The 57671-nt window shown below is 52.9% G+C and carries 40 protein-coding genes and 2 pseudogenes; 24 read left to right on the top strand and 18 right to left on the bottom strand.

Annotated features, from left to right (window positions below; translation table 11 throughout):
* Positions 1-42: 42 nt before the first annotated feature.
* The gene (locus CHB92_RS21675) at positions 43-1275 is read left to right on the top strand and encodes a S8 family peptidase (RefSeq protein WP_089321335.1); all 1233 of its coding nucleotides are present in this window, start codon (positions 43-45) and stop codon (positions 1273-1275) included.
* 462 nt (positions 1276-1737) lie between these two features.
* Here CHB92_RS21675 and CHB92_RS21670 read toward each other — a convergent pair whose 3' ends face one another.
* The 5 genes from CHB92_RS21670 to CHB92_RS21650 form a co-directional block, all read right to left on the bottom strand.
* Positions 1738-2526: a DUF4382 domain-containing protein gene (locus CHB92_RS21670; protein ID WP_245842793.1), complete on the bottom strand. Its 789-nt coding sequence runs from the start codon at positions 2524-2526 to the stop codon at positions 1738-1740.
* A 212-nt stretch (positions 2527-2738) separates the two neighbouring features.
* Positions 2739-5069 carry a glycoside hydrolase family 65 protein gene (locus tag CHB92_RS21665; RefSeq protein WP_089321333.1) on the bottom strand — a complete coding sequence of 777 codons (2331 nt, stop codon included), beginning with the start codon at positions 5067-5069 and terminating at the stop codon, positions 2739-2741.
* The gene (locus CHB92_RS21660; protein WP_144266363.1) at positions 5066-6019 is read right to left on the bottom strand and encodes a ribokinase; all 954 of its coding nucleotides are present in this window, start codon (positions 6017-6019) and stop codon (positions 5066-5068) included. The genes CHB92_RS21665 and CHB92_RS21660 overlap by 4 nt, the downstream gene beginning before the upstream one ends.
* A 270-nt stretch (positions 6020-6289) precedes the next feature.
* Positions 6290-7117: a 3-keto-disaccharide hydrolase gene (locus CHB92_RS21655; protein WP_245842792.1), complete on the bottom strand. Its 828-nt coding sequence runs from the start codon at positions 7115-7117 to the stop codon at positions 6290-6292.
* A 180-nt stretch (positions 7118-7297) separates the two neighbouring features.
* A complete protein-coding gene (locus tag CHB92_RS21650) occupies positions 7298-8716 on the bottom strand; it encodes a S41 family peptidase (RefSeq protein ID WP_089321331.1) in 1419 nt (472 codons plus the stop codon).
* 213 nt (positions 8717-8929) lie between these two features.
* Here CHB92_RS21650 and CHB92_RS21645 point away from each other — a divergent pair, with 213 nt between their 5' ends.
* The 3 genes from CHB92_RS21645 to CHB92_RS21635 are packed head-to-tail and all read left to right on the top strand — an operon-like array spanning position 8930 to position 12641.
* Positions 8930-10654 carry a carbamoyltransferase family protein gene (locus CHB92_RS21645; protein WP_089321330.1) on the top strand — a complete coding sequence of 575 codons (1725 nt, stop codon included), beginning with the start codon at positions 8930-8932 and terminating at the stop codon, positions 10652-10654.
* Positions 10651-11616, top strand: coding sequence for a glycosyltransferase (locus CHB92_RS21640; RefSeq protein WP_089321329.1), 966 nt, complete (start codon positions 10651-10653; stop codon positions 11614-11616). Before CHB92_RS21645 ends, CHB92_RS21640 begins: the two co-directional genes overlap by 4 nt.
* A gap of 32 nt (positions 11617-11648) precedes the next feature.
* On the top strand, positions 11649-12641 hold the full coding sequence (locus CHB92_RS21635) for a radical SAM protein (RefSeq protein ID WP_218824291.1): 993 nt from the start codon (positions 11649-11651) through the stop codon (positions 12639-12641).
* Between the two features lie 14 nt (positions 12642-12655).
* Here CHB92_RS21635 and CHB92_RS21630 read toward each other — a convergent pair whose 3' ends face one another.
* Together CHB92_RS21630 and CHB92_RS21625 are read right to left on the bottom strand one after the other, a co-directional pair.
* On the bottom strand, positions 12656-13432 hold the full coding sequence (locus tag CHB92_RS21630; protein ID WP_089321327.1) for a class I SAM-dependent methyltransferase: 777 nt from the start codon (positions 13430-13432) through the stop codon (positions 12656-12658).
* Positions 13433-13484: 52 nt separating this feature from the next.
* A complete protein-coding gene (locus CHB92_RS21625; protein ID WP_089321326.1) occupies positions 13485-14579 on the bottom strand; it encodes a glycosyltransferase family 9 protein in 1095 nt (364 codons plus the stop codon).
* Between the two features lie 471 nt (positions 14580-15050).
* Between CHB92_RS21625 and CHB92_RS21620 the strand changes: the two genes are divergently transcribed.
* On the top strand, positions 15051-16676 hold the full coding sequence (locus tag CHB92_RS21620) for an amidase (RefSeq protein WP_089321325.1): 1626 nt from the start codon (positions 15051-15053) through the stop codon (positions 16674-16676).
* Positions 16677-16890: 214 nt separating this feature from the next.
* On the opposite strand, the gene CHB92_RS21615 is transcribed toward CHB92_RS21620, so the two are convergent.
* The 4 genes from CHB92_RS21615 to CHB92_RS21595 all read right to left on the bottom strand — a co-directional run bounded on the left by CHB92_RS21615 (position 16891) and on the right by CHB92_RS21595 (position 21672).
* Positions 16891-17901 carry a ScyD/ScyE family protein gene (locus tag CHB92_RS21615; RefSeq protein WP_106219205.1) on the bottom strand — a complete coding sequence of 337 codons (1011 nt, stop codon included), beginning with the start codon at positions 17899-17901 and terminating at the stop codon, positions 16891-16893.
* Between the two features lie 790 nt (positions 17902-18691).
* The gene (locus tag CHB92_RS21605; protein ID WP_106219204.1) at positions 18692-19099 is read right to left on the bottom strand and encodes a hypothetical protein; all 408 of its coding nucleotides are present in this window, start codon (positions 19097-19099) and stop codon (positions 18692-18694) included.
* A gap of 113 nt (positions 19100-19212) precedes the next feature.
* Positions 19213-20535: a metal-dependent hydrolase family protein gene (locus CHB92_RS21600; RefSeq protein WP_089321321.1), complete on the bottom strand. Its 1323-nt coding sequence runs from the start codon at positions 20533-20535 to the stop codon at positions 19213-19215.
* 210 nt (positions 20536-20745) lie between these two features.
* Positions 20746-21672, bottom strand: a complete 927-nt coding sequence (locus tag CHB92_RS21595; protein WP_089321353.1) for a Nif3-like dinuclear metal center hexameric protein — start codon at positions 21670-21672, stop codon at positions 20746-20748.
* Positions 21673-22026: 354 nt separating this feature from the next.
* Between CHB92_RS21595 and CHB92_RS21590 the strand changes: the two genes are divergently transcribed.
* The 4 genes from CHB92_RS21590 to CHB92_RS21575 all read left to right on the top strand — a co-directional run bounded on the left by CHB92_RS21590 (position 22027) and on the right by CHB92_RS21575 (position 25043).
* Positions 22027-22236, top strand: coding sequence for a heavy-metal-associated domain-containing protein (locus CHB92_RS21590; protein WP_089321320.1), 210 nt, complete (start codon positions 22027-22029; stop codon positions 22234-22236).
* Positions 22237-22407: 171 nt separating this feature from the next.
* Entirely contained in the window at positions 22408-23646 is a 1239-nt protein-coding gene (locus CHB92_RS21585; RefSeq protein WP_089321319.1) for a hypothetical protein, read from the top strand.
* 29 nt (positions 23647-23675) lie between these two features.
* Positions 23676-24083, top strand: coding sequence for a DoxX family protein (locus CHB92_RS21580; RefSeq protein ID WP_089321318.1), 408 nt, complete (start codon positions 23676-23678; stop codon positions 24081-24083).
* 60 nt (positions 24084-24143) lie between these two features.
* Positions 24144-25043: a cation diffusion facilitator family transporter gene (locus CHB92_RS21575; RefSeq protein ID WP_089321317.1), complete on the top strand. Its 900-nt coding sequence runs from the start codon at positions 24144-24146 to the stop codon at positions 25041-25043.
* Positions 25044-25116: 73 nt separating this feature from the next.
* Here the strand turns inward: CHB92_RS21575 and CHB92_RS21570 are convergent, their stop codons facing one another.
* The 3 genes and pseudogenes from CHB92_RS21570 to CHB92_RS21560 form a co-directional block, all read right to left on the bottom strand.
* On the bottom strand, positions 25117-26403 hold the full coding sequence (locus CHB92_RS21570; RefSeq protein ID WP_089321316.1) for a multicopper oxidase family protein: 1287 nt from the start codon (positions 26401-26403) through the stop codon (positions 25117-25119).
* Positions 26404-26752: 349 nt separating this feature from the next.
* Positions 26753-27616 (bottom strand): SDR family oxidoreductase, encoded by an 864-nt coding sequence (locus CHB92_RS21565; RefSeq protein WP_089321315.1) that lies wholly within the window; start codon positions 27614-27616, stop codon positions 26753-26755.
* Positions 27617-27764: 148 nt separating this feature from the next.
* Positions 27765-28411, bottom strand: a pseudogene (locus CHB92_RS21560) (superoxide dismutase).
* A 395-nt stretch (positions 28412-28806) separates the two neighbouring features.
* Here CHB92_RS21560 and CHB92_RS21555 point away from each other — a divergent pair.
* From CHB92_RS21555 to CHB92_RS21525, 7 genes and pseudogenes are all read left to right on the top strand, one after another.
* Positions 28807-29328 carry an NADPH-dependent FMN reductase gene (locus CHB92_RS21555; RefSeq protein WP_089321314.1) on the top strand — a complete coding sequence of 174 codons (522 nt, stop codon included), beginning with the start codon at positions 28807-28809 and terminating at the stop codon, positions 29326-29328.
* 111 nt (positions 29329-29439) lie between these two features.
* The gene (locus tag CHB92_RS21550) at positions 29440-29730 is read left to right on the top strand and encodes an acyl carrier protein (RefSeq protein WP_089321313.1); all 291 of its coding nucleotides are present in this window, start codon (positions 29440-29442) and stop codon (positions 29728-29730) included.
* Positions 29731-29828: 98 nt separating this feature from the next.
* Positions 29829-30172: pseudogene (locus CHB92_RS26410) on the top strand (YceI family protein).
* A gap of 205 nt (positions 30173-30377) precedes the next feature.
* Positions 30378-31328 (top strand): helix-turn-helix domain-containing protein, encoded by a 951-nt coding sequence (locus CHB92_RS21540; RefSeq protein WP_089321312.1) that lies wholly within the window; start codon positions 30378-30380, stop codon positions 31326-31328.
* Positions 31329-31383: 55 nt separating this feature from the next.
* Positions 31384-31950, top strand: coding sequence for an NADPH-dependent FMN reductase (locus CHB92_RS21535; protein WP_089321311.1), 567 nt, complete (start codon positions 31384-31386; stop codon positions 31948-31950).
* Between the two features lie 389 nt (positions 31951-32339).
* Positions 32340-34307 (top strand): sialate O-acetylesterase, encoded by a 1968-nt coding sequence (locus CHB92_RS21530; RefSeq protein WP_089321310.1) that lies wholly within the window; start codon positions 32340-32342, stop codon positions 34305-34307.
* A gap of 27 nt (positions 34308-34334) precedes the next feature.
* Positions 34335-35876, top strand: coding sequence for a glucuronyl esterase domain-containing protein (locus tag CHB92_RS21525; protein WP_089321309.1), 1542 nt, complete (start codon positions 34335-34337; stop codon positions 35874-35876).
* 78 nt (positions 35877-35954) lie between these two features.
* Here the strand turns inward: CHB92_RS21525 and CHB92_RS21520 are convergent, their stop codons facing one another.
* Positions 35955-36833: an AraC family transcriptional regulator gene (locus CHB92_RS21520; protein ID WP_089321308.1), complete on the bottom strand. Its 879-nt coding sequence runs from the start codon at positions 36831-36833 to the stop codon at positions 35955-35957.
* A gap of 135 nt (positions 36834-36968) precedes the next feature.
* Here CHB92_RS21520 and CHB92_RS21515 point away from each other — a divergent pair, with 135 nt between their 5' ends.
* From CHB92_RS21515 to CHB92_RS21505, 3 genes are all read left to right on the top strand, one after another.
* The gene (locus CHB92_RS21515; protein ID WP_089321352.1) at positions 36969-40496 is read left to right on the top strand and encodes a PVC-type heme-binding CxxCH protein; all 3528 of its coding nucleotides are present in this window, start codon (positions 36969-36971) and stop codon (positions 40494-40496) included.
* Between the two features lie 189 nt (positions 40497-40685).
* Entirely contained in the window at positions 40686-41573 is an 888-nt protein-coding gene (locus CHB92_RS21510; protein WP_245842790.1) for a sugar phosphate isomerase/epimerase family protein, read from the top strand.
* Positions 41574-41705: 132 nt separating this feature from the next.
* On the top strand, positions 41706-42857 hold the full coding sequence (locus CHB92_RS21505) for a Gfo/Idh/MocA family oxidoreductase (protein WP_089321307.1): 1152 nt from the start codon (positions 41706-41708) through the stop codon (positions 42855-42857).
* A 195-nt stretch (positions 42858-43052) separates the two neighbouring features.
* Here the strand turns inward: CHB92_RS21505 and CHB92_RS21500 are convergent, their stop codons facing one another.
* Positions 43053-45527, bottom strand: a complete 2475-nt coding sequence (locus CHB92_RS21500; protein ID WP_245842789.1) for a penicillin-binding protein 1A — start codon at positions 45525-45527, stop codon at positions 43053-43055.
* A 451-nt stretch (positions 45528-45978) separates the two neighbouring features.
* On the opposite strand from CHB92_RS21500, the gene CHB92_RS21495 reads away from it, so the two are divergent.
* From CHB92_RS21495 to CHB92_RS21485, 3 genes are all read left to right on the top strand, one after another.
* Positions 45979-48381, top strand: a complete 2403-nt coding sequence (locus tag CHB92_RS21495; protein WP_089321306.1) for a TonB-dependent receptor — start codon at positions 45979-45981, stop codon at positions 48379-48381.
* A gap of 36 nt (positions 48382-48417) precedes the next feature.
* Positions 48418-49638 (top strand): DUF4374 domain-containing protein, encoded by a 1221-nt coding sequence (locus CHB92_RS21490; protein WP_089321305.1) that lies wholly within the window; start codon positions 48418-48420, stop codon positions 49636-49638.
* An 85-nt stretch (positions 49639-49723) separates the two neighbouring features.
* Complete coding sequence (locus tag CHB92_RS21485; protein WP_089321304.1) at positions 49724-50944, top strand: PepSY-associated TM helix domain-containing protein; 1221 nt, start codon at positions 49724-49726, stop codon at positions 50942-50944.
* A 301-nt stretch (positions 50945-51245) separates the two neighbouring features.
* On the opposite strand, the gene CHB92_RS21480 is transcribed toward CHB92_RS21485, so the two are convergent.
* Together CHB92_RS21480 and CHB92_RS26230 are read right to left on the bottom strand one after the other, a co-directional pair.
* On the bottom strand, positions 51246-52658 hold the full coding sequence (locus tag CHB92_RS21480; RefSeq protein ID WP_089321303.1) for an FAD-binding oxidoreductase: 1413 nt from the start codon (positions 52656-52658) through the stop codon (positions 51246-51248).
* Between the two features lie 467 nt (positions 52659-53125).
* The gene (locus tag CHB92_RS26230; protein ID WP_245842788.1) at positions 53126-55414 is read right to left on the bottom strand and encodes an ATP-binding protein; all 2289 of its coding nucleotides are present in this window, start codon (positions 55412-55414) and stop codon (positions 53126-53128) included.
* Positions 55415-56422: 1008 nt separating this feature from the next.
* On the opposite strand from CHB92_RS26230, the gene CHB92_RS21470 reads away from it, so the two are divergent.
* Both CHB92_RS21470 and CHB92_RS21460 read left to right on the top strand, forming a co-directional pair.
* Complete coding sequence (locus CHB92_RS21470) at positions 56423-56644, top strand: hypothetical protein (protein WP_089321302.1); 222 nt, start codon at positions 56423-56425, stop codon at positions 56642-56644.
* 366 nt (positions 56645-57010) lie between these two features.
* Entirely contained in the window at positions 57011-57517 is a 507-nt protein-coding gene (locus CHB92_RS21460; RefSeq protein WP_106219202.1) for a hypothetical protein, read from the top strand.
* The last annotated feature ends 154 nt before the right edge of the window (positions 57518-57671 follow it).

Here is a 57671-nt window from a genome sequence, read left to right as displayed (position 1 = left end):
GTGTTTGTTCTAGTTCAATTTTAACCGATAAACGTTTTACTTATGAAACATGCTCTACAAGTGCGCAGGTTCGTGCGCTCCATGCTATTCAGTGCTGCCGTGGTAGCGGCAGCGGGTACTTTCACAGCCTGCGAACGAGAGATAGAAGAAGTAGTGGCTCCAGAAGAGGCCCTGCAGGCAAGCACTGAGAACGGCGCCATTATACCCGGTCAGTACATCGTGGTGTTTAAAGAAACGGGAACGCTGCGCTTAGACGCTACAGTGCCCTATGCCGAACGGGTAGACGCAGTACGCAACTTCGGGAAAGACCTGCTGGCTGCAAACGGTGTACAGGAAGTAGCCATAGCGCAGGCCTATGGCAAAGCGATCATGGGGGTGGCTGCCAGGCTCTCCGAAAGCGAGGTAGAAGCGCTCCGCCGTGACTCCCGCGTGGCCTACATCGAACCTGACCGCATGATGGTGTTAGGCAAGCCCAGTTTCGCCGGCGGTGGGGGGAAAGACGCTACTGTTCAGGAAACACCTTGGGGCATAACCAGAGTAGGTTCAGGTGTCGGAACAGGAACAGGAAAAATTGCCTGGGTGATTGATACAGGCATTGACCAAGACCACCCAGATTTAAACGTAAACACAAATCTCAGTTATTCTGTGTTTACAACTGGCCGGGACGCAACCCCGGATGATGGAAACGGACACGGGACACATGTCGCGGGTACCATTGCAGCTATAGATAATGAGATTGGTGTGATAGGGGTTGCCCATGGGGCGACCGTTGTGGCTGTAAAAGTACTGGATTCGCGTGGTAGTGGTTCCTATTCTGGCGTGATCAAGGGGGTAGATTATGTTGCTGGAAAAGGGAAGTCTGGTGATGTGGCAAATATGAGCTTGGGAGGGCCAGTGTCGCAGGCACTCGATGATGCGATCACAAGAGCTTCTGCAAAAGTTAAGTTTGCCTTGGCAGCTGGGAATGATGGCGCTGATGCCAATAACTCTTCTCCGGCACGTGTGAATGGTACGAATATCTATACAATTTCAGCGATAGATGTAAATGATAAGTTCGCGAGCTGGTCCAACTGGGGAAACCCACCAGTAGATTATGCTGCGCCAGGTGTTGGGGTTAAGTCTACCTGGAAAGACGGTGGCTATAACACGATCAGCGGTACATCTATGGCAACGCCGCATGTGGCAGGCTTGTTACTTTTAGGCGCTGTTAGAGAGGATGGGTTTGCATCAGGAGATCCGGATAGAAACCCTGACCCGATTGCTCATACAAATTAGTTTTAATATAAACAGGAAGGGGCAGCTGTTTGGCTGCCCCTTCCTGTCATTTCGAGCTTAACGAGATACCTAACTAGAACTCCTGATAGATTTCTCCTTTTGTCGAAATGACAGGAAGAATGGTATTCGGGAGGACACGAAGGTAGTGTAGGAGTCTCATAGCTTACGTGAATGCCGTTGCCTCTATCAGGAAGTGAAGCTGTCGCTATAAGCCACAAGACCCTTTCAGGTGACGGAACAATATGACCGGATCTGGTAAAATTGAAATGAAACGACCCCATCTTCAAGGGGAACAGTTGTTCGGGCCAGGTGTTCCTGTTAGCAGGTGTTTTGTAGCTGCACCAGTGGAACTGCTATATAACCAAAAGCTCCAGCAGTAAGCTGGAGCTTTTGGTTCTTATAAGAACGATGTCCACTAAAAGTAAACGGCTGGTTTCTGTATATTTAGGGACTTGTTGTTTACTATTCCGGCAACTCTACCGTGCCCAGGTCTTTTATCTGGTTCTGTGAAACGCTTACGTTCTCCACGGTCTGGTTGTGCGCGTCGTCCTCGGTGTAAAACTTAACCGTGTAAGTACCTGCCGGCACACCTTTTATCAGGAAGTCGCCGCTCTCATTGGCAAAGCCGCCGATGGTGTCCTGTTCAGCAGAGATCACGTAAATGCCCGGCTCGTATTCGGCAGGCGTCACTTTTCCTTTTATGCCTCCGGCTACTGCCTGTGTAATGGTGCGGATCACGGGCTTCAGGTTGTACTGGCCGTTGCCTCTTGGCACCACAGACTTGGCCGCGTCGAAGTCCAGCAAGAGCACGTAGGTTACGTCGCTCACCAGTTCGGCGTTAATGTCCAGCTTTACGCCTGACTGCTGCCCGCTTGGTGTCTTGAGCGGCGTAACGGTTCCATCCTTTAGCTTAAGGGAGTTGTTCTCGCCCAGGATAAGGCGGATCTGCGAAATCTTACCTGCCGGTAAGGTAGAGCTGGCCAAAAGCGTGTCTTTTCCGTTGGCAAAGTCGAGCAGGTTATACACGCCCGGGTTTATTTCGTCCAGGGTAATCCAGCCTTCTTCGTCCCCATCAGCCTCTTTGTGCACCTGCACGGACTGCACGTCGATGTTAACTTCTTCGTAGTCACCAGGCGAGTCAGTCATGCGCACCTGCATCAGCGTTGTGCCGGTGTTTTCGCTGTCGCTGTCACAGGCGCTGAAGCCCATGAGGCAGCCGAGCATTAGCGGGAACAAAAGTTTTCTTTTCATAAGAATTGTACGTTTAGGTTATGGGGCAAATATCCTACACGAAGATGAAGAGAAGATGAAGAATTAACAAACAGCTATATTTTTATTCAGGAGCCGCCTGCACAGAATCTTTTTCGGGGCAGGCAGGGGCAGGATGACTTTGGAGTGCTAGGAAAGAAATTGCACAAAGAAATGTATTTGCCAACTGCTTAAAAGAGACAGGTACATTTCTCTTATACATGCTCCAGGGAGCGCAGCCGGGCAGAATGGTGTGTGGCTTCGCATAAGAGCTCTTCGCCTCGAAAATACAGGGCCATGCGTACCCAACCCAGAGCTGCCGGCAGGCTGGGTTCTGCTTCCAGAATCCCCGATCGTACCTTCAAGCCGAGGTAGTGGTGCTGTAGCATGGTCAGGGTACCGGCCATGGCTCCTAAATGGATGCCTTCTGCTGTCCCTTTGTCTTTCGGCGACAGGTCCACCTGTTGCGTCTGGTCAAAGATATGCCAGGAAGCTGTCGGGTCTAAAGCGGCCAGTGCACCTGCAAACACGATGCGGGAGAGGGTGGACTCGTGTGCCGCATGGGATAGGTGGCGCGTCAGGGTGCGTTTAAGGGTATCAGTACTGAGGGTGTAGCCAAGATGATCGAACAGGCGGATCAGCTCCTCTGGTGAAAACAAATACAGCAGGAGGGGAGTGTCCGCCTGCTTGGAGACCTGATAGCGCTCTACCGAGTCGCCCATGGCGTACAGCGTCCAGTCCAGGCGGTGCTGCCCGTGCTGTTTCCGGAAGGCCTCCAGGTCCAGCTTTTGCAACTGCTCGAATCCCTCGAACTGGCTTAAGGTACCGTCCTCCAGAAAGACTACCCGTAGCTTCCGGCTTATCCTGTCCCACTGGGCAAGCTCATCTGTGCCCAGGCTCAGTTTCTTCTGTAATTCCTGCTGGCGCTGAGAAGAAAGTTGTTCCAATACCTCAGGCACCTGTCGGAGCACCCAGGCCGCCATCACGTTGGTGTAGGTGTTGTTTCGGATGCCGGGAGCCGGGGCATTAGGGTACTGCGTGTGGTACTCATCGGGCCCCACGACCCCCTGTATTTCATAACGGTCCAGCGACGCGTTGTACTGGGCGACACTTGCCCAGAAGCGGGCAATTTCCAGGAAGAGTTCTGCTCCGTAGTCTTCCAGAAAAGACTGGTCGCCGGTAACCTGCGCGTAATACCAGATATTATAGGCAATGGCTGCCCCCACGTGGCGCTGCAGGCAGGTATTGTCCACCATCCAATGGCCGGAGAGCAGGTTTAGTTGAATCGGGGGTGTCTCTTCCTCGCCGTCACTGGCACTGCGCCAGGGAAACATGGCCCCGCGGTAGCCCTGTTGCGCTGCCAGTTGCCGGGCCGCCTCCAGGCGGCGGTAACGGTAGTGCAACAGGGCCCTGGCAGAAGCGGGAAAGTGGAAGGTCAGGAAGGGGAACACGAACAGCTCATCCCAGAAAACCTGCCCGTGGTACTCTTCTCCCTGCCAGCCGCTGGGAGGCACGCCTACGTCCATTTCTGTGGTGTGAGGGGAGAAGTTCTGCAGCAGGTGAAAAATGTGCAGGCGCGCATAACAGAGCTGTTCGGTATTATCCATCTCGATCTGGCAGCGCTGCCACAGTTGTGCCCAGGCACTCCGGTGCGCCTGAAAGAGGACATCAAAGTTATCAGCAGTTTGAACCGCTTCCCGGGCGGCCTGGCGGCATTCTGCTGCGGGTAAATCAAGCGAGGTGTAGAGGGCCGCCACTTTCTCGATGCCTGCCATATCGCCTTCTCTCAAAGGCACGTGCAGGTAACTGGAGACCCGCTGCGGCTCTGTCTTTGAGGTGCGCGTGCCAGTACCTGTGCGGCCATTTACCTGCAGCCTTGTGCGTGCGGCCAGGGCAATGGTGCTGTGGGACTGGTTTGTTTGGGCGAGCAACTCCAGATTATCCTCTCCCCAGGTACCTGCATGCTGCGTTTCCAGGTGGTGCCGGTTGTAAGGGGCATAGCGCTTTACGTTGTTGTTGATGATGTTGCCGTCCAGGCCGGTACAAACCTCCAGATCGCCCGACCAGTTTACGGCGGTAAGTTCCAGGGAAAGTGCCATCAGGTTAGGCTGTGCCATGCTCACGAAGCGCCGTTCCTGCAGCAGGGTCTCCCGCCCCTGTTGGTCCCGGAAGCGCACCATACGGGTGAGTAGCCCCTGTTGCAGGTGCAGTGTCTGCTCATAGGCCTGTAGCTGCACCTTATCCAGCGAAAACCAGTCGCCCTTATCTAGGCGGAAGGTGAGCGGCAGCCAGTTCGGCAAGTTCACCATGGACTCGTTTTTCACTTCCTGCCCTTGTATGTGGCTGGTCAGTTCGTTGTAGCAGCCCACGCGGTAAGTGCCAGGGTAGTGAATGCGATCATCCTGCGACTCGGGGGCAGCAGCACGGGAAACGAGGCATCCGTTGCCCAAGGCCATCAAAGCCTCCCGGCGTCCCTCATCGGCCGGATCATAATGATCGAAATGAATGCACCAGTTATGTATGACCTCTTTGTTCCTGTCCCTCATAGCTTCCGGACCTTGTCGATGGTTTGCGCATAAAAGTGCCGGATCTGGTCTCTGTCAGGGTAGGCGGGTTGGGACCCATAGCCGGTCGTGGTGGCCAGGGAGGCCGCCGAAGCAAAACAGGCGGCTTCCTGTAGCGGGCGCTTTTCCAGCACGGCAACGGCGAGGGCACCGGCAAAGGCATCGCCTGCCCCGGTGGTGTCTACTACATCTATGGGCAGCGGCGGTACGTGCAGGCAAGTGCCCTCGTTCGCAGCCAGACAACCGCCTTCCTCCAGTTTTACCAGCACGGTCTCCAGCCCTTGTTCCAGTAGCTGGCGGGCTGCCTGGGCTGCCTTGTCTACCGAGTCAGGGCGAATGCCGGTCAGGCCCTCCGTCTCGGAGGCATCGGGCACGAGGTAATGGAGCTTCGCGAATAAATCCCGGTTTACCCGGTCGGTAGGAGAGGGATCCAGGATTATGCGGAAGCCCTTTTCGTGGGCAGCCTGAATGGCGCTATCCACGATAAAAGGGGCTACTTCATAGTCGACGACGAGCACGGAACCAGCGGGTGCCTGTTGGATAGCCGCCGCTACCTCCTCGCTGTCCTCTTCCTGCCAGGCATCGTTGGCATTGGGGGCCAGGATGATCTGCTTTTTTCCATCCTTAGGAACGGCGATCATGGAGACACCCGTCGCTACCTGATCGATGGCCCGGACATGCGAGAGATCAACGCCCATGTCCCGCAGCGCCCCGAGCGCCTGCTCCTTCAGGTCGTCGTTGCCCACGTGGGCAATAAGCGAAGCCGCCACTTCCAGCCGGCGGGCCAGAAAAGCCACGTTGGCCCCCTTGCCACCGCTCAGCCGCAGAAAGTCGTGCCCCAGCATCGTGGTCGTACTGCCCGGCTTTTGATCCACGCGGACCTGATAATCCGCATTCACGCTGCCGAGTGAAAGAATAATCCCTTGCGCCATATCTTGCGTTTCGTTGTCAATGCCCCAGCAGGGAAGGCTGCTGAGGGAAGGACGGAGAGCAAGCTCTGCCCTCCTTTTCCCTGTCAGGAAAAGCACATTTGTTTACGCGACAACGGCGAAAAGTTTTTTTAACTGTTTTGGGGATGTTTCCGGAACAGGAGAAAAAAGACAAGGGGCTATCATTTCGAAAACGATAGCCCCTTCATAAAGCTTATAAAAAACGGAAGCGGTAAGGACCGCGAAAACAGACAGGAAAAGGAGAGAGGCTCTCTACTCCAGCTTTTTGATCTTTATATCCCGGAACTCAATCCCCTGCCCCTCGCTCTGCAGGGCGATGTACCCTTCTGTCAGGCGTTTCCCGTCCTGCTTGATGGCTGGATCGTATCCATTGGCCACGTCGCCCCCTATTTGTGGGCGGGTATATTGTAAAACGGTGTCGCCGTTGATCAGGTGCGTGACGAGGGAATCGCCGTGTACGATCAGCTCTGCTTTTACCCATTCATTCCACGCGTACGTGTCGGAAGAGGAGTTAATGCAGTGCCTCGGGTCCATTTTGCCTTCATAAAATACTTCTGTTCCCGGAGAGCACATGTTGCCTGTGGGGCGGGGATTGCCGTCGCCGGCATCTGCCAATAACTGGAATTCAACGGAGATGGGCCAGTCCTGCTCTTTGAGAATAGTGCCGGGGGCCTGTGCGTGGAACATCACGCCGCTGTTTCGATACGTGTAGTCCGGGGCGTCCTCCAGCCATTTGTCCGTGAACCGGTATTCCCAGGTTAAATGGAAAGAGGAAAAAGGCTCTTTGTAAAACAGGTGCCCGTAACGGTTCTCAAAGTCCTGGTACCCGTCATAGTTCACCTGCAGCACCCCGTCATTCACCCGGAACGTTTCGGCATAATTGTCCCCCACCTCATGGTGGTGGATTTTAGGCGTCCAGCCGTCGAGGTCCTTGCCGTTGAATAAAGTCTGCCATTCATTTTCCTGCGCATGTGCTGTTTCGGGAGAACTTGTAGAGCAGGCCGTGCCTGCCAGCAAAAAGGCGCTGCACAGGAGCATGTTCAGGTAAGAGGCAGGGGTTGCTAGGGGTGCCGCAATCATAGGTTTTTCAGGTTAAGGTGAGGGAGAGCTTCTGCATCAGCCGTTCTTTTCAAAGCGCTCAGCGTGGCTTTACTTCCTCAATATAGGAATTTTGAAACATTTATACGCTGCTGTTTTCGTCTCAGAAAGCAGCTTTTTTGTTCTTGAACTGACCAAGGGTATGCTTTGTGCTAGCCTGCTCTAGGGTAGCTTCGACAGGTGGTCTCTTGTGGTGATACCTTTCTTTAACAGTGCCAGGGCCTTTTCTAGCTGCGTGTCTTTTCCGTTTTGCACGTCCTTTATTTTTAAGGGAACCTGCACATCGGGCTGAATGCCATAGCCCACAAACTGCCTGTTATCCCAGAACAGGTCGCGCTTGGCGCACACGGCGCCAAAGCCGCCACCGGGTAGCATAAAGAAAACAGGCTGCCCGGTGCTGCCCCCGGTTGCCTCGCCTATGACCAGGCCACGGTCTGTGCTGAGAAAGGCCAGGGTGAAGTCTTCTGCCGCAGAATAGGTCAGGGGGCCTGTTAGCAGGAAAACGGGCTTGTTATAGCGCTTGTCTTTGTAGGGCTTCCAGTCATAACTGGAGACCTCCGTGGAGTAAGGGTTATTGCCCCACGGCCGCTGCACGCCCTGGTACTGCAGTATATGGGTTTTGCCCGTCTGAAAGGGCTTATCGGTTAAATAACCCAGTATCTCATGGCCATAGCCTCCGTTACCGCCGCCATTTGTGCGCACGTCTATGATCAGGGCATCCGTTTTCGCGATCTGTGAAAAGACACTATCAAACTGCGCCACCACCCGCGGATCGTTAAAGGTGTGAAGCTGCAGGTAACCTACATTGTTTGGCAACACGCTGTACTCGAGAGGGGTTTGGAACATCGGGCTCGGGAAAAGGTTGCCTTTATAATAGTCGGCGCGTGGGACGTCGAAGCTTTTCGCCTTCCCTTTTTTGTCCACCACCTCTAGCTTTGCCTTTTCGGCTACGTTACCGGCCGTCAACCAGTAATACATGACCCGGGCAGCACTGTCCTGCGGGGTGGAGTAGCTTGCCTTACGCGCCCGGTCGGCCATTCTGGCCGCCACCGGTATCCCATCTACGGATGTGATTTCCATGCCTTCCCGTATCCCGAGGTCCCTTAAGCGCTTGTCCAGCACTTTCCAGATAACCGGCTTGCCCTCGATGGGGTGTACCAGCATCGGAACCACTGCCTTTGTTTGTGCCGTCAGCTGGGTGGGGACAAGTACCAGGCTGTGCCCGTCCTTTAGGTGATGGTAAAAAGACTGGAGCTCCTCATAGTAAGCCAGCGTGCTTTTGGTGTGCTGCACCTTGGGGATAAAAGCCAGGTAGAGGCTGTCGAAGTCCAGGCGAGGCACCAGGTCAAAGTTCGCATAGTTCAGCTTAGCCTCCATCCACAGCTTCGAAAGGCCCGCTATTTTCTCCTGTTCGCTTATGTTGTCCTGGTAGGGTGTCTCCAGCGTGCGCGACTGCCAGCGGGTAGCATAATGCGCTAAATAGGCAGTAGAATCGAACACAGGCGTTTGCGCCGAAGCGGTTAGGGTGAAAAGGCAGCCGGCAGCAAACACTGCCTTGCGGACCAGGGATGTAACTTCCATAAAACTGAACTTAAGTTGTAAACCTATTCAAGGTATAAACTCTGCTGCACTGTTGCTACAGAAGGGGGGAAATTAAGTTAAAGGGAAAACAGGAAGGGGGGCCTGCCCCGCTGACCGGGCCTGTCTTTACCGAAGAGTGCTAGGTTTTCAAGAAAGTATAACGCAAAAGCATGGAAATCAGTAAAGTAATAACAAATCTTTGCTATTTTCTATATGCTGACACTCGGAATCAATGCCGCTTACCATGATTCGGCGGCTTGCCTGGTTGAAGACGGACGTGTAATTGCTGCTGCTGAAGAAGAACGCTTTACCCGCATCAAGCATGGCAAACGCCCTGTGCCTTTTTCAACCTGGGAGTTACCCTACCATGCCATTGATTATTGTCTGCGCGAAGCCGGGACAGGCTTAGAGGATGTGGATCACGTGGCCTATTCCTTCGATCCCTACGTCATGCTAGGCAAGCACGCTCCGGATGACTTCGTGCACTTGCCTATCACCAAAGCGGCCCGCCGGAAAAAAGGGGACTGGGATTCGATATACGACCCGCTGTTTCTGGCCTATATCGTAAACGCCCCCAACCAGTTGGTGGACGGCTACCCGCACCATCTACAGGAAAGCTTCCGTGCAGCAAAACAGAAGGGCAAGTTCAAGTGGCACTTTGTAAAGCACCACCTGGCGCATGCCGCAAGTGCCTTTTATGCGTCGCCTTTCGAACGTGCCGCCTGCATGACCCTGGATGGACGCGGGGAGGACGCCACGACCACTTACAGCTACGGAGAAGGCAAAAAGCTGGAACTGCTGGGGCAGGTGAACTTCCCGCACTCCCTGGGGCTTCTGTATGAAAGCGTTACAGCCGATCTGGGTTTCTTGCATTCCTCTGACGAGTACAAGGTGATGGCCCTGGCCTCTTACGGGGAGCCGTGCTTTTTGAGTGACTTCCGGGAAATCATTCAGCTGGGCGAAAACGGGAACTATGAGCTTGGTGAGCTGCGGTTTGAGGAGCGTTTTGGCAAGCGACGCAAAAAGGGGGAGCCCTTCGGAAAGCTGCATTTCGACATCGCGCGTTCCTTGCAGTTTGCCATAGAGGAAGCTGCCCTTGCCTTAGCCGATCAGCTGTACGAAAAAACAAAATCCGATAACCTGGTGATGGCCGGTGGCGTGGCGCTGAACTGCGTGATGAACGCCTATATCCGGGACAAAGGAAAGTTCAGGAACGTGTGGGTGCAGCCCGCTGCCGGAGATGCCGGCACTGCCCTTGGCGCCGCCCTTCGGGTAGATGCGCAGGAAAGGGGAGATACAGCGCGTTCGTGGGAAATGACCCACCCTTACCTGGGACCCGGTTTTTCGGATGAGCAGATCGAGGAGTTCTTAAAGTGGTCGAAACTACCGTACCGCAAGGCGGAAAACATTGCGGCGGAAACCGCTAAAATCCTCGCCGAAGACAAGATAGTGGGCTGGTTCCAGGGGCGCATGGAGTTCGGTCCCCGTGCCCTGGGTGCCCGTTCTATCCTCGCTTCACCGATCAATCCGGACATGCAGGCAAAGCTAAACGACATCAAAGACCGTGAAGATTTCCGGCCCGTGGCACCTGCCGTGCTGGAGGAAGAGGCGGCCGAATGGTTTGTGGGGGCCACGAAGCCCTCGCCCTTTATGCTGTTCGTGTTTGACGTGCGCGAAGACAAAGCCGAACGGCTCAGCGCGGTGCGCCACGTGGACGGCACAGCGCGCGTACAAACCGTGCGCCGGGAGCAGAACCCCGTTTATTACGATCTGATAAAGGAATTCCAGGGCAGAACAGGGGTTCCGGTACTGGTTAATACATCATTTAACACAAGAGGCGAACCGGTTGTCTGCACACCGCGCGATGCGATCGAGTGTTTCTGGACGTCACCGCTGGATGCGCTGGCTATCGGTTCTTTTTTGCTGGAAAAGAGATGAAAGTTTCCGTTGTCATTCCAACTTGCAAACGCCGCCACCTGCTCGAGCGCTGCGTGAAGGCGCTGATGCGGCAAAAGTTTGCCGCCACGGCGTATGAGGTGATCGTGGCAGACAATGCGGGCGAAGCCGGGTTGGAAGGGTTTATCAGCAGTTTAGCAACACAAACGGATGTGCAGCTGCGTTATGTGTGGGCCGCTTCCAAGCGAGGGCCGGCGCACGCCCGGAACATCGGCTGGCAAGCTGCCAAAGGGGAGATTATTGCCTTTACAGACGATGATTGCATCCCCGACGAGCATTGGCTGGCCGAGGCAGTGAAGCTGTTCGAGGACCGGGAGGGAATAGCGGTGGTGACGGGCAGGACGCAGGTCCCGCTTCCTCCCTTTCCGACCGATTATGAGCTGAATGCCTCTTATCTGGCAACGGCCGAGTTTATTACCGCCAATTGCTTTTGCCGCCGCCATTGCCTGGAGGTAACCGGCGGGTTCGACGAGCGGTTTGTGGCGGCCTGGCGCGAAGACGCAGACCTGCACTTCAAATTGCTGAAGCACCGCTTTACTATTGTGCGCGCGCAGGAGGCCGTTGTCGTGCACCCCGTACGTCCGGGACATTTTGGGATTAGTGTGCGGCAGCAGCGCAAAATCATGTTCGACGCGCTTTTGTTTAAAAACCACCCGGAGCTTTTCTGCCCGAAGCCCAGGGCGTGCGTGCGTCGTTACTACTACACGCTCGGCGCTTTCCTGCTTGCTACCCTCCTCACTTCGGTCGGGTACGGGGGGGCTGCCACCGCTTTCTTTTGCTTGAGCCTGTTCTGGACGGCCATGTTTTGCTATGAAAGGCTGAAGGCCACATCGCGCTCCCCTTTACACATATTTGAAATGGTGGTGACCTCCATCCTGATTCCTCCTACCGCCATTTTCTGGCGTATCTACGGCGGAATCAAGTTCGGCGTATTCTTTTATTAATTCTCATCTTAAAGACTTCAGAAATGAGTGAAATGCCAAATTTTTTGCAGATCGAGCCGGTAGGCCAGTGCAACCTAAAATGCCAGATGTGTCCTATTCAGTTTCGCACCGACGGAAAAGATGGAAAGCCGCTCGCGTTCATGAAGTTCGATGATTTTGTGAAACTGATCGGGGAGTTTCCGGAGATACAGGAGTTGCACCTACAGGGCCTGGGGGAGCCGATGATGCACCCGCAGCTCTTCGAGATGGTGGCCTTTGCCGCGAAGCGTGGTATAAAGGTCAGCACCAATTCCAACATGACGCTGTTTAGCCAGCGGCGGGCCGAGCACTGCGTTACGAGCGGGTTGGACAGCCTGCATGTGTCAGTGGACGGGGCAACGGCAGAAACCTTCGAAAACATCCGGGTAGGCGGGAAGTTTGAACGCGTGATCTCCAATGTCGAGATTTTAAAGAAAGCCAAGGAGAAGCTTAAAAGCGAAACACCGCACTTACGGCTGATTTATGTGCTCATGCGGCAAAACTTGCACGAACTGCCCGACTTTGTGCGGCTGGCCGAAAAGCTTAACGTGCACGAGATTTTTGCACAGCACCTCTGCCACGATTTTCAGGAGTCCACCCTTCCGGAGCACTATAGCCCCATGCGGGACTTTGTGAACGAACAGACCCTGCTGCATGAGGCGGTAGAGCGCGTGCAGCACTTCTTTGACGAGGCCCGTGCCCTTGCCCAAGAGCACAAGGTAAGCTTGCGCTTGCCAGCCGTGCGCCCTTCCGAGAGAACCACCACTGCCCGGGGGCGCAAGCGTTGCAGCTGGCCCTGGGATGGCATGTACTTCAGCTACGACGGCCAGTCCATGCCCTGCTGTATGATTTCTACCCCGGATCGCTTTAGCTTCGGCAGTGCCGTAAAGCAAGGGGCGCGCCAGCTGTGGGAGGGGGAGCGATACGAAAGCTTCCGCCAGAGCTTAGACTCTGAGGAACCACCGGAGATCTGCCGCTCCTGCGCCATCTACCAGGGGAGGTTCTAAGCTTGTTTTAAGCCTCACTTCGTTTTCCTTGCCACGATCAGGCGCCCCCCGCTGCTGGGTGGCGCGGAAAGGTCGACGGTAGAAGCGTAGTGGGCCAGGCGCTCTAAAACGCTGTCGGGCAGCCGGCGCCAGACCTTCCCAAACACACGGTGGCGACCGAGCTGCAGCATTTGCATCAGCTCCAGCATGTCCCAAAGGCGGACAAGCGGCAGACGCAGGTAGGGGCGCACTGTTTCTAGTTCGAGGCCGACCGGTGCTAAGCGCTGTGCCCACTCTTCCACCGACCACAAGTTCAAATGCTCGAAATGGCGGTTTCGCTTGTCTGCGTATCGTTTCAGGGGCAGTGCCAGGGCTTTGGAAAAGGCTTCGGTAGGAGAGGTGGTGATCAGGCGGCCACCGGGTTTCAGTGCTCGTGCGATGGCGCTTAGGGCATCGTTTATCCGGGCCACGTGTTCCAGTGCGGAGTTAGAAAAAATAGTGCTGATGCTTGCAGGGGGCAGCGCTGCTTCCTCTACTGGCGCGGCGATTCGGCGGGCGTAGAGCTGGCGGAGGACAGCCCGTTCCAGTGCCTCCTGGTCCGGGTCCAGGCCGACCTCTATCTTCGGCAGCACCATGGCCGATAAAAATCCATCCCCGCAGCCCAGATCAAGAACGGGTGCCTCATACTCCTGCTCGCGCAGGGCGGCTATTTCAGCGGCGCGCCAGAAGCCCAGAGACGGCCCGAGCTTTTCGAGCAGGTAACGAAAGTCGTGGGCGTTCATGTACAGAGGGCGGGTGTCGAATCGGGCCATATCAAGAGCAGCTTTACGTAGAACAAAAGAAATTGCAAAACCTGGTTTAGTCTTAAAGCAGTTCTGAGTGGCGCGAGCGTTTTATCACTTTTTCGGCTGCTGCCAGTACCTCTGAAACCGTGATGCTTTCCATGCAGGGATGCCCGATCGGGCAGGTGCTATGCGTGCAGGGCCGGCAGTCCACTTCGTGGGCAATGATGCGGAAAGGGCCGGGGGTTAAAGCGCCGTAGCGCAAGAGGTCGGCACCACCGAACAGGGTGACGGTAGGCGTTTGAAGCGCATAAGCGATGTGGGCAGGACCGGTATCATTTGTCAGCAGCACATGGAGGCGCATTAGGACGGCTCCCAATACGGGCAGCGAGGTGCGGCCCACCAGGTTGAGGGCCGGAACATCTAAAAGCTGCCACATGCTTTCTGCCGTTTGCTGCTCGGCCGGTTCGCCCAGCAGAACAACCGTTCCCCCATGCCGTTCCTGCAGGGCGGTTGCGACTTCGGCATACCGCTCCAGGTGCCAGCGGCGTGCCTGGTCACGGGCAGCAGGATGCAGCCCTATAAAGGGCGGATCTGCTTCGCTAAGGAGGGCTTTTGCCTCCTGGTGATCCCCGGGCCATAGGGTAAACTCGGTGTGCTTGCCCTGCTCGGGTGCGCCCAGAAATGTCGTCATCGCCAGGACCCGGTTGATCTCGTGCCCCTCCAGTGGGATGGGCAAGGCGGCATCCAGGCGACCGGCACCGTCGTTTTGCCGCACATAGCCGGCCGTGGCTCCAGCGCCCAGCATCAGTGTGAAGGGATTGGTATAAACGCCGGAGCCCTGCAGCTGTATCGCTAAGTCAAACTGTTCTTCCTGCATCTCCTGAAAGAAAACGAGGGCTTGGCGGGCATCGAAAAACTGTTCGGCGAGGCCCGGAAAACCGGGAAAGGCAGCGTAGCGGTCAACATAAGGGCACCGCACAGCAAGATCACGCAAAATAGGCAGCGTGATCATGGTGATTTCTGCCGCTGGCAGGGCTTCCCGTAAGGCACGCAGCGCAGGGGTGGCGCAAACAAAATCACCGATGCGGGATGCCCGTAAAACAGCCACTTTGCGGGGTGACTTGGGCAGGCGTTTTAACAGGCCGGGTGTGAAGGGGAGCTGTGCGTCAGTCATTGGTATCTAACAAGTTATAAGAGGAAAAACCGGGGTGCTGCATCTCCTGCTTGTACTGGTGTTCCCAGCAAAAAGATGTTTTTAGACGGCCTGTTCCCTTGTTAAACAGCCAGGATGCTTCTCTAAGGTAAACGGTCATCTGTTGCGCGTGCGCATTCGGTCGGCTATTCTAGCAGCTGGCTTGAGTGGGGGAACGGAAAGCAGCACAAGGCATCACAGCCGCTCTGCTGTGGTCCTGAGGTAATCATGGCGCAGCCATCTTTAGTTTTTCCTGACACGATGAACCCAAGAGCGGGCAGGCAGGGTGTCCTTCTGTTAAAAGGAGTGGGACATTTTTGGACTGGAATTTTAAGAGCTGGGCAAAATGGCTTAACTTACTGCTACGATCGCTTTCAAATCAGGCTGGATAACCGTTCATCCTGCGTTCTGATAACAAAGCATAGATACTTTAGCAATCCACCATCAACAGACATGCATAAACCTTTGAATGCCTTACCGGGCAAGCGGTTCTTACACAGAACGGCATTCCTATTCGCGACTACCTCCTGCCTGTTCTTCCAGGTTTCCTGCCAAAAACCTCTGTCTGCCGAAAATCAGGTGGTGCGTACGGCGGGTTCCAACATTGTGGAACTGGAAATAGACCAGCTGCAGCAGAAATACAAAGAGGGCACGCTGACTGCCAAAGAAGTGGTGCAGGCCTACCTGAGCCGCATCGAGGAGATTGATGATAACGGTCCGTCGCTTGGCTCTATCATAGAGGTAAACCCGGATGCGCTCCAGATAGCAGAAGCACTGGACAAAGAGAGAAAAGAGGGGAAGGTGCGGGGGCCGCTTCATGGGATACCGGTCGTGCTGAAAGACAACATCGACACGCACGATAGAATGGCCACCACTGCCGGTTCCAGGGCCTTGGCCAACTCCTACCCGCTGCAGGACAGTTTTGTAGCCAAGCAGTTAAGAGAGGCCGGTGCCATTATCATTGGCAAGGCTAACCTGAGCGAGTGGGCAAACTTCCGGGGCGAGCTCTCCACGAGTGGCTGGAGTGGCCTTGGCGGACAAACTAAAAACCCTTACGTCCTGAGCCGTAACCCCTGTGGGTCCAGCTCAGGCTCTGCCGTGGCCGTGGCGGCTAACCTGACCGTGCTTGCCATTGGCACAGAAACAAACGGTTCTATTGTCTGCCCGGCGCATGCGAGTGGGGTAGTGGGCATCAAGCCAACTGTGGGGCTCATCAGCCGGTCCGGTATTATCCCGATCTCTTATACGCAGGACACGCCAGGCCCGATGGCGCGCACGGTGCGCGATGCGGCCATTGGCTTAGGCGCCATGGTAGGAGTGGACGCTGCAGACGAAAAGACGCTGGCCAGTGAAGGGAAGGTTTACAAGGACTACACCCAGTTCCTGAAAGCAGACGGCCTGAAGGGCAAGCGAATCGGTTTTTACAAGGCACCACTCGGGGCCAACTATAAAGTGGATTCCCTCATGTACCAGGCAATCGACTTCCTGAAAAGCCAGGGTGCCGAGATTGTGGAGATCGATGCCATAGGAAGTCCTGGGGTCGGAAACCACTCGTTTGAAGTGATGCTGTATGAATACAAGCACGGGCTAAACGAGTACTTCAAGTCCCTGGGGCCAGATGCCCCGATTAAAAGCGTAGAAGAATTGATCGCTTTTAACAAAGCAGACACCCTGGAGTTGAAGCACTTTAACCAGCGCTTCCTGGAAATGGCCCAGGAAAAGGGAGACCTGAATTCGAACGAGTACCAGGAGGCCCTGGCCAAGTTGATGAAAGGCAGCCGTGAGGAGGGCATAGACAAAGTGATGGATACCCATAAGCTGGATGCCATCGTGGCCCCAACTGGCGGCCCTGCCTGGAAAACAGACCTGGTAAACGGGGATAGCTTTCAACTGGGAAGCTCTTCACCTGCCGCTCATGCCGGCTACCCGTCTATTACAGTTCCCATGGGCTTTGTAGAAGAGTTACCCGTGGGCATTTCCTTTTTCGGAAAAGCCTGGAGCGAGCCGGTTTTACTGGAAATTGCCTATGGCTATGAGACCGGGACGAAACACCGGAAAGCACCTAAGTTTCTGCCATAACAAGCTAAATTCCTACCCTGCACCGGACGAATCCTTACTGCAGTAAAGGGTTGGGCCGAACAGGAGGCAGGCAGTAGCACTGGCAAATTGTGATACAGAAAGCCGCTCTATGCATGTAGAGCGGCTTTTCTTATCTACAGGAGATCCGGGTGGTGGGTAACAGAAAGGGGAAGACCTGCTGCCTTCCCCTTTCTGACAATAGCTTGCGCATCTTTTAATACTTTACTTTTAGTACTTTTCCTTCTGCCAGGTTGGTAACATAGGCATTTCTGGCTCCGACCAGTTCCATGTCAGAGGCAAAGCTAAGCCCGGAACGTAACACGCTTGCCTCATCGCCTGTCGCCTGGATGATCTTGCCTGTGCCTGGCATCCATCCCGCTTCGCCGGAGGCAGCATATTGTAAAACAAGCGGTAAGCCGGGCATGCCCATTTCTATGTCCACCAGCGTCGTGAAGCCTTCCTGGTACAGGGACACGTCGCCCGCTGCGCTAACTTCATAGATCCTTGCCTGTCCTTCCGGAAATGGAAAGCCAGTGAGCGTGGTTACAAGAAAACGGCCCTCTTCATATACAATGCCTGTGGGCACCGGATCAATAAACTCAGGCCCTACAGGAGTAGGGTTCTTTATCTTATCAAAGGTCACAAAAACACTCAAATCACCGGTTTCGGCATCGCGGCGAATGATAGAGTTGGCTCCTGCGTCTACTATGAACAGGTCTCCTTCAGGTCCTCTTGTCAGCTTATACATGTTCGACTCCTCAAAGCCCTGCCCCGTAACAAAATCTCCTATTTCATAATAGGTCAGGTCGCTTGCCTGAATAGGTATATCGCCAGGTACAAAGTTAGCGACATTGGCCTTGTAAAGCCTGCCTGATATACCGTGTAAGATCCAGAGAGAGCCGTCTTCATACAAGAGATGGTTTAAGCCGGCTGGGTCTCCTTCAGGACCTATCACAGATGGAAAACCTTCGATAGCGGTATAAACTTTTCCGTTTTGCGTGATGACAGATACTTCGCCGTCATTCATGCCTGTTCCGGCTTCCGTTACCCACAGCCTGTGGTATTTGTCCATCTCCAGGCCAATGGGAGTGGAGAGCCCCGTTGCAAACTCTTTTACATCTGGCTTTGAGGGGTCACGGTCGTCCAGGTAATCGCTTAGGTGCTCACAGGAGCTCAGCACGAACGCTAGCAAAAACGCCAAAAGAGGGAAAGTTGATTTTTTCATAGCAGATATTTAATAAGTTAAACGATTGTAGTTGAACTAACGGAAGTCTAAAAAGGATGTTTAGCCATATGCTTATGTTTTTTATTTGAATTGGATAATATCATTGGTGTGAATGTATCAGGGCTTGCACTGTCCGGATGAGTTCCTGTACAGAACATCCTGAACATGGTGGAAAGAGACACCAGCTAAACAGTGTGTGGAGCCGGTTTGAGCGGCTGTGCCGGCCCTGTTACAGGCCTTGCTCAATTTTGTAATAGGCTATGGGACGCTGCTGGTGCCATCAATCCTCTGCACTGTGAAGCCGGAGGTGCTTTTGCGGGCTTTGTTCCATTGCGCTAACTCTTTTCACATGATCTGGCAGCTTTACCTACTACTGAGCAACCTGATCTCCCCCTGGGGCAAATAAGGCTCCTGAAGCTGACTGACGATGACTGAATGCTGCAAGGGGATCCAAAGAGCAGGCTCTGGGGCTGATAGTACCGGGCAGTTCTAACGATGCAGAGGGCGGGTGAGAAACAGCACCTGGTGTTGCCATAACGGGTGCGGAGAAGCATTTTTTGGGCAAAAGCCGGGTGGTAGGAGACAAAGGAACTGCGTGAAGCGATAATGTGCCCCCGCGCGATGCCCGGGCACACAGCCTGGTAGGAGCCAGCCTCTACAATACAGAGGGGCTACCGGCGTCGCCTTCGGAGCAGACGGTTGGGTGGCAGAAAGTGAAGCTTACTTAGCCTGTCCGTTTTAAACGCAGCGGCCTTGGCGGGTTTTGTTCGTGCATAGCCCAGCTGGCTAATTAAAAGGGCTCTTCTACCCATAGCTTTCGGGCTACCCCCAGGCCTACAAAATTTCCCTGTCCGCCGCCTCTTAATAAGATGGCGACGTTTTGGCCCTGCCGCAACTCGCTTAGGCTAATCGTACGACCCTCTGCATCCACGATCTGGGTGATGGGTTCCACCAGCACAAAGGCCCGGTTAAAGCGGGAGTCCGGCGAAGGTAATCCTTCCACCTCCAGTATAACCTGCCCCTGGTTGTACTGGCTTCTAATGATGCTCCCCCTCACGTCCACGCGCTGGGGCGCCATGCTTTTATAGGTTTCGGACGCTGTTTCGACGGTGCCTGCTTCGTTGCTGGTCCGGCAACTGCTCATCCCCAGGGCAATTAAGATGCAGAAGACCATAAGGCCCTGCTGTATATGTTTCATCCCCATCTGCTCATCTTTTAGGTTTGCCTTTTATAACGGGAGCAAGCCCTCACGGGATGTATTGTTGGGGCTAAGAGGCTGTAGGGAAGGGCTGGTACAGCAGGACAGGGAGACTATTTTTGGCTCCCCGTCGTAGTAGTGGTGCCTGTGTGGTTGATTAAGATTTCCCCGTTTTTTGCCACAAAAGCAGCCTTGTTGAAGATGTTGTTAAAGTCTTTCTCCAGATCCCCTTTATAAGCGACGATGTCCGCGATGGCATTTGGTTTTAGCACACCCAGCTTATCTTTAGCACCGATAAACTCAGCGGCGTTACTTGTGGCGTACTGTAGTATCTTATGCGCGGGAATGCCGGCGTCGAGGTAAGCCACGAAAACATTTTTAGCTGCATCACCACGGGACATTCCGAAATCTACATAAATGTCAGAACCGAACACAATCTTTACCTGCTGCTTCTCGGCAGACTGCAGGCGCTTATTTAAAACCTGCTTAAAGCTGTTTGCCTGTTCGTCTGTCCACCCGCCGTCTTTGTGGTACTTGATCCCGATAGGGGCGACGTGGTAATCTGTTGGCACTAAATAAACATCGTGCTTGGCCATCAGGGCCAGCGAGGCATCATCAATTCTGTAGCCATGCTCGATGCCGTCTACGCCTGCCAGCACGGCACTGGTGATGGAGGCTGGACTGTTGGCGTGCGCTGTGACCTTTTTCCCGAAGCCATGCGCCATTTCCACAATGGCCTGCATCTCATCCCGTGTTAAGGCAGTGTTGTTAGGAGAATTATCCGCACATATTTTAATGAGGTCGGTACCGTAGTTAATATGTTCTCTTACTGCAAAGCGGGCATCATCGGGGCTTTTGATGATACGGTATTCTGTTGCGGCCAAATGCCCGTAATCATGTGAAAGACCAAGGAACTGCCCACCGACAGAGCTCAGGATGGGGCCTGAAGCGAACATTCTGGGACCTCTGATAAAACCTTCGTCAATCGCGTTGCTCAAAGACACGTCCAGGAACATGCCGGAGTTGCCCAAGTCTTTCACAGTGGTAAAGCCAGCGGCTAAATAAGACTCCAGTAGCTTAACGCTCCGCAGTGCGCGATAGGCGCCATCCTGGGTGGTAATGTATTCTACGGTACCGCCAATGGTGTTCTTGTCTGGCGCTAAGTCTGTCAGTAAGTGGGTGTGCGAATCTATCAGGCCGGGAATAACCGTATGGTCTGTCAGGTCGATGACCGTAACGCCCTTTCCGGGTTTTAGGTTTCTGCCCATCTCCTTGATCACTTTGCCTTCTACGAGTATGTCCCGGGACTCCAGAAACACGCCTTTCTCTGCGTCAAATATTTTCCCGGCTTTTATTATGTAGGTTTGTGCCTCCTGTGCGTGCAGCAGGAAGGGAATGGCTAAGAAGGTGAGGAGTAAAGCAAAGAGTTTTTTCATGATGTAGGGTGTTGCTGACTGCAAGGCCTTCTGAGTTGGCGCTATAGTATCGAAAGTACGACAGCCCGGCTTTCATGCAGAAAAATAGCATCTACCTGAAGTAGATCCAAACGCCAAATACGAACGACAGTGCTGGCCTGAAAGGTAGGACAGAGATGTAATAAGGAAAGAGGTCGTACCTTGCCAGGGGCTAAAGGGTATCCTTCTTTTTTATACAAACTGAAAAGGGTTTCCGGTTGCAATATGACTTACCCTGGTGCCCGGTACTTTAGGCTGCAACCACTTGGCGGCATATTCCATACCGGCTTCTTCGCTCACGGCATGGCTGAGCACCAGTAAGTTCGTTTTCTGCCCCATTCGTAAACCATCCCGTACGCGCTCCACTGTTTCCCACTCCCGTGTCTCACCACTTAGGATTAAATCGGGTTTGTACTCCTGGATAGCAGCTATCTGCCTTTTACTGTCCATGTAGCCAAAGGCCAGGTAAACTGTACGGCAGTTCTGGTTTAGGTTACCTACCACGCGTACCGAAGGAATACCCAGCTTTTCTTTCGTAAGAGCCACGATGGCTTGTAAAGGCATTGGCTGGGCTAAGGTGATTATTCTTGGGTTGTCTGCATTATAATGATTTTCCCAGCCTAGTTTAATTAAGTTGCCCATGATGATGCCGTCTGGCTTGTGGGCATGCCAGTAATCGTGGAAGCGCCATATCGCTATTTTGTGTTTATCAAGCAGCGCTGCTTTGTAGCGGTAGGCATCGTCCTGCATGAGCCAGTCAATTTGGTCCTCGTTGTTATAAAAAGGTGTTTCATGTGCGATGATAAAGTTTGCCCCGGCTTTGGCTGTTTTCTCAATCACCTCCACAGTAGGGAACATGGTCGTTACAATTCCCGTCACTTCCTGCTCCAGGCTGCCAGACCGTAGCTGATCGACGGTTTTAGCGAAGGGAGCACCAGGGATTTCTTTCAGGATGGTGTCAATGACCTGCCCTACAGTGAACCTCCTTTTTACCGGTTGCAAGCTTTCGGCAAGACCGATACCCGGCACAGCCATGATCATGGAGGCCCCTGCTATTTTCGTGACATTGTTTAAAAACGCTCTTCTCCCGTTCAGGGGATGTCTGTTGTTCTTCTCCATAATAGACCAGGTTTTTAATTTTAGATAGACAGAACTGAAAGTAGCATATTTTATGCAGGGCAGCAAGCGCTGTATGTGGCTTTCCTGCGCGTTTGAGTTGCCTGTACCTGCTGCCAGCAGGTGTACCCGTGGCCCGCCGTAACCAGCTCCTGTCCTTTGTGATAAGTAGATCCTTAGCACCTGCTGCCTGCTCTGGTCCTTTTTTCTATTGACAGGCAAGTTTGGGTAGCCGGGTTTCGCCGGGCTTTTGGAACTAATAATCATGCAACACGCAGCCGAAATTGTGTAACAGCTCCGGCAACTCCGCTATTTACCTTTGTCATGTTCAAAATATGTAACAAAAGAAACAAGAACATGAAAGACCTACAATTCAAAACGAACATCAACTGCGGAGGCTGTGTATCTAAAGTAACTCCAGTGCTGAACGCCAGCGAAGGCGTCTGCGAGTGGAACGTGGACACGTCCAACCGCGACAAAGTACTTACCGTGAAAACAGATACGCTGTCTGCGCATGAGATCATTGCGGCAGTAGTGAAGGCTGGCTTTAAGGCAGAGGCGCTTTAGCGAAAAGCCCACAGTTCGCCAGCGGCAACCTTTTTTCCCTCCCACCTGCTGCGAAGACTCTTCTCTGAGCCTCTGATTTCATTAAGACTAGAATTATCACCATAAGGTAGCTGCCCCTGAAAAGGCGGACGGCCACCTTATTGCCCATACCATTAGCTACAAAATAAAACCATGAAAAAAACAGTACGAACCGCTATCGGTGTGGCAGCTTTAAATGTGCTGCTGCTCCACCAGGCTAACGCCCAGATCGACCTCCGCTTCCCGGCCACGCCGGCACCGGACACTACGCAGGCAGGCAAGCCATACTTCAAGTCAAGCATCAACGGGATTATCACGGCGTCAGGCTTTGTGCAGGATGGTACCTTTGGCCTGGGCGACGGTGCCATTACCATGTGGGCCAGCCCCCAGCAGCCTACCCAGGAGGAGTACCAGTTTGGCGGCGACCTGCGCAAGACCTGGCTCATTTTTAAAGGCACGGCCTATCACCTGCCCCACGGCATCACCGCCACCGGTCGTGCCGAGCTAGACTTCCTGGGAGGCACGGCAGGGGGAGGGGGCTTTGCCGACGAAAACCTGCTGCCGCGCGTGCGCCTGGCTTACGTGGAGGTGCAGAAAGGGCAGACGAGGCTGCGCCTGGGCCAGAACTGGACACCCTTGGTGGCGCACTTTCCGAACTCCGTTACGCACTTTGCCATGGGCTATGGCTCGGCAGGCGGCATCGGCTTCCGCAACCCCGGCCTATTCCTCTACCAAGGCCTGAGCAGCCCAACAGCCGCCACCAAAGTACGCCTCGACCTGGCTGTGTTCCGCGGCTCCTGGACCGGCCCTAAAGCCGAAGCAGACGGACGTGACGAAGGGGAGATAGGGACACCGCAAACAGAAATTGGCCTGAACATCAGTAACCAGACCCAGCCGCTGAAATGGGAGGTGAACCTGGCCGGCCACTACGACCGCAAGCGCCTGGTGCAGGGGGATACCCGCAGCAACCTGGAGGGCAAAGCTGTGCAGGCAGGCACAAAGCTGGAATACGGTAGGGCCATCCTGCAGGGGAACGCTTACTGGGGCCGCGCCATCGGCCAGAGCTGGGGCCAGTTGCTGCAGTTCGGTGACATAGCAGGCTACGGGGCCTGGGGGCAGGCCGGGTACAAATTCGGCAAGCATATAAGCGCCTGGGTCATGTATGGCCAGGATAACCCGAACGATGGTGATGTATTGGCAGAAGTATCCGGTAACGCCCGCCTCAAGAATGAGATCATCGTGCCCATGCTCCGCTACGACGCGGGTCCGCTGGGCATCGCCCTGGAGTGGTACCGCGCCAACACCACCTGGAGACTGCTGGAGAACGGGCAGGAAGTCTACGCAACCAGTTCGGCGAATCAACTTGCTTTAGGTGCCCAGTTCGCCTTCTAATTCCTATCAATCTTTAAACGCAACAAAAAATGGAAAAATCATCTGTTCGAAGCTTTATCCTGGTAGCCAGGATACTCATTGGAAGTACGTTTTTAGTGGCAGGCCTGCACAAGGTCCTGTTCTGGGACGGGCCGGCCATGTGGATGGCCTCGAAAGGCTTGCCCTTTGTGCCGTTCCTGTTGGGAATCGCCACGGTAACCGAACTGGCAGGGGCAGTACTCCTGTTCGCCGGAGTTAAAGTGAAGCAAACGGCAATCGCGCTGATCCTGCTGTTACTGCCCATGACCCTGATGATGCACACCTTCTGGAACATGGAAGGACCGATGCAACAAACCGCCGTCATGGACTTCATCCAGAACCTGTCCATTATGGGCGGACTGGTGGCGCTGGCCGCTGTGGTGCATCTTTCAGCGAAACTTTCCTTAAACGCAAGATAAGTTCTCCACCAAGCCGTGTTTCCTGGATACGAAGGAGCACGGCTTTTAAACTTTTAAGAAATGGGACATCACCACCACCACCACCACGGACCCCACCATTACAATCCTGCTACAGGCAACATACGTTTCGCCTTTTTTCTTAACCTGGGCTTTGCCCTGTTAGAGCTGATCGGAGGCTTCTTCGTCAACAGCATGGCCATCATGAGTGATGCCCTGCACGATTTTGGTGACGCCTTTGCCCTGGGCCTAACCTACTTCCTGCAGCGGAAGTCGGGACAGGAGGGCAACGAGAACTACACCTATGGCTACAAACGCTATTCAGTTGCCGGGGCTCTGCTCACCTCGCTCATACTGCTAGCCGGCGCCGGCTTTGTAATAACAGAGGCGGCCCAGAGGTTGCTGCAGCCGACCATGCCAGAGCCCCTGGGCATGCTGCTGTTTGCCGTGTTGGGGATACTTGTAAACGGGGAGGCTTTTTTCAGGCTAAAAGGCGGAGGCAATTTAAACCAACGCGCTGTGTCGCTGCACATGCTCGAAGACCTGTTGGGATGGCTGGCAGTGCTGGTGGCTAGTATTGTGCTGCTCTTTTTTGAGTTGCCGTGGCTCGACCCGCTTTTATCTCTGGCCATTTCGGTTTACATGCTGCTGCACGCTGTGAAAAGTGCCTGGGCTGCTTTAAAGGTCTTTCTGCAGGCAAACCCCTTAAGCAACCGTTTAGAAGAGGTAAAAGGTAAGCTGTTAGCACTGGACACTGTGCGGGATGTACACCAGCTCAGGGTGTGGTCGCTGGATGGGGAACACCACGTATTGTCTGCCCACGTGGTCGTTTCAGAAGCTCAAAAGCCTGCCGCCGTAGCAGCCCTCAAAAGTGGGATTAGAAATGCCCTGAAGCCTTTTGCCATTACCGATGTAACCCTGGAACTGGAGTTGGAAGCAGAAAGGTGTGCACACAGGGTGTGAGGGACTAAAATCATAAAAGGAAAGCCTGGCAGGATGTTGAACTGCCAGGCTTTCCTTTTTTATCAGCACCTGTTCAAAGTACCTCCAGGTTTCCCATCATGCCTACATCTTCGTGCTCCAGTATGTGGCAATGGTACATCACCTTGCCTGTGTACTTCCGGAAGGGTATTGCTATACGGACAGTACTATTGGCAGGCACGTTTACCACATCTTTCCAGGCGCGGAAGGGGGCCGGCTCTCCGTTTAGGGATATAAGCTGAAAGGGGAACGTGTGCAGGTGAAAAGGGTGGTCCATGCCCATGGGGTTCACAATGTCCCACACTTCCAGGGTGTCGGCACGGGCGCTGAGGTCCGTGCGGTGGTGATCGAAGACCTTGTTATTGATCGTAAACTGCAAAGGCTGCATGGTCGCGCCAAAGGTTAAGGTCTTATGGTCTGTTGCCGTGGCTAAGTTCAGTTCGGGTATTTCGAGCAGTTTCTCCGGGAGATGCACGGTATTGGTATCGCCCTGCACCTCAAAGGTGGCCAGCAGGGCACCCTCCACCGGGGTATCCTGGCTGGGGCCCATCGGCGTTCTTTTGTAAGGCAGGTTCAGGAGACTTAGCGTGGAAGCTTCTGTGGCTTCAAGTAAAATATCTGCCCTTTCGCCAGGGCTTAGCAGCAGGGTGTCCACCGAAACAGGCTGCTCCAGAAAGCTGCCGTCCAGCCCGATAACCTGTAGTTTTTTGCCCGGCACTCCCAGCTTATAGTAACGCGCCGCAGAGGCATTGACAATTCTGAGCCGCAGCAGTCCTGTTGGTATTGGCAGAGTAGGCCTGCTTTCTCCGTTTACCAGCACCAGGTTTCCTTCCTTGCCTCTGCCCCAATCCATCCCTTCGTGCGGGGCTACCTTCCCGTTTTCGATTTGAATGTCATGCAGCACCAGTACTTTTTCTGTAGCGGATGCCAGAGGTTCGATGCGATCAAGGGGGCCTCTGATGATCATGGGGCCGGACAAGCCTTCGAACAGCTGACGGGTGACGCTGCCATGGGCATGCGGGTGATACCAGTACATGCCGGCGCTCCCGGCCTGTGCTTCAAACGCGTAGGTAAGCGTAGTGCCTGGCGCTACGACCTCGTGCGGCTTGTCATCTTCCGGCGACATAAAAATACCATGCAGGTGCAGGTTAGAAGGCACTTGCAACTGGTTATGGAAGCGAACCATTACCTGGTCACCTTCCTGTGCTTCGAGCAAAGGGCCCGGGAAGCTGTTGTTGTAGGTCAGGACTTCAGCCTTTTGGCCGGCGATCGTTAAAATGCTTTTCCTGGCAGTCAGGTCAAACTGTAACGTTTTACTACCGGGGTTTGTAAGTGCGTTCATAGTTTTGCTTGTTTACGGTAAGCAAAACTATGAAAGAGCACAGGGGTAGGTGTTACAGTATTTCTGAAAACAGTTATAGATTTTACAAAAGCGATGATCGTTTATCGCGAGGAGTTGCGGTGCGTCTTTCGGGGCTTTCCATCTCTTTCATCGCTGCTGTGGTGTTAAAAGGGGAATGTGCCAGATCCTGCCAAAACGGATGGCCGCGACTTTACGGGAAGCCTGAAAAGCCCCCAGCCTGCAAAGACTTTGTTTGCAGGCTGGGGGTTAATGTATTCTTTTATTCCTTTTGTCCCTGTTTCCTATAGCCCTTCCCGGAAGAAAAAGAGGTGCGGGAACGCAGGGCGGTTTATTCCGTTTTAGAAGCGCCCTGGAGGGCATCAGCTACAGCGGCCGACAGTGGGGTAGTAGGCCTGTCTATAAGCTTGGAGAGCTGTTGGCTATCATCGTACAAAGCACCTTTTGATGCGGCAACGTCCCATCCGGCAATCGCCTGTGCCAGGCCTTCGGGTAAGCCAAAGCTGGTAAGCGCAGCGGCATACTCGTCGGCTGGCAGGTTCTTGTAGGGAATATCCCTGCCCGTCTGCCGGGAGATTTCCGCAGCCAGCTCACGAAGGGTATAAGCTTCGTCGCCTGCGAGTTCATACGTCTTGCCCTCATGACCCTCTCCGGTTAAAACAGCAGCAGCGGCCTCCGCATAATCGGCACGGGTAGCGGTCGACAGTTTACCGTCGCCTGCACTGCCGATAAAAGCACCGCCAGCCAGCGCCCCCGGGATGGAGTTGGTGTAGTTTTCGGTGTACCAGCTGTTGCGCAGGAGCGTGTACGGAATGCCGGCATCTTTTATGGCTGCTTCCGTGGCACGGTGCGATTCTGCCAGGTCTATCGGTGAGGTATCCGCATGCAGGATGCTGGTATAGGTAATCTGCTTTACACCGGCCTTTTTGGCCGCCTCTATTACATTTTTATGCTGCCCGGTGCGCTTCTCTACCTCACTTGCAGAAATCAGTAACAGGCGGTCTACGCCTTCCAGCGCACGTTCAAGCGTTTCAGGCTTGTCGTAATCAGCTTCGCGGGCCTCTACGCCCAGGTCAGCAGCCTTCTGTGGCGAACGGGCAAGGGCAACGATGTTATCAGCAGATTCTTTTTCTTTAAGTTTGCTTACCACGAGGCGGCCAAGTTGCCCCGTTGCTCCAGTAACTCCAATTTTCATAGGCATCACTTGTTTTCGTGTCATTCTTATTCTTTACGCAAGATCCGCTCGCTCTAGTTGGGCAGGGACGGAAATTACTGCCCAGTGGGGGCTATCCGCTCTGCACAAATAAGGGTAGAGCTGGGCGAGGCAACTGGCTGTGGAAGACTTATTTGGAGGCTAAAGCTTGCTGTGCTTCCACGTACAGCCTTTCGACTTCAGACCAGTTTACCACGCTCCAGAAAGAAGAAATGTAGTCGGGGCGACGGTTCTGGTAGTTGAGGTAATAAGCATGCTCCCACACGTCCAGGCCCAGCAGCGGCTGGCCTTGCTTTTCAGCTACGTCCATCAGGGGGTTATCCTGATTTGCGGTGGAGGTAACGGCTAGCTCTCCGTTATTGTCCAGAATCAACCAGGCCCAACCCGATCCGAATCTGGTGGCTGCAGCTTTCTCGAATTCTGCTTTAAAAGCATCTACACTGCCAAACGTGTTGTTAATGGCCTTTTGTAACTCACCGCTCAGGGTGTTTTTGCTTTTGTCGTTGGTGAGCAGTTGCCAGAAAAGGCTGTGGTTATAATGGCCACCTCCGTTGTTACGCACGGCGACAGGAAGCTGCGATGCGTTCTTGAACAGATCACCAGCGGGAAAGCGCCTAAGTTGTTTTCTTCTGTTGCCTTGTTCAGGTTGGTCACATAAGCGTTGTGGTGCTTGCCATGGTGTATTTCCATGGTCGGAGCATCAATAGCAGGCTCCAGCGCATTAGAGGCATAGGGTAAGTCTGGTAATGCATAAGGGAATTTCGTCTTGCTGTTCATATCAGTTATTTTTTGGTTCTGTGCAAAGGTCCGATTTAGTACCGCCGGCTTCAATACCAATACCCCTTAAAAAAGAACCAATTGTACGCATTGTGGCGGTTGTGAGTCATTTGTTTAGGCTTTAAAGCATGTAGTTGCTTGTAGAAATAACCTAAAGCACTTCTTGTTCTGTTGTTAGGAGCAAGTGTGATCTGCGCCGGCGGAAACATCCGAGAAGCTTTGTTCCCATGCCTATCTCCCGCAGCACCCGTAAAATTGGTTCTTCTTTCGGAAGAATGGGAATTGATGCCCCTGCAGGGCCACACTAATTTTGCACCCGAAAACGAGTACCAGGAGATAGCGCTTATCTGTTCCCTGTGTATTTGTCAGCGTAAAACCAAGATTTAACATAACGCATGATTACGATTATTGCAGGCACCAATCGCCCAGACAGCAACGCCCTTAGGGTAGCGAAATACTATAAAAGAAGACTACAGGAGAAAGGGCAGGAGACGAACCTGCTGTCGCTGGCGGAACTTCCGGCTTCTCTTATAGAGAGTGACCTCTATGGTAGCAGAAGTGAAGCCTTTGCCAAAGTACAGAACCTGGTCTCTGGTTCAGAGAAGTTCCTGTTTGTTATTCCTGAGTATAACGGCAGTTTTCCGGGTGTTCTTAAAACGTTTATAGATGCCTGCGAATTCCCGGCGAGCTTTTACGAGAAGAAGGCTGCCCTGGTAGGGGTTTCCTCGGGCCGACAAGGGAACCTGAGAGGAATAGACCATTTTACAGGCGTTGCCAACCATATGCACCTGCACATAATGCCGCTTAAGATCTATTTACCAAGCGTTGAGGCAGAACTGGACGACAACAGCAACCTGCATAAGGAAGGTACGGTGCGGTTCACAGACGAACAGATTGAAAAGTTCATGGCCTTCTAACAGGCCCTAACTGTATCAGCCATCGTCAGCTAATAGTACTTTCAGGCGCAGCCGCGAAGTAAGCCCTAATAAATGCCTTCCATGTAACACCACACCCTAAAATCTTTTCCTATGTATGATGTAAGCAGCCTTGTTCGCTTTGAGCTAGCCCGGCTTATAAGTAAACGCAGGCAGAAGGACCTTTCCCAGGTACTGTACAGCAGCTCTTTCAGTCAGTTAGAGCTTGGCCTGGTAGATGTGATTGACCTGCTGTTTGAGATAGAACAGCAGTACTTCATCCACGTCCCGGACAAGTACCTGGTCCATTCCCTGGAGGATGTTGTCAGCCTGATATGTGGCAATTCCGCTCCTGAACCATTTTCCTATCAAAGCAGTGCCGCAGGAAAAGCTTTGTGCTTTTAGGCAGTGCACTCTTCTTCGCCTCTATCAAAAAGAAACATGACCACAACCAAATGGGTAATAGACCCCGGGCACGCTGATGTACAGTTTAAAGTAAAACACTGGTTATCTCCACGGTCACCGGCTCTTTCAGAAATTTCAGTGGGGGTGCAACCTACCACAACGATGGCTTTGAAAATGCAGAGATCCATTTTACAGTAGACGTGAACAGCCTGAACACGCAGGTAGAGCTGCGTGACAATCACCTGCGGTCCGCTGACTTTTTTGACGCGGGTAAATCCCCCACAGCTTTCAGTCTACCTCCTTTCATAAAGTAAAGGGCAACCTGTATCGTCTCTCCGGGCGCCTGACGACCAAGGGGATTACCAAGCCTGTGGAGCTGCATGCGGAGTTTGGGGGCTTGCACAGGATGCGGAGGGAAACACAAAGGCTGGTTTTGAAGTGAGCGGCCTGGAAGTTTGGCCTAACCTTTAACCCCTTATCGAAGGCCGGCGGGATGGTCTTGAGTGAGGAAATAAAACTGGAGGCCAACATGCAGCTGGTGCAGCAAAAAGCGACAGTTGTTAGCCTACAATGACACCCCCTGCTGCTGTTTAGAGCGTAAGCCCTAACTTAGGAGCTGGAAAGCACAAAAATAAGGAATCAGGAACATGGCGGACATCTCTACTCTCCCCTCTGAAGTGGCGCCGATGTTAGACATTAAGTCTACCATCGGCTATTATTTGTCGCAGAAGAAGAAGGCGCAGCAGACTTTCGGGATGAATAAGTACGAAAGCCTGGACTATGGGGGGGATTTTGCCGTGCTGAGCAATGAGGGGGGAACAGCCAGCGGGCCGCCAATCAAAACAGACCATTATGCCCTGATCCTGTGCCTGAGAGGAAGCAGCACAAAAACAGTAGGCCAATTCACTTTTGCAGTACAGCCTCAAACGGTGCACCTGGTGTCACCTGGCGTTATGAACTCCTTTGAGAACTCCTCGCCCGACCTGCTGCTCTACATGCTGCTCTTCAAGCGGGAGTTTCTGGATGAGAGCTTTATCAGTGGTTCTGTAGTGGACAACCTGTTAGAACTGAATCCGGATTACCCACCGGTTTATAGCCTGGATGCGAACAGCTTTAACTCCATCAAGGGAGGCTTGGAGAGAATCAGCGAAGAGTTTGACAGGGGAGCTCCCTTTCACCTGAACATCATCCGCCTGCAAACGCTGCAGCTGCTCTATGAAATGAACAGAGCCTGCGAGGTCTGCCTGCTGGGCTTCTCGAAGCACATGAACCGGCAGTACCAGTTAACACACGACTTCAGAATGCTGGTAGAGGAAAACTTTCTGACGAAGCGAACGGTAAGCGAGTACGCCGACTTGCTGAACATCTCCGCGAAGCACCTGAGCGAATCAGTGAAAAGGGAAACAGGGGAGAGTGCGCTGGAGATCATCCACCGCAGATTGCTGCGGGAGGCGCAGTACCTACTTTCCTACTCCTCCCTCAGCATAAAGGAAATAGCCCTACACCTGAGGTTCGACACCGCCTCCCACTTTAGCCGCTTCTTTAAACTGAAGACAGGATTAAACCCCAGCCAGTATGGCAAAGCTATTGCCTTGTAGCAGGCTGGTACGGCAACCTATATTATATTATGATGAACCATACAAAGCTGAAAGCATGAAACATATAGCCGTGCTCTCCACGAGCGTACGAACCGAGCGCAACAGCCATCGGGTAGGCCTGTACTTTAAGCGTTTTATTGAGGAGCATCATTTGGCTACTTGCGATCTGGTGGACCTGCTGGATTATAGCTTCCCCATTTTTGAAGAACGTTTACGGTTTATGCCCGATCCGCCGAAGCAGGTGCTTGAATTTGCTGACAGAATAAAACGAGCAGATGGGATTGTGGTAATCACACCGGAGTATAACGGCGGGTATCCTGCCAGTTTAAAGAACGTGATCGACTTATTGTCAGAAGAGTGGAAAGGCAAACCTACCGCCCTGGTCACCGTGTCGACAGGCCCATTCGGAGGTGCCCTGTTGTTGCCTTCCCTTGTGTTCTCCTTATGGAAAAAGAAAGTGTGGACGGTGCCGGCCCGGTACCATGTGCCCAAAGTACACGAGGCCTTTAGTCTAGAAGGAGAGCCGGCAGAGCAGGAGGCTGCCGACAAGCGAACAATGGCTTTCCTGGAAGAACTGGAGTGGTGCATGGAGGCCAGGAAACGGATGCAGGAAGCCCAATAGCACTAAGCAGAGCCTTTCAGTCCCCACTGAAAGGCTTTTGTTTTAGATAAAAGGAGCAGGTTAGTACTTCTTCCGTATCTGTACGGCAGCGGGTAAAGTTTTGACCAGGAGCTAACATGGCAGGGCTTTTCAGCTGTAGTTTCATCACTTTTAGCAGGATAACAGGAAACTTTAGTTAGTTTTTGTTACTTTTAAGATAGTGTCCAATACTTTTTACCTTAAAAGCTTATTTCCAGAAGCAGTGATTTCAAGATGTTCCGGCTTTTCTTGCTGCTGCTCGCGCTTTTAAAAAAATAGTAGCATTTTGAAGTCAGACAAATGCTAACGCAACCTGCTACCGGTCTTTGTCCACTACCCGAATAAATGTATACACCCTATAGTTCTATATAATGCCTCATAAACGAATTGTACCCAGAAAATTAAGCTTCATTTTTCTTGTAGCATGCTGCCTTCTTGCCTATCAAGCAAGCAGCCAGGTAAAACTACCCAGCCTGGTGAGCGACGGTATGGTCTTGCAACGGGACGCGAAGACGAAGGTCTGGGGCTGGGCGGCACCCGGCGAAAAGGTGACTGTAAATTTTAAGGGCAAGTCTTACAAGACAAAGGCCGACGCAGATGGGAAGTGGGCAGTAAGCTTGGCTCCTATGAAAGCAGGCGGACCCTATACCATGGAGATCAAAGCCAGTAACCAGATCACGATCAAAGACATATTGCTGGGCGATGTCTACTTTGTATCCGGGCAGTCAAACATGGTGCATCAGATGTCGCTGCACAATGTAACCTATGCAAATGACATTGCCACGGCCAACTATCCTCAGATAAGGCACTTCTGGATTCCTACCACCACCAATCTGGAGGGGCCTGCGAAGGACTTGCCGCAAAGTGCGTGGAAGACCGCTAATCCACAGGATGTGAATAATTTTTCAGCCGTCGCTTATTTCTTTGCCCGCAAGCTTTACGAGCAGTACCAGGTTCCGATTGGCTTGATCAACGCCAGTGTAGGGGGAACGCCGATCGAAGCCTGGACAAGCAAAGAAGGGCTGAAAGAATTCCCTGCTGCTTTGGCTACGATAGAGAGGAACAGCGACACGAGTTATGTGAACAGTATCAAACGTCGCGCACAGGCAGCTGCTCGGGCCAACCAGAAAAAAGTGGAGCAGGACAAAGGGCTGACGGAGTCCGTGAGATGGTATGAAACTGCTTACAAACCGAAAGGCTGGCGAAACATCAACATCCCGGGTTATTGGGAGGACCAGGGCATCAAGGACCTGAACGGTGTGGTGTGGTACCGGCGCGAAATAGATATCCCTGCCTCCATGACAGGTGTGCCGGCTAAAGTACATTTGGGTAGAATAGTAGATGCTGACGCCTTGTATATAAACGGAGAGCAGGTAGGCAACACCACCTATCAGTATCCGCAGCGCAGATACAGCGTGCCTGCCGGCGTGCTGAAGCACGGGAAAAATACTTTTGTTGTACGGGTAACCAACCAGGGGGGCAAAGGTGGCTTTGTGCCGGACAAGCCTTACTTTATTGAAGCAAACGGACAAACGGTGGACCTGAAAGGCTACTGGCAATATAAGGTAGGGGAAGTCTTTCGTCCAGCTACTGGCGGAAATGGCGGTGATTTTTACTTTAACGCGCAAAATCAGCCCACAGCCCTTTATAACGCCATGGTGGCACCAGCCACTGATTATACCCTTAAAGGAATCCTGTGGTACCAGGGAGAAAGTAATGCGGGTAACCCGGCGGAATATAAAAAGCTCTTGCCCGCTTTAATCAACGACTGGCGAGATAAGTGGCAGCAAGGCAATATTCCGTTCCTGTATGTGCAGCTCCCGAACTTTTTGGAGGTGAATTACCTGCCTTCTGAAAGTAATTGGGCGCTGATGCGGGAGGCCGCCCTGGAGACCTTATCTGTGCCCAACACCGCCATGGCCGTTACCATTGAACTCGGCGAGTGGAATGACATTCACCCTGATAATAAGAAAGATGTAGGAGAGCGCCTGGCGCTGGCAGCACAGGAACTAGTTTACGGCGATAAGAAAGTCGTTTCATCTGGTCCGCTTTTCCAATCCTCCACCATCGATGGCAACAAGATTATCCTGAGCTTTACGCATGTGGGAAGCGGTTTAACCTCGCTTGATGGGGAAGAGCTGGAATGGTTCGCTATTGCCGGAGCCGACAAGAAGTTCGTTTGGGCCAAAGCCAGAATCGAGGGAGATAAAGTAGTGGTGTGGAGTGAGGAAGTACCCGAACCCAAATATGTACGCTATGCCTGGGCTGATAACCCGGCTGGTGTTAACTTCTACAACAAAGAAGGACTGCCGGCCTCCCCGTTCCGGACTGACAAGTAAACCCTAAGATGTGAAAACAATCATCGTATGAAAAAAGCCTTTTATCTACTATTCGCCCTGGCCCTGTCTTCCGCATCAGCGCAACAGGCAGTGAAGTTCTCAGCCTCGGGGCATCCTGCGGTGGTTCATTTTACGGCACAGCAAGACCATCAGCACATGATGGAACAGTTAGGCATACAAGCGCTGCGGCCAGGACCCAGTGGGGATGAAAAGGCGCCCAACCACGCCAATTACGACGAAGCCCTGGCCAACCCCTATCCCAACCTGCCGGAGGTGCTGACGCTCAGGAACGGCAAAAAGGTAACTACGCCCGAGGCTTGGTGGAAAAAGCGCCGGCCCGAGATTGTGGAAGACTTTGAGCGGGAGGTGTATGGCCGGGTACCCGAAAAGGTACCCAGTGTAACCTGGAAGACCCTGATCTCAGAACGGGAGTATGTGGGTTGGATGCCGGTAAACGCCAAGAAGTTGGTCGGCGTGGTGGATAACGCAGCATACCCTTTACTGGAGGTAAATATTGCGATGACGGTGGTGACGCCGGCCAATGCCAAGGGGCCGGTACCGGTCCTGATGATGTTTGGGCCCAGTGCGTTGCCAGCCCCTGCACAGCCTCCCAAGGAAAGCCTGGAGAAGATCAATGCGGCGTTAAAGGAGTTGCTGGTACAGCAGGACCCATCCCTGAAGGAAGTGTTTGAGAAGTACCCGGCTTATAATCCCATTGCCTCACAGGTGCCTCCTTTTGGACCGCCGCCTGCCGGCGATCCGCCCACCACCCATCAGTTGTTAGCGGCAGGCTGGGGCTATGCCCTCATCGAGCCGGGCAGCATTCAGGCCGATAACGGGGCCGGGCTTACCAAAGGGATCATCGGACTGGTAAACAAAGGGCAGCCACGCAAGCCCGACGACTGGGGTGCCTTAAGGGCATGGGCCTGGGGCGCTTCGCGGGGCCTGGACTACCTGGAAACAGACCCGGCGGTGGATGCAAAGCATGTGGGCATAGAAGGCGTGTCCCGCTACGGCAAAGCAGCCCTGGTTGCCATGGCCTTTGACCAGCGTTTTGCCCTGGCCTTGGTTGGGTCTTCGGGGCAGGGAGGGGCCAAACTGCACCGTCGTAATTTTGGCGAAGCAGTAGAGAACCTGACCAGCAGTTACGAATACCATTGGATGGCCGGAAACTACCTGAAGTATGGCGCTGAAAAAGCCTCTTTCGGTTCTAAAAACGCCAACGACCTTCCGGTAGATGCCCATCAGTTAATTGCCTTGTGCGCCCCCCGTCCTACCTTTATCAGCTATGGCATACCGGAGCAAGGGGATGCCAAATGGGTAGACCAACAGGGGAGCTACATGGCCACCGTTGCCGCTGGTCCGGTATTTAAACTGTTAGGCGCCAAAGACCTGGGGGTAGGCCATGAGTACAAAACAGCTAAAATGCCGGCTGTTAATGTGGGCCTGCTGGAGGGAGAGTTAGCCTGGCGCCAGCACGATGGCGGCCATACCGACGCCCCGAACGTGAAACACTTTATTCCGTGGGCAAACAAATTTATCAAAGGGAAGGCTGCAGTTACGCCTTAACCACCAGCGGACGGCCTTTCGGGAGGTGAGCCGGCAGGTAAGTTATGATATAAATGCGTTTGCGGAGCCAATGTTTGCTTAAATAAGCAATGGCTCCGCAAATTCTTTTTTATAGGCCTTGGGTGTCCGGCCGGTGAAGGCCTTGAACTGCCGGTTAAAGTTGGAGAGGGTTTGAAAGCCACATTCGTAGCAGGCCTGTGAGACCGTCAGGTTGGTTTCTACGAGCAGCTTACAGGCATGCCCAATGCGGATCTCGCAGACGAAGCCGGAGAAGGTCTTGTTCGCATGGGTTTTAAAGTAGCGGCTAAAGGAAGCCGGGGCCATGTTGGCGATGGTGGCGGCCTCTTCCAGGCTGATGCTGCTTTTGAAATTCTTCATCACATAGGCATGCACCTTGTTCATCCTTTCTGTGTCAGAAGCCTTTAGCGTATTGGTATAGCCCAGGCTGGCAATGGGCTGGCAGCAGTTAGCCTGGGCGAGCACGTGCAGGATCTGCAGAAACTGCAGCACCTTATCAAAGCCATCCAGCTTTAGCAGCTGCCGTAACAGGCTTTTCACCTTTTCGGCTGTGCTGCCCACTACGTCTACGCCCCGGCAGGCCATCTGGAAAAGATGCTTGACCCGGTGCATTTCTTCTTTCTGCAGAAAAGCATTGCCCAGAAAATCTTCCTGAAAGTACACGACGATGCCTTCGGTCCAGTAATCCGCCCTGCCTTCAAAGTACTCGGCATCACTGCGCCAGAGGTGGGGCAGGTTTGGGCCGATAAACACCATGTCGCCTTCACGGAAAGGCTTTACCTGGTCGCCGATAAAGCGGGTGCCACTGCCGCGAAGCACCACAAAGAGCTGGTACTCGGGGTGAAAATGCCAGTTCGCGTCGAAGTGCGCTTCTTTCAGGTACTTCACCACAAATGCTTGGCTGGCAGGGATAGGGGATTTTTGAAGTGCTAACTTCATGTTACACTTTTTTGTCTGGTTAGGCGCTTGTTTTTCCGCTAAATGTTAAAATTCAGTCATAATCTGCAAAAAAAGAGTGAGTTTTTCAAACGTAATATGTTGAAATTGAGCAGTCACTAACCATTTATGCTGCTTATGAAAAACATAGCGCCTAAAATCCTCCTGCTACTGCTTGGAGGCCTGCTGTTTTCTTGTAATGCCCTTCGCGAGCAAGATGATACCGGACCCAGGAGATTAGAGCTCCTGTTCCTGGGGCACAACAGCGAGCACCACAACTCGGCTGCTTACATGCCCCTGCTGGGAGGTTCCCTTGCAAAGGAGGGGATTAACCTGACCTACACGGATGACCTAAGTGACCTGAACGAGGAGAACCTGGCGCAGTATGACGGGCTGATCATTTATGCCAACCACGAGCAGATCAGTCCTTCGCAGGAGGAAGCCCTGGTAAACTTTGTGGAAGAAGGGAAGGGACTCGTACCGGTGCATTGTGCCAGCTTCTGCTTCCAGAATTCAGAAAAGTACATCGAAATGGTAGGGGCACAGTTTCAAAAACACGAGACAGGTGTTTTTCAGGCCCACATCACGAACAAAGAGCATCCCCTCATGAAAGGAGTAGAGGAATTCTCTACCTGGGATGAAACCTACGTGCACCAAAAGCACAACCCTAACCGCACCATTTTAATGGAGAGGGTAGAAGGCGAGCACAGCGAGCCCTGGACCTGGGTGCGCGAGCAGGGCAAGGGCAGGGTGTTTTACACGGCCTACGGGCACGACGAGCGCACCTGGAACCATCCTGGCTTCCACAAGCTGATGAGGGAAGGCATTCTCTGGGCGGTGGGCGACCAAGCCAAGGCCCAGTGGGAAGAGTTTCGCAAGTCTATGCCCAACCTGGTGTACCGGCCCGAAGCCAACATCCCGAATTACGAGAACCGCGACCCCGCCCCCTTATACCAGGAGCCCCTATCGCCGGAAGAGTCCCAGAAGCTGATACAGGTGCCGGCTGGCTTTAAGCTGGAGTTGTTTGCTTCGGAGCCAAATATCATCAACCCCATCGCCATGGAGTGGGACGAGCGTGGCAGGCTTTGGGTGATCGAAACAGTGGATTACCCTAACTCTGTGCGCGACGAAGATGGAGTAGGCGATGACCGTATCAAGATCTGCGAGGATACCGACGGAGATGGCAAGGCAGACAAGTTCACGGTGTTTGCCGATAAGCTGAACATCCCGACCAGCATGACCTTTGCCAGGGGAGGGCTTATTGTAGCACAGGCCCCGCACTTCCTCTTCTTAAAGGACACGGATGGCGATGACCGTGCCGATGTCAGAGAGGTTTTGATAGACGGGTGGGGTACGTTCGACACGCATGCCGGCCCTTCTAACCTTAAGTACGGCATCGACAACCAGATCTGGGGGGTAGTAGGCTATTCAGGCTTTGATGGCACCATTGCAGGCCAGCCCCGTAAGTTCAGCCAGGGCGTCTACCGCTTTGCACCCGATGCCTCCACTTTCGAGTTTGTAGGCAAGACCAGCAACAATACCTGGGGCCTGGGCTTTACCGAGGCAAACGACGTGTTTGCCTCAACGGCAAATAACGTGCACAGTGTGTTTGTGGGCATCCCCAGCAAACACTTCCAGGACGTGGAAGGCATACCGGCAGATGGCAGTGCCAAAATAGACGGCCATTATGCCATGCATCCCATTACAGACAAAGTGCGGCAGGTAGATGTATTCGGCGGCTTTACCGCTGCATCCGGACATAACTTTTATACGGCCCGGAACTACCCGGAAGCATACTGGAACAAGGTAGCGCTGGTGTGCGAACCAACCGGGCACCTGGTGCACATGGCAAAAATAGAAAAGGAGGGCGCCGGCTTTGTGGAAAAAGACGGATGGAACCTGCTGGCCAGCGCCGATGAGTGGGTGTCGCCGGTAGAAGCCAAAGTCGGTCCTGATGGGGCCGTGTGGGTGCTGGACTGGTACAACTTTATTATTCAGCATAACCCTACTCCTTCACCGGAGCGCGGCGGCTACCAGGCAGAGAACGGGGCGGGCAACGCTTACGAAAACCCACTGCGCGACAAGTCGCACGGACGCATCTGGCGCGTGGTACACAAGCAGGCAAAGGATCACGAACCTATCGAACTGGACAAAGAAGACACCGGGCAACTGCTTGAGGCACTGGGGAACGACAACATGTTCTGGCGCCTGACCGCCCAGCGCCTGTTGGTGGAGCGGGGCAAAACAGACGTGCTGCCGGCCCTCTATGATCTTGTGAAAAACAGCCAGGCAGATGCACAGGGCTTTAACCCGGCTGCCCTGCATGCCCTCTGGACCATCCAGGGCCTGGGTGCCCTGGAAAAGGGTGATAAGGAAGCCGTGGCGGTGGTAAAGGCGGCTCTCAAAAATGAGGCCACTGCTGTACGGAAAGCAGCCTTGCAAACACTCCCGAATGCTACATGGGCGAACGAGGCCTTTCTGCAGTCGAACCTCATCAAGGACTCAGACCCCAACACCCAACTGGCCGCTCTGCTGAAACTGGCAGAGCAGGAACCCTCCGATGCCCTGGGCAAAACGCTGTATGCCCTTTCTAAAACAGATGAAGTGAAGCAGGACGTTTGGCTTTCGAAAGCTGTTTATGTGGCGGCGAACCGCCATGCGAAAGGCTTTATGGCTGCTTTCCTGCAGGAACATCCAGACTACGGAAAGCAGCGGCAACAACAGGCCAAGGCAGAGTCCATAGCAAGAGAGCAACCGGCAATGGACGATGCCCATTGGAAACTGATGAAGCTGCCGACCTATATTGAGAATGCCGGCCTCGACATGGATGGAGAAGTGTGGTTCAGGCGGGTAGTGGATGTGCCGGCAGGCATCGCAGGCCGCAAAGCCATGCTGTCGCTGGGCCCGATAGACGATACTGATGAGACCTGGGTCAACGGCGTGAAGGTGGGCGGCATGCAGAGCAGCTGGGACAAAAAGCGCCTCTACCAGGTGCCGGCCGGGGTACTGAAAGCTGGCAAAAACGTGGTGGCTGTGCGCTTGGAAGACACCGGTTCGGCAGGGGGCTTTGGCGGTAAAGCCGAAGAGCTGTTCCTGGAAGCCGGCGGGAAGAAGCTTCCGCTTTCCGGTGACTGGAAATACGAGGTAACCAACGTGCTGAACGGAGGAGACAAAAACATCCTGCTGGAGGAAGGCGTTGCCGAGGTCTTTGCCAAAGCTAACTGGAACAGGGCAGCGCAGAGAGCGGCAGGAGCGACTGCTTCGGCTGAGGCACCCCAGCAGATCCGGATTAGCGTGATCAAAAATGAAATGAAGTATAACCTGAAGGACTTTACGGTGGAAGCCGGCAGACCGGTGGAGATCATTTTTGAGAACCCGGACTTTATGCAGCATAACCTGGTGATCACCAAGCCGGGAGCACTGGAAACGGTAGGTGCCGCTGCCGATAAACTGGCAAGCGCCAAAAATGGGGCTGACCTGCAGTATGTGCCCCAGATGCCGGAGGTTCTCTTCAACACCAAGCTGGTTAATCCAGAGGAAACCGTAAAGCTGACGTTTACCGCTCCGGACAAGACGGGCGACTACCCTTACGTTTGCACCTTCCCTGGCCATTGGCGCATCATGAACGGTACCATGAAAGTGGTGCCGGCGAAGAAGCCTTTGTAAAGAGAGCAGGGAGTGTGGCAGGTGCACCAGTACAAAGCAGCACCCGCCACACCTCCTGTGCCTAAAAGAAAATCAGATGATAACCGACCATCTGCCGCGACTAGTCCAGCGAGGCAGGCTGCTTTTATCCTGTAGCGGAAGTCGCCGGAAAAGAAGCCTTGCAGGTGAGTCTCAAGACAAATACACAACATGATGAACGTACGCTTTGGAGTAAGCACCTGGCTGTGGACCTCTCCCTTCTCTACCGACAGCATCCGTCTTTTCCCTAAGATCAAAGCCATGGGCTACGATGCCGTGGAGATTCCGGTGGAGGACCCTGCGCTGATAGATGTAGGAAAAGTAAAGGAAGCCCTGATCGAAAACGGCTTGGAGGCGCTTGTATGCGGTGCCTTTGGAACCAGCCGCGACCTTACGCATGACGACCCGGCCTATCATAAAAACAGCTTCGACTACATCAGTGCCTGCCTGGCTATATGCGAGGGGCTGGGGGCAACGTTTTTCGGAGGCCCCATGTACTCGGCCGTCGGCAAAGCACGCCTGGTGTCGCCCGAGCAGAAGCAGCGGGAGTGGGAGCGGGCTGTGGTGAACCTCCGTAAAGTAAGTCAGCTGGCTGCGGATAGGGGGCTGGAGATAGCCCTGGAGCCACTCAACCGCTTCGAGTCTGACCTGGTGAATACCGCAGCCGACGTGATGCGGTTGATCCAGGATATCAATCATCCGGCTGCCAAGGTGTTGCTCGACGGTTTTCACATGAACATCGAAGAGCCTGACATTGAAAAAGCCATCGTGCGGGCAGGCGACAAGCTGTTACACGTGCAGGTCTCCGAAAACTACCGGGGCACGCCGGGCACGGGGCAAACCCGCTGGGATGCTTACAAGCGTGGCCTGGAGGCCATCCATTACGAGGGCACCATCTCCATCGAAAGCTTTACTCCAGAGGTGAAGGAGTTGGCGGGGGCTGTATGCATCTGGCGCCCGCTCGTACCCAGCCAGGATGGTTTTGCCCGGGAAGGCCTGGCTTTCCTGAAAAAATGGGCCGGTGTGCCTAGTGCTCCCCTGAAAGTAGAAGAGGTGTAGCGCTTTTATTCCCCAGCCCGGGGCCAAGAAATCAGCAAAGCCCTAACCTGGGAGGCATGAAGCTCGCCAAGCTGATTCCTATCCCTCAGACGATTTAATTCTTGTTATAAGCAATTTTAAAAGACAAAACCCATGAGCCAGAAGAAAATAAACATAGCCATTGTCGGCTTAGGCTTTGGTGCCGAGTTTATTCCAATTTACCAGCGCCACCCCCATGCCAACCTGTATGCCATTTGCCAGCGCACCCGCTCAAAGCTGGATGAAATTGGCGATGCCTTTGGCATAGAAAAGCGCTATACTTCTTATGACGAACTGCTGGAAGACCCGGAAGTGGACGCGGTGCACATCAACACGCCTATCCCGGACCATGGGATTCAGTCGATCAAAGCCTTGAAGGCCGGCAAGCACGTGGCCTGCACAGTGCCCATGGCCACGACTGTGGAAGAGTGCCAGCAAATTGTGGAACTTACCCAGCAGACAGGCCTTACCTACATGATGATGGAAACAGTGGTGTATGCGCGGGAATTCCTCTTTATGAAGGAGCTGTATGAAAAGGGGGAACTGGGTAAGGTACAGTTCTTAAAAGCCAGTCACCAGCAGGACATGGACGGCTGGCCCAACTACTGGCCGGGGCTGCCCCCTATGCATTATGCCACCCACTGCGTTGGGCCCGTACTGGGTTTGACCCGTGATGAGGCCGAGTACGTTTCCTGCTTTGGCTCGGGCACCATTCGCGAAGAACTGCAGGGGCACTATAACTCTCCTTATGCTGTGGAAACTACTCACATCAAATTCCGCAATTCTGACCTGAGCGCGCAGGTTTACCGTTCGCTGTTCGACGTGGCCCGCCAATACCGGGAGAGCTTTGAGGTGTACGGCTCTAAAAAGTCTGTGGAGTGGCCTTTGATCGAAGGGCGGCCACTGGTTCTACACACTGCCAAGCGGCCTGAGCCGGAGATACCGGAGGAGGTAGAAAGCCCGGATTATGCCCACCTGCTACCCGAGCCTATCCAGGGCTTTACGCGTGGGGGAGTTTACGACTCTGACGAGCACCAGCACCTTTCCTTTACGCAGGGAGCGGGGCACGGCGGATCGCACCCGCACCTGGTGCATGCTTTTGTGAGTGCCCTGGTTACAGGAGAAGACCCTTACCCGAATGCCCGGCAGTCAGCCAACATTACCTGCGTGGGCATACTGGCCCATGAGTCGGCCAAAAGAGGAGGGGAGATCATTCGCCTGCCAGAGTTTACCCTTACCCCACAGATGGAAAGCGCGGTGCTATAAGGCGTGGACTATCCTCCGGTACAGAAAACGGAATGATTATAAAGAAAAGCGTTGGAAAGACTCCAACGCTTTTTATTTCCCTTCGGAGTACCTCCTAGCTTCTCATTCTAACCTTGGTTGGCGGTAAGAGACAAAGACAGAGGTTGTCGTAGGGCTACTCAGCCATGGTTGGCCTCTTTGCTTTCGAATGTCCCTTTACCATCTCCAGCGGCCTCTGTTCTTCTTTTTCTCTGTCTTTTTTTCCTTTCCAAAGACCCGGTCAAAAAGCCGGTCCAGGAAAGAGCCCTCTTTTTCCTCAGGGGCCGGAGCGGGGGGGCGATAGGAGTCACAGGCCAGGCGGGCTTCCACACCGGGAGGCAAGGGGTCAAACCGGCTGTAAAAGTAACCCGGAAAAGCAGGGTCGATGGCGATGCGCCGCATAAAGTCGCCCCACACGGGCAGGGCCGTGCGGGAACCCTGGCCCAACTCCAGCGACCGGAAGCCCACCTTCGGGCTCTCCGCACCTACCCATACACCTGTTACCAGCTTAGGCGTGATCCCGATAAACCAGCCGTCGGCGTGCTCCTGGGTGGTGCCTGTTTTGCCGGCGATGTCCATCTTCAGCCCGTACTCAGCGCGAAGTCGGGCAGCGCTGCCTTCTTCCACCACACCCTGCAGGAGTTGCAGCATGATGGCCGCATTCGTCCTGGAGAGTACTTTCTCCCGCTGCTGGTGTATCCCGTGCTGACGCAGAACCTTGCCCTTCCGGTCTGTGATTTTAACCACATAAACCGGGGGCACCCGGTAGCCCCCATTGGCGAAGGAGGCGTAGGCGCTCACCATTTCCAGCAGTGAGAGGTTGGCGGTGCCTAGCGCAAGCGAGGGCACCTCGGGCAGCTCGCTCTGAATGCCGAGCCGGTGTGCCATGTCCACCGTTCGGTCTACCCCCGTTTCCATGATCAGCTGGGCAGAGATGGTGTTGACGGAGTGCGCCAGGGCTCCCCGCATGCTATACTCCCCGCCATACTGCCCGGTGGCGTTTTGCGGCGACCAATCCTGGTAGTCTGTATAGGTTCTGCGTTCATTCGGGAAATACGTGCAGGGGGGGATGCCTTTCTCGAGGGCGGCGGCGTACACGAAGGGCTTAAAGGTGGAGCCTACCTGCCTGCGCGACAGCACGTGGTCGTATTTAAAGGCCTCGTGGTTGATGCCACCCACCCAGGCCCGGACGTAGCCAGTCTGCGGCTCCATGGCGAGCAGCCCGGTATTGAGCAGGCGAGCGTAGTGGCGCAGCGAGTCGAGGGGGCTCATCTCTTTTTTGGTGCTGCCGCCCCAGCTAAAGACACTCATCGAGACAGGCTTCTTAAACGCCTCTAGGATGGCCTCTTCCGGCAGGCCGGCCTGCTGCATTTTTCTGTACCGGTCAGAGCGCTGCATGGCATGCTGTACCACGGCCTCGTCTTTTCCCCAGGGAGCCCGGCCCTTCCAGTGTTTGTCGAACCTTTCCTGCAGTTGGGCCATTTTGCGGCACACCGCACGCTCGGCATGCACCTGCATCCCGGCGTCGATCGTGGTATAGATCTTTAAGCCATCGGTATAGAGGTTGTATGGCTCTCCGTTCTCTTTCTCCTGCTTGCTGCACCAGGCTGCCAGCTCCTGGCGCAACTGTTCCCGAAAGTAGGGGGCCAACCCATCGTGATGCGTCGTGTAGTTGTAGTCCAGGGCAAGCGGTAACCCCTTCAGGGAGTCAGCCTCGGCAGGGGAGAGGTAATTATACTTGGCCATCTGGCTCAGCACCACGTTGCGCCGCCGCAGCGCCGCCTCCGGGTGCAGCCTGGGGTTATACGTGGTGGTAGCCTTCAGCATACCGATGAGCACGGCGGCCTCTTCTGCTTTCAGGGAATCTGCCGAAGTGTTGAAGAACCGCCGGGCAGAGCGCTCGATGCCGTAAATGTTCCCACCCATGGGCACCGTGTTCAGGTACAGTTCCAGGAGCTCTTTTTTCGAGTAGATGCCCTCCAGCTTATGGGCAGTAACAATCTCGCGCAGTTTGTTCATGGGCGTGCTGAAGAGCCCGTAGTCCCGGCGGGGATACAGGTTCTTGGCCAGTTGCTGGCTTAGGGTACTCCCGCCGCCGCTTTCCTCCTGCAACAGCAGCGATTTGATCAGCACCCGGGAGGAGCTGCGCACGTCCACGCCGCTGTGCTGGTAGAAACGGGCATCCTCGGTGGCGATCAAAGCGTCGACGGCTACCGGGGAGATGTCCTCGTACCGGACGTTGGTGCGGTCTTGTATATAATAGCGGCCCAGCAACTCACCCCCCGCCGCGTACACCTCCGAGGCCGTATTGTTCTGTATCGCTTTTAAGGCATGACGGGAAGGGACACCCCCCAACAAGCCCATATAAACAGCCAGGTAAATGACAAAGAAGCACAGGGCCAGGAACAGTAGCACCCGGCGAGCACCGGGCCAGAGGAACATAAAGTCCTGCAGGCGTGCCCTGCGCCAGTCGAACTCCCGGAGCCGGTCTTTTTGCCTTCTCCAGTAGTGGGCTGTCAGTTTGTCCTGGTGGCGTTCGTAAATCCTGTGGCCTCCTTTCCATAAGAACAGGACAACAGGCCGCAGCACGTACAGCATCAGGACTTTTAGGATAAAGCGCAGGATGCGCAGGAAAAAGTGGAATATTTTCAAGGTATACAGCTTGTGTTCCTTCGCTCGCTATACTCCGAAGCAAAGGGGCTGGTTACGGATAGCAAACTTCATTCCACTAGGCAAGCAGTAAAAATCGAAGAGGGGAAGAAGCCTGCACCCACCGCTTAGCAAGTTTCTGTTTTTTGTAGCTATCGTGGGAGCCTCCTGACGAAAGGGCGCTGGCCGCTCAGCGCTGCTCTTGAATTCTGCTAAAGGCAGGTCGCATGGTAAGGGGTGAAGCTCTTTGGTTTGCTGGGAGAGGACCAATTGAGTATGGTCCTGTTCTTTTTGTCTTTCAGCTATATACACCTGCGGGCTTCTGCTATTCCTCCTTATAGGCTATATATCTACTTTTTGCTATAGTTTATAATTAGTCTAAATAGGTTTAGTTTTCTCTCTCTTTCTTCTATCTTTGCCATAGTTTAAAATCATTCTAAATAACCTTCGTGCTTTGCAACAGCATCTCAAAGATATTAAAACACGTGTAGGCCTGCTGGTATTGCTTTGTTTCGTTCAGACTGCTTTTGGACAGGTGCCGAACAAGGCAAGCATTTGGGGGAAAGTAAGCTCCCCGGCTGGCGAAGGCTTAGCTGGCGTGACCGTGGTGTTAAAAGATACCAGGACCGGCACCACGACCGATACCCAGGGCCAGTTCCGCTTGACGGGGCTCTTGCCGGGGACTTATGTGCTGCAGGTAAGCTTCCTGGGTTTCGAAACACAGGAAAAGGCGCTTCTGCTAGAGGCCGCGCAAGAAGCAGAGCTAAACATCAGGCTTCAGGAAAAGGCTTTTGAAGTGCAGGGGGTGGAAGTGATCGGCAAGTCTGCTACCACACAGGTGAATGAGCAGGCCTATGCCGTTACCGCTATATCCACCAAAGAACTACAGAACAGTACCTCCGATGCCAAAGAGGTGCTGAACCGGGTGTCCGGCGTAAGGGTGTCAGAAGAGGGAGGCCTGGGGTCTGACTTTAGCTTTTCCCTCAACGGCTTTTCAGGGGACCAGGTAAAGTTCTTTCTGGACGGGATTCCGATGGGAAGCTTTGGTTCTTCGCTTAGCCTGAGCGATATTCCGGTAAATACCATCGAGCGGATAGAGGTGTACAAAGGTGTGGTGCCGGTGTGGTTAGGTACGGATGCACTGGGTGGGGCGGTTAACATCGTCACGAACAAAAAGAACAACTTTCTGGATGCTTCTTATGCGGTTGGCTCCTTTAATACCCACCGCCTGTCGCTAAACGGAGCCCACACGAACCCGACTACCGGCTTTACTTTCAGAGGAAACGTCAATTACAACTATTCCGACAACAACTACAAGGTGTGGGTGCCGATTAAGGAAGGGGGGAATGTGATTGACTCGGCCGAGGTAGAACGGTTCCACGACCGCTACCGCTCTGCTAACATCAAGCTGGAAACAGGGTTTATCAACCGGAAGTACGCTGATAACCTCCTGCTTGGCCTTATGGCATCCGGAAACGACCAGCAGGTGCAAACAGGTACCACCATGGGCAGTGTGTATGGGGGCATTACCCGAAATAGCCGCTCTATGGTGCCTACCCTGAAGTACAGCAAGGAAAACCTTCTGGTGGATGGGCTGAACGTAAGCCTGTTCAGCTCTTACAGTAAGACCGAAAGTGAAATCGTGGATACCCTGCGTGGGGTCACCTATAACTGGTTTGGGGAAGCCACTTATACACCTGGCTCTAAAAATGCCGAAGGACCTTCCAAAATCCCTACTTTCACCACCCTGTACGATGACGAACTGAGCAGCCAGTTTAATGCGGGCTATACGATAAGTCCAAAGCACGCGCTTTCCTTTAACTATGCCCTAACGTATTTCCACAGGAGAGCGTTTGATGCAGAGAACCCGGAAAAAATACAGAACAGGTTCCCGAACTCCCTGAACAAGCAGGTGCTGGGCCTTGCCTATAAGTTTGACCCTTCTGAAAAATGGAGTGCCACGCTCTTCAGCAAACTCTACTTCCTGCAGGCCAAGACCAGCAAGGAGTATGATTTCGGGACAGACACACGCCGTGTTGATGCGTTTGAGTCGAACAAGGAAAGCTTTGGCTATGGGGTGGCCACCTCCTACTTCCTGCTCCCACAGCTGCAGCTGAAAGCCTCTTATGAGCATACGTACCGCATGCCCTGGGCATCGGAGATCTTCGGGGATGGCCTGTTTGTGCTGCCTAACCCGGAACTGGGGCCGGAGCAAAGCGACAACCTGAATGCCGGGGCCGCTTATAGCTTCAGCCTTCAGCAGGACCATCAGTTTATGCTGGAAAGCAGCTTTATCTACCGGGAGGCAAAAGACCTGATTTATCAGGTTGTGAGCGGGAGCCCGGAGACATTCTACAATAACCTGAGCAAAACACGCACCCTGGGCGTAGAGGGAAGCCTGAAGTACAGGTGGAAAGAAAGGCTGCACATGGGCGGCGGGTTAACTTTTCAGGACATCACAGACCAGGCTGATTCCGTTTACAGCCTTTACTCCGGCTACCAGCGAAACTTCCAGAAAGGCTACCGCCTGCCAAACACGCCCTACTTGTTTGCGAATGCCAACGCCGGTCTTACTTTCAAAAATTTTCTGGCTAAAGGGGCTGTCTGGAACATGAACTACTATTACTTCTTTTCGGAGCAGTATTTCCTGAGCTGGGCAAAGCTTGGTTCTCAGGATTCTAAGAAGATCATCCCAACGCAGTCGTCGCACAACCTCGAAATCTCCTGTAGCCTAAACGAGGGGAAGTATAACCTCTCCGCTGAAGTCCGCAACCTGACGGATGCGCGGCTTTACGACAAATATTACTTACAGAAACCCGGCCGTGCTTTTTACCTGAAGCTACGGTACGTCCTTTAAACCAACTCTATCCTTTTCATAAACAAGTAATAGCATATGTTATCGATTAAAAAAGCAAGACAGCTGGCATTACCTATCCTGAGCCTTGGTGCTTCTGTTGCATTTACCTCCTGCGACAGCGAGTCGGAAAGTCCGAGCCCTGTTGAAGAAAACCCCTATGTTGTGTCGCTTGCCATGGCAGGCAGCGATGGTACCTTTACCTATTATACCGTTCCGTTTGAAGATGTAATGACTGGAACCCTTTCTGCGGTAGGGCAGGGCATAGAGCAGCCGGGTTATTATGACTTTACACAGATCGACAACACCATTTACAGCATTGGCGGCCTGGATGATGTGGATGTGGTAGGCATTTCGCAGGGTGAAGACGGGCAGCTCAAGCGTATCGGGAACGTTTCTTTTGATAACAGCCTGGCAGACCTTATAAAAGTAGATGACAACACCCTGTTAGGCCTGGAGCTTTCCGCAGCCTCAGACGTGGTGAAGTTTCACACCATCGATGCCAACACGGTAAAGGTCACCAGCACCAAACAGCATCCTGTTTCCGACATTACCGAATTGGAGGGGCCCTCTTACGCTGGCATGCGCATCAGCGGCAACCACCTTTTTCTGAGCTATTATATCAGCGATCCGGTTACTTTTGCAACCCCTTACACGGATGCCGCACAGGTTGCCGTTTATACCTACCCCGGACTGGAGTTTGTGAAGGTGATAGAAGATGACCGGACAGGTCCGATCGGCGGTTTCAACACGAAGTCTGGCCTAATCAAAGACGAGAAAGGCGACATCTATGCCCTTTCTCACTCTAACCCGGCAAACGGCTATAGCCAGACAACACAGGATGGGGGCATCCTGCGCATTAACAGTGGGCAGACGGCGTTCGATCCCAACTATTTCTTCGATGTAGAAGCGGTGACGGGGGGCAAGAACATCGCTCACTTAAAGTACCTGGGCAACGGAAAGGCGCTGGCAGAGATAAACGCTGTAGAAAACGCGGCCCAGAAAATGTGGTCTGATGGCCCCTTGCGGACAGCGATTGTCGACCTGTACAACAAGACGGTTACCTACATCGACGGCATTCCGGAGCATGGGGGGCAGGGAAGAAGGTTGTCCGCCCTGCACGAAGGAAACTTTGTTTACATGGTCATTCCGGAAGAAAATAAGCGCAACTATGTTTACAGGATCGACCTGGGAAGCAACACCGCTACCAAGGGCGCTGAAGTGGAGGCCAATTTTGTGGCAGGATTCTTCAAACTTTAGTATAGACATCAGGAAGACCGGCTTCATCCAAAGGGTGAAGCCGGTCTTATTTCTCTTTCTCTCTCAACTCGCACCTCAGGTTAAGATGAACAGCAAAAAGATAAACGGCAAGAGTGCCTTCAGACGACTGAATGATTGGCTACACCTCTGGCTGGGCCTTGTGTCCGGGGTGGTGGTGTTTATTGTCAGCATCACAGGGTGTATTTATGCTTTTCAGCAGGAAATAAAAGATGCCCTGGAGCCCTGGCGCTTTGTGGAGGTGCAGGACAGAGCCTTTGTGCCACCCAGCCAGCTGCTGGACACAGCTCAGGTATACATGGCCGGCCACACGCCCACCGGACTCACCTACAGCAACAAGGAAGGTGCGGCGGCAGTAGGATACGAGGGTATGGAAAATGGGAAGCGCAGCTTTACGGCGGTGTTTATGAATCCTTATACCGGGGAGTTTTTACAGAAGCAGCAGGCCATAGGGGAGGGTGAGTTTGATTTTTTCCGTTTTGTGATCGACGGGCACCGCGCCCTTTGGTTGCCCTATGAGATCGGACGGCCAATTGTGGGGGCATGTACGCTCATATTTGTGGTGCTGCTGTTCACAGGGCTCATCATGTGGTGGCCGAAGAAGTGGAATAAGTCTAATGTCGACAAGAGTTTCAAGGTCAAATGGAACGGTAACTTTAAGCGGGTGAACTACGACCTGCATAACATCCTGGGGTTTTATAGTCTGACTTTAGCTTTTGTGCTGGCCGTTACGGGGCTGGTTTGGAGCTTTGAGTGGTTTGCCGATGGCCTGTATTACGTCACATCGGGAGGAGAAGCCATGCCGGAACACAGCCACCCACATTCCGATGTTTCCCAGGCAGGCGTACTTGCACAGGATACAATCCCGGTGCTTGACCAAGCCTGGTACAAAACGCTGGCACAGGAGCCGCATGCGCAAGGATTTTACATGGCACCCACGCTGGAGCATGAAGACGATGCCATCGAGGTGATCGCCTACCAGGACCATGGCTCCTGGTATAACCGGAACGAGTATTATTACGACCAGTACACGCTGGAGCGTTACCGGGTAAAAGGAGACAAGTACGAGGAGGCGAGCTTTGCCGACCAGCTCTACATGCTCAATTATGATGTGCATATAGGAGCGGTCTGGGGCCTGCCCGGTAAGGTCCTCGCTTTCTTTATCAGTTTGATCTGTGCCAGCCTGCCCGTTACGGGTTTTCTGGTGTGGTGGAACAAAAAGAAGAAGCCCCGGAGAAAAGCCGCTTCGGCAGGTGCCGAAAAGAAGAGACCGGTGGTTACCCAATAAGGGTGGCCGACAGTCTGCCGGGTAAGCGCCCAAGGGCTGCATTGAGTTGACGCAAAAAACACAAACGCTCTCCAATGGATTCGCTGTAACAGTAGCTATCGGTACTTCTTACGTTAGCTCTCCCTGTTTCTCGCGGTAAATAACAGACCTGGGATGAGGTAGCTTATGAAACCAGGTTGTTGCATAAAAAGCCCCTCTCAGTTGCAACTGAGAGGGGCTTTTTATGTTGGCTGAAGGGGCAGTCCCGAAGCCTGCTCTACAAAAGATTGCTATTCGAAGTAGACTCCCTCGTCCTAACCGTTTACCTTTCTTCTAAAACGGCTGGTTGTACGTTCTGGTTGAGGCGGAAAAAGTTCGTCGGGTCGTAGGTTCTCTTCACCTCCACCAGCCGGTCGTAGTTCGCTCCAAAAGCTGCCTTGATGGTGTCATGGCTTTCCTCACCCAAGGCATTGAGCAGGTACGCCTCACTTGAGAATGAAGTTGTTGCCTGTACCAGGTCACGCGCCCACGCTATATGGCTTTGAGACTCTGCCGGGTCTTCCCACTGCGCCATAACAATTAAGTTGAATTGCTCCTGGCGTTGCGCAAAAGCTGTCTCCGTCGGTTTCACACGGCTGGCTGCCCCACCATAAAACTCCAGGAGTACGGCACTGAGGGGAGATGCAGCCCGATTGGCGTGTTCTATGATCACTGCAATGGCGTCATCGCTGAGTTCGCGCAGGAAAGAGGACTTCCAGTAATTCTGGTTCCCGTCGGGGCAGGCAGGATCCAGCAAGGTTTGCATCTGCGGGAAAGGAATGGGTTGGATGGCATCTACGATGGGAGAGCCGAACTCCCTCAAAGGCCTCAAGACTTCCTCGCCCTCTGCCAGGTTCCCGCAGTAACAGGCAATAATGGCAACAGCAGGCGTGCCGTCAGGCATGTGCAGAAGAGCGGCATAAGCGGTTAATTCATCTGGCGCCGACGTAGTGAAGTCACGGAAGAACCGCAATACCTCTGTGGCGTGATCCCTGGGGTACAGTATCAAGCCTCCCAACACAGTGCTTACCGGGTGGAGGCGGTACTCAAAAGAGGTGACTACACCAAAGTTGCCACCACCCCCACGAAGCGCCCAGAACAGGTCCGGATGCTCTTCAGCACTGGCCACTCTTGGTTTCCCGTCGGCTGTTACTATATCAAAGGAGAGTACATTGTCGCAGGTCATGCCGTATTTCCTTACCAACCAGCCTACACCCCCTCCCAGGGTGAGTCCGGCAATGCCTGTCTTGGAAACAACGCCTGCGGGCACTGCCAAACCAAAGAGATGGGTTTCCCTGTCAACCTCTCCCAGTAAGGCGCCTCCTTGTACGCGGGCCGTGCGCTTCTTGCTGTCTACATGAATGCCCTTCATGAGTGACAGGTCAATGACCAGGCCGCCGTCACAGAGCGCCCTGCCGCCCACGTTGTGACCGCCTCCTCTAATGGCGACCAGCAGTTGCTGCTCCCGTGCAAAAGTTACGGCGGCCACCACGTCTGCCACACCCTTGCAACGGGCAATAAGGCCAGGGTGCTTATCGATACTGGCGTTCCAGATCTGACGGGCTTTTTCATAACCGGCATCTCCCGGACTGAGCACTTCTCCGCTAAACACGGATCTAAAGGCAGCAATGCTGTCCTGTTCCACCACCAATCCGTTCGTGTTTATCAGCTGGCGAATGGTTAAGTTGTCTTCCATAGCTTTACATTTAGGATAGAGATATAGTTGGGAAATTGCTACAGGGATAATTTGTTGGTATTTATCTACGTTTAACTTGAATTTTTGTGCTATAGTTCTAAAGAAATTATTTCCAGTATCATACTATTAAGGTGGGGGTGGAAAGAATTACAACACTTATCAGGATGTGCGGAGTACAGTACTTTTACTTTCTCTGCCTGTTAAAGTGTTGGTAAGTATATCGGGTAGCGGGCTAACGGTATGAAGCCAAAGAATACAGCCGGATGTTGGGGGTGCTTGTGTTGCAAAGGAGGTATGACCATCACACAATCTGTTCTGACCACATTGTGGACTGACAAATCGGGTATGCTTTGTGTCTCGCTGCATAAAACTTACCGGCGAAGGCCATAAAAAAAGCTCCTCAGTTGATCTGAGGAGCTTTCTGGTAGACCGAAGGAGTGCACTATTGGACCACATACACAAAGATTTTATGGCTGTGGAAAATTATCTGCAGTTGGGAGAGGAGCAACAGAGGCAGTCAGCAGTTCTTCGGGTACAGGTATGTACGGAAGCAAAACTGTAAACTCAGACCACTCTCCCTCTTTTGAGGCTACTGATAGCTCTCCTCCATGGCCCTTGCTAATGATATCATAGGAGAGGGAGAGTCCTAATCCTGTTCCTTGTCCTGTGGGCTTTGTGGTGAAGAAAGGTTGGAAAATCTTGGACTGCACACCCTCTGGTATGCCGATTCCATTATCACGGACCCGGATCTCTACTTGTCCTTTCTTCCTTTGCGTATCGACCGTCACCTTCGGCTCGTATTTCGGTAAGCCCAGTTTCAGCTTTTGCTGCACAGCATAGAAGGCATTATTGAACAGATTGAGCAGCACCCTTCCCAGTTCCTGCGGCACGACCTCCACCTTCTCCAGATTTTGGTCAAGGTTTATTTCAAGGGTACAGGTAAAGGCCTTGTCTTTGGCTCGTATGCCATAGTAGGAGAGGCGCAGGTACTCCTCAATAATTATGTTGAGGTTTGCCAGTTCCTTTTCTCCGGTGTTGCCGTGGGAGTGCTGCAACATGTTCTTGACAATGGCGTCGGCACGGCTCCCATGGTAGTGTATCTTCTGCAGGTTCTGTTTTATATCCACTGATATGGCTTTGGCCTCATCAATATCCCCTGTGTCCAGCTCTTGCTGCAGTTCTGTTATCATCTCTTTGCTTACCTCAGAGAAATTGTTGACAAAGTTCAGGGGGTTCTGAATCTCATGCGCAATACCGGCGGTAAGCTCTCCCAGCGACGCCATCTTTTCTTTTTGCACGAGTTGAGCCTGCGTTCTTGTAAGGCTTTCAAAAGATTCCCTTAGCTCTGCGGTACGCTCGCTTACCTGCCTTTCAAGAGTTTCATTCTGTAGGGCCAGAATTTGTTGTTTTTCCTTTTCCTGGGCAATACTCCTTGCTGACAGTTTTTCTACTTCGTTTAACTGGTGTCCAAGTTGCTTATAAGCTCGGGCAGTGCGCCGGGCAATCAGCACAGACATGGCAAGGGGAATAGCAAGACAGACGGGGTAAAGGAACAAGAACCTGTAGTAGTTGTCCATCGAAGGAAACAAATAGGCAACCAGCGGTATCTCACTTAGCAGTATCCCAACCCCAATAATCCAGGCATCCTGTTGTCTGTGCAAAACCGCCCGTACGACTACACGAAAAATGTCAACCACACTGAGGAGGGCTATAGTGAACGCTACTTGTGAAGTTATGGGATGGGTGTTATAGAAAGCCCAACCATACGCAAGAATGGGGGTGGAAAGATAGTAAAACCACACATATTTTGGAATCCTCTGATAGAAGAGAGAGTAGATAGCCAGCATCGATACTGGTAGCCAGACTGCTCCAACAAGAACATTGACAATGTTACTCCACATTACACCCTCAAAAGTCAATGTAGCATAGCTGGGCAGAAACTTGGTGAAGGAATGAACGGCAAGCAAGGCCGTGAAAATTGACAGATAAAGGTTATACTTCTCCCGGGAATAGAAGCGGTACAACATCAGGTGAAAAAAGCTTATCAGGAGCAGTACTCCTAATATGATCATCGCGGTGGTAAGATTTTTAGTTAGGGACTCCCCATAAAGAGATATAGCTTTAGAGGGTGTGTCAATGTGAATTAAGAATCCAGCAGTGCTATTCTGATCATTAACCTTGGTTAGCTTCCCATACTGGCTGTGAATTTCTTTTGCCCGATGAAAGGAGTAGCGAACAGCAAGCAAATGTTCAGGTTTATCATCCAGAGCCAGAATGACAGGCTGTCCGAATAAGGGACGTTGTACTTGTTCCTTTTCTGGATCAGCGCTTACCCTTCCGTATTGATGCACCCGTTTACCGTCCAGGTATATTTCTGAAGCTCCATAGTGTGTCATGACAAGAGCAACAGCTTGATTCCTTAAAGATTTATCGATCGTGAGTTTGAGGCGGAACCAGCCAATGCCCTGCCATTCTACGGGAGGGTTAGTGAAGGTAAAGTCAGTATCCAATAGAGCCCACTCCTTATCATCATATCCCAAGCTTCTCCATTGCTGATTATCTCCTGGGCGGAACTTCCAGCCTTTGCTTATAAACCGTTCACTGCTCTTCCATTCATAACGGTGTTGGTCCAGTTCGAAGCCATAAGAGCTTTCACTTAGCTTTTCCAGGGAAAGGAACAACTCCCCATTATTCTGAGCTGAAAGTAAATATGTGTTCAGGAAGAAAAGCAGGAAGATGAGGAGTAACTTGCTCATACATTTTTAATCTGCTGAATTGAGACTCTAATTCATAAGTTCTCTTTCTGAGTATCTGCTATTAGTTTAACACTTGGCCTTTAGGTATTGAGGTTACAAGTGAGTAACAATAAAAGCTTCGTCTCTTAGGTGCCTTTCTAATGTTCCTTCAGTTAACTTAGACAAACCTGCGCTGGTGCTTTTGCCACACTGCATCGGTAGGAATTGTTCTAAATCAGTAGCATGAGAAAACATAAAGCTTAATGAAGCTGTACAGCGACTTTCACTGTAAAACCTTTTCTAAAATTTTTAGATTCTGGTTTACGGTGGTCACAAGTTCTGTATAATAAGAGCCTTTAACTGCCTTATAACCAGTGTTTTTATACGTTATAATTATAAAAAAAGGTAGTTTATTTATAATGCCCTGCATGATTTATTAAATGAAGAGAAAGACAATTGAGATAGAGAAGTTCTTTCAGTGGCAGCTTTGCACATTACCTTGTAAACCTCCTATAGGGAGTAGCCAATGTTTTGATGAAAAAAATAAGCAGACTAACTGTATTAGTGCCCGAAGCAAGTAAAAAATGCTTCCAAGTAGCTCTGAAGGCGTATTGTGTAGCCCGTAGGAGGAATTATCGAACCATTTCCATAGGGATTAGGTAGCTTTTGCAAGCGCTCTATGGGCCGTTTCCGCTTCGCTGTAGAAAGTTATGCTGGCAAACAAAGAGTCCGTGCCAGGGCATAGCCTTACAACACATAGCACTTCTCCAAAGCAGAACAGGAACAGGCTGTAGCATCATGGCAAAAGGACTTGTTCTGTGTCTGGCATCTTTTATACCCAAGAGGTCTTGTCGCTACTATTAGGGTAGCCTTTTGGGAGCCATCTTTTACATAGTTATTGTATGTACTTTATTGTTGTTTTTTTACACTAAAAATATATTGATTCACACCATTAACCTGCGGTGAGTAAGTAACATAATGAGTAACAATTAGTTAATTTTTTATCATGTTTAACTAAAATCAGACCGTATGGGAAAGGTTGACACAGAGGCGGAAGTACGATGGAGAGTAGGTCCGCTAACCAACGCTGAAACAGTCACCGAAACGCAGCCTCCTGCCCGCAAAGGCGACGTGTTAGACAAACCCTTCTTCAACATAGGCACAGTTCAGCGTCTGCTGGCCTGCCTGGCCCTTGCCTGTGCCATGACCGCAGGTGCCACTCCTGACGGCGGTGGAGGTATTAAGCGCTAAGCCATTTGCCCCCCAGGACCTGAATATGTTTCCACAGTTTTACTTAGGCGCAAGCCATCCTTATCCGTCAGGCCAACCTGTTGGCATAGCTCAGGCTGAGCAAATGTTGCGGGAATACGCGGATAAGGATCCGCTGGTGGACACGCAGAAGGCGCTAAGTATTTTTAACAGCCAAGTGTTGCGGGAAAAGGCTGGTCATCCTTCTATTGGAGCGGCAATGGCAGCTTTGACAGGTTACCCCGGGGTAACGCGGCGTTAGACTTTTACTTTAACGCCAAAACGGAGACCGGCGCTCCAAAGGTAAAAGGCATCTTTTACGCGGCCGAACCATTTAGTGCTGTTGCTAAGGTTGTACCCACTAATGAGTTGGAAGGTCAGATGATGGTGCTAATTAATCCCGAGTTTGTAGGTGAAAGCCCCTTTGCTTTTGTACCTGCGTTAATTCATGAGGCTATTCACCAGGATCCTACTGTTGGGCTACAAGAGGAACGGACGGCTAAGACGTTTGAAGCGTTAACAGCCTTGCTTCAAATAAAGTACCATCCAGAGGTGGTGAACAGACATACCAGGCTGTCAGGTTATAACAATGAAGTAAGCTTGGCTATGTTTAACTCAGGTGTTGAACCTCGTATGCATATCATCAATAAAACTGGTAGTGGTAATGTTTTTCCACAGAGCCAAAAGCACAGAGAAAGCTTTTTGGATTATGTAGACGGAATCTATTCATCTGCTCCGGCGATAGCCTCGCCTGGAAACTTGATTCTACAACAATACATCCAGGAGTTCCTGGAAACGAACGCACTGCCTTGTTCTCCCGCAGAATTTAATGAGGAATTGTTGAACTGCCTTGATAGTGAATTAGGCTTTGTCTGATGAATCAAACAACAGTTCATCTTGGCTTGTTAGTAAATCATGAGACGATACGAGTTAAGTGATGAACAGTGGGGGAAGATATCGGATTTGTTTCCTGATAGTGAAGGACAGCGCGGGGGGCAGTGGAAAGATCATCGCATGGTGCTGAACGGAA

The organism is Pontibacter ummariensis, from assembly GCF_900188175.1.
GTDB classification, from domain to species: Bacteria; Bacteroidota; Bacteroidia; order Cytophagales; family Hymenobacteraceae; genus Pontibacter; species Pontibacter ummariensis.
Note: the sequence above shows the minus strand (reverse complement) of the source record. Positions and strands in the feature narration are given on the sequence as shown.

Bases quoted from the DNA above. Each gene is read 5' to 3' on its own strand.
- CHB92_RS21675 (WP_089321335.1), top strand. From the start codon at position 43: ATGAAACATGCTCTACAAGTGCGCAGGTTCGTGCGCTCCATGCTATTC.
- CHB92_RS21670 (WP_245842793.1), bottom strand. From the start codon at position 2,526: ATGAAAAGAAAACTTTTGTTCCCGCTAATGCTCGGCTGCCTCATGGGC.
- CHB92_RS21665 (WP_089321333.1), bottom strand. From the start codon at position 5,069: ATGAGGGACAGGAACAAAGAGGTCATACATAACTGGTGCATTCATTTC.
- CHB92_RS21660 (WP_144266363.1), bottom strand. From the start codon at position 6,019: ATGGCGCAAGGGATTATTCTTTCACTCGGCAGCGTGAATGCGGATTAT.
- CHB92_RS21655 (WP_245842792.1), bottom strand. From the start codon at position 7,117: ATGATTGCGGCACCCCTAGCAACCCCTGCCTCTTACCTGAACATGCTC.
- CHB92_RS21650 (WP_089321331.1), bottom strand. From the start codon at position 8,716: ATGGAAGTTACATCCCTGGTCCGCAAGGCAGTGTTTGCTGCCGGCTGC.
- CHB92_RS21645 (WP_089321330.1), top strand. From the start codon at position 8,930: ATGCTGACACTCGGAATCAATGCCGCTTACCATGATTCGGCGGCTTGC.
- CHB92_RS21640 (WP_089321329.1), top strand. From the start codon at position 10,651: ATGAAAGTTTCCGTTGTCATTCCAACTTGCAAACGCCGCCACCTGCTC.
- CHB92_RS21635 (WP_218824291.1), top strand. From the start codon at position 11,649: ATGCCAAATTTTTTGCAGATCGAGCCGGTAGGCCAGTGCAACCTAAAA.
- CHB92_RS21630 (WP_089321327.1), bottom strand. From the start codon at position 13,432: ATGGCCCGATTCGACACCCGCCCTCTGTACATGAACGCCCACGACTTT.
- CHB92_RS21625 (WP_089321326.1), bottom strand. From the start codon at position 14,579: ATGACTGACGCACAGCTCCCCTTCACACCCGGCCTGTTAAAACGCCTG.
- CHB92_RS21620 (WP_089321325.1), top strand. From the start codon at position 15,051: ATGCATAAACCTTTGAATGCCTTACCGGGCAAGCGGTTCTTACACAGA.
- CHB92_RS21615 (WP_106219205.1), bottom strand. From the start codon at position 17,901: ATGAAAAAATCAACTTTCCCTCTTTTGGCGTTTTTGCTAGCGTTCGTG.
- CHB92_RS21605 (WP_106219204.1), bottom strand. From the start codon at position 19,099: ATGAAACATATACAGCAGGGCCTTATGGTCTTCTGCATCTTAATTGCC.
- CHB92_RS21600 (WP_089321321.1), bottom strand. From the start codon at position 20,535: ATGAAAAAACTCTTTGCTTTACTCCTCACCTTCTTAGCCATTCCCTTC.
- CHB92_RS21595 (WP_089321353.1), bottom strand. From the start codon at position 21,672: ATGGAGAAGAACAACAGACATCCCCTGAACGGGAGAAGAGCGTTTTTA.
- CHB92_RS21590 (WP_089321320.1), top strand. From the start codon at position 22,027: ATGAAAGACCTACAATTCAAAACGAACATCAACTGCGGAGGCTGTGTA.
- CHB92_RS21585 (WP_089321319.1), top strand. From the start codon at position 22,408: ATGAAAAAAACAGTACGAACCGCTATCGGTGTGGCAGCTTTAAATGTG.
- CHB92_RS21580 (WP_089321318.1), top strand. From the start codon at position 23,676: ATGGAAAAATCATCTGTTCGAAGCTTTATCCTGGTAGCCAGGATACTC.
- CHB92_RS21575 (WP_089321317.1), top strand. From the start codon at position 24,144: ATGGGACATCACCACCACCACCACCACGGACCCCACCATTACAATCCT.
- CHB92_RS21570 (WP_089321316.1), bottom strand. From the start codon at position 26,403: ATGAACGCACTTACAAACCCCGGTAGTAAAACGTTACAGTTTGACCTG.
- CHB92_RS21565 (WP_089321315.1), bottom strand. From the start codon at position 27,616: ATGAAAATTGGAGTTACTGGAGCAACGGGGCAACTTGGCCGCCTCGTG.
- CHB92_RS21555 (WP_089321314.1), top strand. From the start codon at position 28,807: ATGATTACGATTATTGCAGGCACCAATCGCCCAGACAGCAACGCCCTT.
- CHB92_RS21550 (WP_089321313.1), top strand. From the start codon at position 29,440: ATGTATGATGTAAGCAGCCTTGTTCGCTTTGAGCTAGCCCGGCTTATA.
- CHB92_RS21540 (WP_089321312.1), top strand. From the start codon at position 30,378: ATGGCGGACATCTCTACTCTCCCCTCTGAAGTGGCGCCGATGTTAGAC.
- CHB92_RS21535 (WP_089321311.1), top strand. From the start codon at position 31,384: ATGAAACATATAGCCGTGCTCTCCACGAGCGTACGAACCGAGCGCAAC.
- CHB92_RS21530 (WP_089321310.1), top strand. From the start codon at position 32,340: ATGCCTCATAAACGAATTGTACCCAGAAAATTAAGCTTCATTTTTCTT.
- CHB92_RS21525 (WP_089321309.1), top strand. From the start codon at position 34,335: ATGAAAAAAGCCTTTTATCTACTATTCGCCCTGGCCCTGTCTTCCGCA.
- CHB92_RS21520 (WP_089321308.1), bottom strand. From the start codon at position 36,833: ATGAAGTTAGCACTTCAAAAATCCCCTATCCCTGCCAGCCAAGCATTT.
- CHB92_RS21515 (WP_089321352.1), top strand. From the start codon at position 36,969: ATGAAAAACATAGCGCCTAAAATCCTCCTGCTACTGCTTGGAGGCCTG.
- CHB92_RS21510 (WP_245842790.1), top strand. From the start codon at position 40,686: ATGATGAACGTACGCTTTGGAGTAAGCACCTGGCTGTGGACCTCTCCC.
- CHB92_RS21505 (WP_089321307.1), top strand. From the start codon at position 41,706: ATGAGCCAGAAGAAAATAAACATAGCCATTGTCGGCTTAGGCTTTGGT.
- CHB92_RS21490 (WP_089321305.1), top strand. From the start codon at position 48,418: ATGTTATCGATTAAAAAAGCAAGACAGCTGGCATTACCTATCCTGAGC.
- CHB92_RS21485 (WP_089321304.1), top strand. From the start codon at position 49,724: ATGAACAGCAAAAAGATAAACGGCAAGAGTGCCTTCAGACGACTGAAT.
- CHB92_RS21480 (WP_089321303.1), bottom strand. From the start codon at position 52,658: ATGGAAGACAACTTAACCATTCGCCAGCTGATAAACACGAACGGATTG.
- CHB92_RS26230 (WP_245842788.1), bottom strand. From the start codon at position 55,414: ATGAGCAAGTTACTCCTCATCTTCCTGCTTTTCTTCCTGAACACATAT.
- CHB92_RS21470 (WP_089321302.1), top strand. From the start codon at position 56,423: ATGGGAAAGGTTGACACAGAGGCGGAAGTACGATGGAGAGTAGGTCCG.